Raw genomic sequence first — 55,482 nt, 5'->3', positions numbered from 1 at the left:
ACCCTGCGCGCCCGGATTCTGGAGGAGACAGAGCTATCAGCCAACTTGTGTATCGAGGTCGAAGATACGGGAGTTGGCATTGCGCCGGAAGCCTTGCCCAAACTGTTCGGTGCGTTCGAGCAGGCCGATAATTCGATGACCCGCAAATACGGCGGGACGGGGCTGGGCCTGGCCATTACCAAAAAGATAGCGGAAGTGATGGGCGGCACGGCCGGCGTTAACAGCACGCCGGGGGGAGGAAGTACCTTCTGGTTCACCGTGATCCTCGGTAAATCAGATGAAATCGCCGAGGTGCCCAGCCGTACCGCCATGACGGAGGCCGATGCGATGCTGAGGCGCGATTGCGCCCACCGGCGGATTCTCTTGGCCGAAGACGAGCCGATCAATCGGGAAATTGCCCAAATGCTGCTCGAAGCGGTCGATCTGGACGTCGAAATGGCCGAGAACGGGGAGATTGCGGTGCGCATGGCCCTGGCCAACTGCTATGACCTGATCCTGATGGATATGCAGATGCCGGTGCTCGATGGTTTGGCGGCCACGCGGCGCATCCGTGAACTGCCGGCCTGCGCAGCGGTGCCGATTCTTGCGATGACAGCCAATGCCTTTGCCGAGGACAAGGCTCAATGCCTGGCGGCGGGGATGAACGATTTCATCGCCAAGCCGGTCGTTCCGGAGGTTCTTTACGATACCTTGCTGAAGTGGCTGCGTCGTCTGTAAGGCCGATTGCGAGGCGAATACATGGTGACGTGCGAAATAAAACCGTAACGCAGCAGTAACCAGCGGGTCACGGGTGGGTCGTATCGTGGGGTCATGCCCAAGGTCAGATCCGTTTTTCTCTCTGATATCCACCTTGGCACGCGGGCGTGCCAGGCGGACAGACTCCTCGATTTCCTGCGCGAACATCCCGCCGAACAGACTTATCTGATCGGCGATATTGTCGATTTCTGGGCGATGAGCCGGAGCATCAACTGGTCGCAGGCCCAGAATACCGTCGTCCAGAAACTGCTGCGCCGGGCGCGGCATGGCGACAGGGTGGTGTTCATTCCCGGCAACCACGACGAGGTGCTGCGCGAATATTGCGGCATCGTCTTCGGCGATGTCGAAGTCGTCGATGAACTGGTCCACGAAACTGCCGATGGCCGGCGCTTTCTGCTCATCCACGGCGACCAGTTCGACCAGGTGACGCGCCATCATCGCTGGGTTGCCGTGCTCGGTGACCATGCCTACGAACTGTTGGTGCGCATCAACACCTTGTTGTCATGGGGGCGGCGCAAGCTGGGCATCGCCGGCTACTGGTCGCTGGCCGGCTACGCCAAACGCAAGGTCAAGACGGCACTCACTTTCATTTTCGATTTCGAAGAATCCGCCATTCACCACGCCAGGGAGCGCGGGCTGGATGGCGTGATCTGCGGACACATCCATTGGGCGACGATCCGCGAGCTCGATGGCCTGACTTACGTGAATTGCGGCGACTGGGTCGATTCCTGCACGGCCATTGTCGAGCACTTTGACGGCCGGCTGGAACTGGTCACCTGGGGCGAGCCCAAACCGGTCCGCCTGCTGGCCGCACCGGCGCCGGTAGCCGAGCCTGTTGCAGAAACAGTGGAGGCGTGAAATGCGCGTACTGATGGTTTCCGATGTCTATTTTCCGCGCGTCAATGGCGTTTCGACCTCGATCGAAACATTTCGTCGTACGCTGGTGGCGCAAGGGGTTGAGGTCAGGCTGGTCGTGCCGCGCTATGGCGACGAACCCGACGAAGAGGGCGTTATTCGTGTCGCCGGCCGCCCGGTGCTGGGTGACCCGGAGGATCGCCTGGTTGGCTGGCGAGCCATGCACCGGGCGGTGCTGGACGCAGCCCGGGATTGCGATCTGGTCCACATCCAGACCCCGTTCATCGCTCACTATGCAGGCCTGAAGGCGGCTCGCCAGCTCGGCCTGCCGGTGGTGGCGACCTACCACACGCTGTTCGAGGAATACCTGCAGCACTACGCCCGGTTCATTCCTGCCGGCTGGCTGCGCGGCCAGGCTCGTGCCTTTTCCCGTCGCCAATGCAATCAGCTTGATGCGGTGATCGTGCCATCGACGGCGATGCGCCAGCGACTGGATGCTTACGGCGTGACGTCGCCGATGCATGTGCTGCCGACCGGTATCCCGCTGGCGCAGTTCGCGGCAGGCGACGGCATGGTCTTCCGTCTGCGTCATGGCATTGCCGAGGACAGGCCGGTGGCGCTGTTTGTCGGCCGGGTGGCGCATGAGAAAAATATCGGTTTCCTGCTTGAAGCGCTGGCTCACGCCCGGCAGACGCGACCCGATACGCTGCTGGTCATCGCAGGCGAGGGGCCGGCGATGAGCGACCTGAAGGCGCAAACGGCTGCGCTCGGCTTGCAGGATTCGGTCATCTTCATCGGCTATCTCGACCGCAAGCAGGCTTTGCCGGATTGTTATGCGGCGGCCGATGTCTTTGTTTTTGCCTCGCGGACAGAAACGCAGGGCTTGGTCCTGATCGAGGCGCTGGCTGCCGGCGTGCCGGTGATCGCGCTGTCGGAAATGGGGACGACAGACATTCTGGCGCCCGGCCGCGGCACGTTTTCGCCGCCGGCCGATCCCAAAGCCTTCGGTGAAACACTCGGTCATTTCCTCAATCATCCGGCCGCCTGGCGCCACCTTTACGACGAGGCGCCGCGCTATGCTCAGGAATGGACGGATGTGGCAATGGCCGAGCGGCTGGCGACGCTTTACCACCAACTGGCCGGTGTGCAGTGCTCGCCGGAAATGCCATTGACGGCCGCCGCATGATTTAATGGGCGATGGCTGAACAAATTGAACTGGTTTGTGGCGGGTGCCACTATTTCCGAGCTGCGGATGCCTTGACGGGCGCTTGCCATCGTTTTCCGCCCAGCTATGTGGGCGAAAATCCAATGAAGGAATCGCATCACTGGCGTTTTCCTATCGTCAGCGTGCATGCCTGGTGCGGCGAATTCCTGTCGAAGTCAGGTGCCTAAATATCTTCGATCGGCGTGACCAGCTGATTCAGGTTGCGCAGTCGTTCAGCCATCACCCGCATGACCTGGGTGGCGAAGAACGGGGTCTGCTGGACCAGGAACTGGAAACGCTTTTCATCGACGGCGACGAATTCGCAATCCGTCGTCGCGATCACGCTGGCCGAACGTGGCCCGGGCAGGACGATGCCGACTTCGCCGACGATGCTGCCGTGCTGCAAGGTTTCAACGACCCGCTCATGGACGACGACGTCGGCCGAGCCGGTGGCCAGCACGAACATCATGTGTCCTTCTTCGCCTTCACGGAACAGGGCCTGGCCGGCCGGGACGCGAATCATGGTTGGATTGTGGGCGAAGAGTTCGATGGAAATCATGGGCAGCGCTTGTTCGATCAATAAAGCCCGTTTCTACCATGGGCAGCCCATCGGCGTCTTGTTCGAAATGTTACAAATGAAGCCGCGTGCTGCGGCTGGTTCAGAATTCGGCGTGGGCGCGCAGCGAGAGGATGTTGGCCGGGCCGCGATCCGCGTTGTAAGCCGGGTTTGAAATGCGCTGGTAATCGGCCGTCAGCCACAGTCCGGGCAGGGCTTTCAGGCTGTAGTAGGTTTCGAGAATGTTTTCCGGACGGTAGTTCAGGGCGCCATCGCCGATGAAGAAGGAAATGCCACCCTTGGCCAGGTAGTCGCGCCGCTCGTGGGAAAGGGCGTTGCGCATCCAGGCAACGCCGACCGTGTCGTCACTGCGGCCCCAGAGGCTGCCCTTGAGTGAGAGGCCGGTGGCGAACGAGGCGTCCGCTTCGGTGAAGGCATAGGTTTCGGTGCGGCCATCGGCGCGCATGGCGCGCAGGAAAGCGCCGATGTTTTCGGTGATCGCCTGCTCGATATTGAGGCCGAATCCGTACTTGATCTTTTCGCCGTTGCGTACGTTCTGGATGGCGATCTGATCGGGGCCGGGATTGTTGTCCAGCCAGGTGCTGCCATCGCGATAAGCGGCCAGGTTGGCGCGATTACGGAAGGCGAGCAGGCGGATCTTGCCAGGCTGGTCGGCGATTTCGTGGGCATGTTCGAGTTCGATCTGGTCGCCGTAATGGCGCTTGATCTGATAGTCGATCGGCAGGGCGTTGGGCTCGCGCGGGCCGGTCATCCGGCCAAAGCGAAATACCCAGTCGCCCTGATACCACTCGCCGGCGAAGCCCCAGCCAAAGCCGCGGGCATCGGCAGCATAGTCGAACGCGGCATGCGCCATGTTGCTCCAGTTCATGAACTGGGTGCGCGGGTCCTTGGCGTAGGCGTTGCCGTCGAAGATATCCAGTGTCGAGAAATTGCCCATGGTCAGCACGAAGCGATCTTTGGCGACATGGCCTGCCATCTGGTTGAAGGCGGATTCGACGAACTCGGTATCGTCACCCAGCGCCCAGGTCTGGCGGAGAAAAAGGCGCTGGCGATAGGCCTTGATCGAGGTGCCGGAAACACGGGTTGCCTCGCCGTTGGTGAAGCCGCCCAGGCCGGTCAGCCGGGACAGCGGGTCACCCTGGCCTGCCTCGACGTTCAGGTAAAGCTCACTGCCCTGCCACAGTCGGGCACCGAGATAAGCTGTCGAGGTGAAGGTATAGCTGCTCTCTCCGTCCGTGCTCAAGCTGTTGGGGCCGGAGTAGGCGGCGCTGAAGGATTTTGACTTCTGCGAGACATAGGTGGCCTGCCCCTTGGCCTGCCAGTTCTCGACGGTTTCGTCTGCGAGACAGGGCGTGGCGATGGCGATGCCGAGGAGGAAGAGGGGCAGGTGGCGCATGAGGAACAGGGGGGATTTTGACGACGAAGGTGCGCATTATAGGTTGCCAGGATGACCGGGAGGTTACGGGAAGGCCTTGCGTGACATTTTCGTGACGACGGCTGTCATCAAAGCTTAGCCAAGCGTGACTAAGGTGGGTGCTTTCACGGAGATGTCATGCAGGAACCCTCTTCGCACGATCTGGGCCTTGATCCGGCCAACGAATCACCGTTCAAGGGCAAGACCGGCCTGCGCCGGGTCTGGAATGCCTTCAGCTACTCGATGGCCGGCCTGAAGGCGGCCTATCTGTGCGAAGACGCCTTTCGCCAGGAGGTGTGGCTCGCTGTCTTGCTGATCCCCACGGCCTTCCTGCTGCCAGTACCTTGGCTGGCCCGCGGCCTGATGGTCGCCAGCGTGCTGCTCGTGCTGGTCGTTGAACTGCTCAATTCGGCCATCGAGGCGGTGGTTGATCGTGTCAGCCTGGAAAATCATCGGCTGGCCAAGCGGGCCAAGGATATCGGTAGTGCTGCCGTGCTCATTTCGCTGCTGCTGGTGGTCGTTGTCTGGGTTTGTGTTTTGCTGGAGAGCGTCTGATGTCGATCGCCATTGCCTTTGTCACTGAAACCTTCCCGCCTGAAGTTAACGGCGTGGCAATGACCGTCGGTCGGCTGGTTGGCGGCTTGCGTGAACGCGGCCATCGGGTCAGCGTCATCCGCCCGAGTCAGAGCAAGGCCGACGCGAGTAGCGAGCATGAACTGACACTGCCGGGTTTTCCGCTGCCCGGCTATCCCGGTCTGCGCTTTGGCTGGCCGGCCAGCCGCCGACTCGCCCGGCAATGGCGACAGAACCGGCCTGATCTGGTGCACGTGGTGACCGAAGGGCCGCTTGGCTGGTCGGCGGTCAACGTCGCCCGGCGCCTGGGCATTCCGGTGACCTCCGGCTTTCATACCAATTTCGACCGTTACAGCGTGCATTACGGGCTGGGCTGGATGCGCCCGGCGGTCGCCGCCTACCTGCGTACCCTGCATCGGCGGACGCTGGCGACGATGGTGCCGACTGCTGCGCTGGCCGCCGATCTGGCCGGCGAAGGCTTGCGCGGCGTTCGGGTGGTCGGGCGTGGCGTCGATGCGGCGCTGTTCGATCCCGCCCGGCGCAGCCCGGAACTGCGCGCCCGTTGGGGCGTTGAAGCGGATGGGCCGGTTTGCCTCTATGTGGGCCGAATGGCCGCCGAGAAAAATCTGGCCCTGGTCGAGAAAAGCTTTGCCGCGATCCAGGTCTGGCATCCCAAGGCAAAAATGATCTGGGTCGGCGACGGTCCATCCGCCAAGCAATTGGCGGCTGATCACCCGGATCAACATTTCGCCGGCATGCGGACCGGCGAGGATCTGGCTGCTCACTATGCCAGCGCCGACCTCTTCCTGTTTCCCAGCCTGACCGAAACCTACGGCAACGTGGTCGCCGAGGCGATGGCCAGCGGCTTGCCGGTGCTGGCCTACCGCAGTGCGGCGGCGGCCGAGTTGATTGTCGATGGCGAGAATGGCCGCCTGGTGGCGCCGGGTGATGAAGATGGCTACAAGCGTGCGGCGCTCGATCTGGTATCGAATCTGGAAAACTTGCCGGTGCTTGGGCGGGCTGCCCGGGGTTCCATGCTGAATCACCATTGGGCGATGGTTGTTGAGCGCTTCGAGACCGTCATGCGGGAAGCGATGGCCTGAAGGCCGGCTACGGGAACATCTGCTCCAATCGTTCCTGCAGTGCGGTCGGGGTGAAGGGCTTGACGATGTAGCCAGCTGCGCCGCTCTGCATGGCATCCAGCACGTTGTCGCGCTGACCTTCGGCGGTAATCATCAGTACCGGAATGTGGGCCAGGTTAGGGTTGGCCTTGATCGCCTTGAGCAGCGCCAGGCCATCCATTTCCGGCATGTACCAGTCTGAAACGACGAGACCGATTTTCTTGTGCTCTTGCAGGCGGGCCAGTGCGGATTGGCCATTGGCAGCCTGATAAATGTCGGTGAAACCGGTGCGCTTGAGCACTTCAACGATAACGCTGCGCATCGAGGCGAAATCATCGACAACCAGGGCGGTGGGTTTTGTCATAGTTGGCAGGCGCTTGGGGAACTCAGTGTTTCATCTCGCCTGAAACCCTGTCAAGGTGCGCTAATGGGGAATGCGCTTAATTTCGACGACGGCAGGATCGTCGCCGTGATCGATCAGCAGGCGTTTGACGCGATCCTGCCAGAGCTTTCCGAAGAGCCCGGTTTCGGCGGCGTTGGCCGCGCCGCTGACGATTCCTGGTAATAATTTGCCGAGCATGGGGTCGGCGGGCACCAGATGAGGCCGAAAAACGCAGTCGACCGCAGCGCCGGTATCGAGGCGCCGAAAGCGCATGCCCATGACCTCGGCAACGCCAAACTTTAGCAAGCCCCGCCGGGCATGTTGCCCGCCGAGCCCCTTGAAGCCCCCATCGCCGGCGGCACCGGTCAGCAAGGTAGCAATGCTGGCGATAACCCCGGCCACGCCACTGTCGAGATCGTCTTGCAAGGCGACGGCGATATTGCCGCGTACCGGCGTTTCGCTGCCGTATAGCTCGCCTAGCGCCCGGACGCTCATCAGCCATGCCCCGGCCACGGTGGGGCAGGAATGCCCGGCCAGTTTGACGGCATCGGCAAAGGTGTACTCGATCAGTCCACCATCGGCCGCACCAAGCAGTTCAGCCAGCGGGTCGCGCAGGGTGATCGCAGGAATCTGGGCAAAAAAATCGGGTAGCGGCATGAGTTTTATCTCCTTTGTCGGCCATTGTCTTGGGATCGTTGCCGGAGGGCCTTGATGTTCATCATTAGCAAATGAGGTTTCGACCAAGATGTGGGCTAGTCCGGCCAATGCTTCCGAGATGAGCTTGGTCGCGTCGTTTCGGGTTGAAGACGGAGGGCATTTTGGATATGAAACTGGCGTATAAAAAGATTTACCAATATGTCATTTGTTGAGAAATGGGCAATTCTTGACAAAAAATTCGTCTGGAATAACCTCTGCCCGTTGTCATAAACAGAAGATCTCAATTATATGAACTGGAAGCTGGTGGTCAGGGGGGTAGTCGGGGTGCTGGGCGTTGTTTCCTCAAGTTTCGTCATGGCTGAGACAGGCGTAAGCGATAGCACGATTTTGGTCGGCCAGTCTGTTCCGCTCAGCGGCCCGTCGCAGGAACTGGGCAGCGAGATGAAACTGGGGGTCCAGCTTTATTTTGACCAGGTGAATAGCCAGGGGGGCATCAACGGTCGAAAGCTGGAACTGAAGGTATTGGATGATGGCTATGAGCCGGAACGCACCGCCGCCAATACGCGTCAGCTGATCGGAAAAGAGGGCGTATTTTCCTTGCTTGGTTTTGTCGGAACACCGACCAGTGTCGCAGCACTGCAGGTTTCGAATCCAGCCAAAGTGCCTTTTGTTGGTGCTTTCACCGGCGCTGATGCCTTGCGCGTACCGTTCAATCGGTACGTATTCAATATCCGGGCAAGCTACGCCGAGGAGTGCGAGCGGATTGTCGAGCAGTTCACTTCGCTGAACGTCAAGCGCATTGCCGTGTTTTTCCAGAACGATGGCTTCGGCAAGGCTGTTCTGAGTGGCGTCGAGCGAGCGATGGAAAAGCGAGGCTTGCAGGTAATCAATAGCACCGCTATCGAACGGAATTCGCTGAACGTTGCTCCCGCGGCAAAAGCGATTGCCGCAGTTCGCCCGGACATGGTGATCATGGCTGTCCCCTACAAGCCCAGCGCAGCCTTTATCAACGCGATTCGCGGCGAAGGCGCCGCACCGCAGTTCTATACGGTTTCGTTTGTCGGGCCGCAAGCCCTGGCCAAGGAACTTGGGCCCAATGGCGCGGGGGTGGGCATTTCCCAAGTGATGCCTTTCCCTTGGTCGATCAACGCGCCGATTGTTCGTGAGTATCAGAAGTTGCTGCAGGGCAAGGCTGAACCCTCATACGTCAGCCTGGAAGGCTTCATCGCGGCGAAAGTTTTTGTCGAAGGGGTGAAACGCGCCGGCAAGGATCTGACCCGTGAAAAGCTCATCGGTGCCATGGAAGGGATGCACAGCTACGATACCGGTGGTTATGCCGTCAGCTTTGGTCCAAACGATCATAACGGCTCGAAATTCGTCGAACTGACGGTTCTGCGCCGTGATGGGAAAATCATGCGCTGAACGGCGTTCGGCTAGCGGCGGCTGGGCATTGTCGCCGCAAGAACAGCAGAAGGGGCCGTCCTGGGATGGCCTCTTCTTTTATGGGAACGGGTCTGTCCGTTGTTAGCCTTGGTCTAGCCGCGCTGGATCAATTCGATCTTGTAGCCGTCCGGGTCTTCAACAAAGGCGATGATCGTGCTGCCATGCTTCATCGGTCCCGCCTCGCGGACTACCTTGCCGCCGAGGGCCTTGATCTCGGCGCAGGCGCCTGCCGCATCCGGCACGGCTAGCGCGACGTGGCCATAGCCATTGCCGAGTTCGTAAGACGGCGTGTCCCAGTTGTGGGTCAGTTCGAGCACGGCTTCCTTGTCCTCGGGGCCGTAGCCGACGAAGGCCAGCGTGAAGCGGCCGTCCGGATAGTCCTGGCGGCGAAGCAGCTGCATGCCGAGAATTTCGGTGTAGAAGGCAATCGATTTGTCGAGATCGCCGACGCGGATCATGGTGTGCAGAATGCGCATGCTGTTTCCTTTAGAGGTGCGGGATTTGCCGGGCCAACTGACGCAGTTCAAGGCGTCGGGTTTTCCAGTCCGGGTAGAGTTGTTCCACCACAGACCAGAAGCGCGGGCTGTGGTTCATTTCCTTGAGGTGCGCCAATTCATGGCAAACGACGTAATCGACCACCGGCAGCGGCATGAAAACGAGCCGCCAGTTCAGCGCGATGTCGCCTCGGTGATTGCAGCTGCCCCAGCGGGTTCGGGCAGAGGAAAGCCGCAAGGGTGGCGTCGCGACACCGAGCCGGGGGGCGTGGATTTGCAGGCGCTCGGCAAAGACAGCACGCGCTTTCTCGCGCAGCGCCTTTTCAAGCAAGCCGTTGATGGCACCGGTACTGACCGGGTGAAGGTAGAGGGTGCCGGGGCCGAATTGCCAGCGGGAACGCCCGACAGTCGTCAGGGCAATGGTCAGCGGCTCGCCTAGTATGGAAATGATCGTGCCGTCGGTGATTTCCTGTTTGCCGGGAACCGGGCGGTCGCGCCAGGCGGCCAGCTTGTCGAGCACCCAGTCGCCGTGCTGATGAATCAGTTTTTCAATATCGCCGATCCGGGCCCGGGTCGGCGCACCGACCCGCAGGCCGCGATGGTCGATGGTCAAGCCTATCGTGCGCCGCTGGCTGCGCCGCAGTTGGTAGGAAACGTCCGCACCGGCAATGGCGATGCGGTGGCTTGTTTCAGGTGGCGTTGTGCTGGGCATCCGAGTAACGGTGCGGCGAGATGCGGTGCATTTCGTCTTCGATCCAGGCTTCGGCCTTCTGGTTGACCTCGGCTTCGGTCATGCCGGTGGCGTCGAAGGCCGGGCCAATGCTGACGGTGACGGTGCCCGGCGTTTTCAGGAAAGCCTGGCGCGGCCACAGTTCGCCTGCATTGTGGGCAATCGGCACGACCTTGCAGCCAACCCGGGTGGCGAGATAGGCGCCGCCTGGCTTGTAGCGTTTCTTGTGGCCCGGTGCGACGCGCGTGCCTTCCGGGAAGAGAATGACGTAGAAACCCTGCTGCAGGCGCTCGCGACCCTGGATAACGACCTGATCGAGTGCCTCCTTGCCGGCGGCACGGTCGATGGAAATCATCTTCATCGCAGCCAGGCCCCAGCCGACCAGCGGCACCTTGAGCAATTCCTTCTTGAGTACGAAAACGCAGTAAGCGCCATTCGGTACATAGTCCTGCAAGGTCATGGTTTCCCAGGCCGACTGGTGCTTGGCGAGAATGACGCAGGGTTCCTGCGGCATGTTTTCCAGGCCGATGACCTTGGGGCGGATGCCCAGGATGTTCTCGACGCCGAACTGGATGCCAAGGCGCCACAGCTTGCCGAAACGGTAGCCCCACAGGCCGCGCAGGGCCAGTGCGGCGATGACGACGAGCGGCGCAGTCAGGATCGACCAGACCAAGGCGTAGGCCATGAAGACCGTGGAGCGCAGGGTTTTCATGGCGTGGTTTCCTGGAGGATGGAGTCGACAGCGGCCGAAAGGTCCTTGAATTCCAGCGTACCTTCGGGCAGGTTACCCTCGGTCTTGGTTTTCTCGCCCTTGCCGGTCAGCACCAGCATGGGCAGGCAACCGGCAGCGGCGCAGGCCTGCAGGTCGCGCAGTGAATCACCAATGGCCGGCACGCCCTTCAGGTCGACATTCAGCGTTTCCGAAATGCGCTTGAACATGCCAGGTTTCGGCTTGCGACAATCGCACTTCGAATCGGCCGCGTGCGGGCAGTAGAAAATCGCATCAATCCGACCGCCCAGGGCCACGACAGCCTTGTGCATCTTGGTGTGGATCTGGTTCAGGGTTTCCATGTCGAACAAGCCGCGCCCGACACCCGACTGGTTGGTCGCGACGACCACCTTGTAGCCGCTCTGGCTGAGGCGGGCGATCGCTTCCAGGCTGCCGGGAATCGGCTTCCACTCGGCCGGGTTCTTGATGAACTGGGCCGAGTCGAAGTTGATGACGCCGTCGCGGTCGAGGATGACGAGTTTGGTGGGCATGGCGGTCTTCCTGCGTTTAGGCGGACAGCTTGGAGATGTCGGCGACCTGGTTCATCGCCGCATGCAGCTTGGCGAGCAGGCCGAGACGGTTGGCGCGCAGGGCCGGGTCTTCGGCATTGACCATCACGTCATCGAAGAAGGCATCGACCGGCGCCCGCAACGCGGCCAGGGCCTGCAGCGATTCGCTGTAGTCACCGGTGACAAAGGCAGCGTCGGCCTGCGGCACGACTTCGACCAGGGCGTCGTGCAGTGCGATCTCGGCAGCTTCCTTGAGCAGCGCATTGTCAACCACGGCCTCGACCGCGTTTTCGACCTTCTTCAGGATGTTGCCGACCCGCTTGTTGGCTGCGGCCAAGGCGGCGGATTCCGGCAGACCCGAGAAGGCGCGCACGGCAGCCAGTCGCTTCGGGATGTCGCCCAGGCGTTGCGGCCGCTGCGAAACGACGGCATCAACTTCCTGCGCCGTATAACCCTGCTCGCGCAGGCTGCCGGCCAGGCGGTCGTAGATGAAGTCGGCCAGGGGCGCTTCGGCCGCCTTGAAGCCATCGACTGAGGCGAACGGCGCGGCGGCGGTTTGCAGCAGATGGTCGAGCGGCAGGGCCAGATTGTTTTCCGCCAGCATGCGGATGACGCCGAGCGCATGGCGGCGCAGCGCAAACGGGTCGCGGTCGCCGGTCGGAATCTGGCCGATACCGAACATGCCGACCAGCGTCTCCAGCTTGTCGGCCAGGGCGACGACGGTGCCGACGATGCCGCGCGGCAGGGTGTCGCCGGCAAAGCGCGGCTTGTAGTGGTCTTCGACCGCATCGGCGATCTCGGCAGCGAGGCCGTCATGCAGCGCGTAGTAGCGGCCCATGGTGCCCTGAAGTTCCGGGAATTCGCCAACCATGTCGGTCAGCAGGTCGGCCTTGGCCAGCACGGCTGCCTGCTCGGCGTGCAGCGCCAGCGCTTCGCCACCCAAGGATTCGCCGATGGCGCGGGCGATGGCGGCAACGCGTTGCATGCGCTCGCCCTGGGTGCCCAGCTTGTTGTGATAGACGACCTTGGACAGGCCGATGACGCGGGACTCCAGCGACTTCTTGCGGTCCTGGTCGAAGAAGAACTTTGCGTCGGCCAGACGCGGGCGCACGACACGCTCATTGCCGCCGATTACGGCCGAGGCATCTTCCGGGCTGATATTGCTGACGACGAGGAACTTGTTGGTCAGCTTGCCGGTGGCATCAAGCAGCGGGAAGTACTTCTGGTTCGCCTTCATGGTCAGGATCAGGCATTCCTGCGGCACGGCGAGGAACTCCTGTTCGAACTGGCCGATCAACACGTTCGGGCGCTCGACCAGCGCGGTCACTTCGTCGAGCAGCGCCTCGTCGTCGATCGGCCGAAGCGCAGCGCCTGTGGCTTGGCCGGCCTTGGCGGCTGCGCCTTCAAGCTGGCGAGCGATTTCGGCCCGGCGCTCGGCAAACGAGGCGATCACGGCGCCGTCGGTGGCCAGCTTGCTGGCGTATTCGTCGGCGTTGGCAAAAACGACTGGATCGACGGTGGCTTCAAAGCGGTGGCCGTGCGTTTCGCGACCGGCATTCAGGCCGAGTACGGCGACCGGCACGACATCTCCGCCGTGCAAGGCGACCAGGCCATGGGCCGGACGGACGAAATTGACGCTGCTCCAACCGTCCTGCAACTGGTAGGTCATGACCTTGGGGATCGGCAGTGCGGCCAGTGCGGCCTCGATGGCCTTCTGCAGGCCTTCGGCCAGCGTGGCGCCCTTGGCCAGACTGTCGAAGAACAGCACGTCAGCTTTGCCGTCATTTTCGCGGCGCAGGCTGGCGACTACGGAAGCGGCGGCGTCCGCATCTATTCCCAATCCGGCCAGCTTCTTGAGCAGGGCCGGCGTGGCGTTGCCGGCCGCATCCAGGCCGACCGCAACCGGCATCAGCTTCTGGGCAACCGGCTTGTCGGCGGCGACTGCTGCAACATCGGTGACGTGGGCAGCCAGGCGACGCGGCGAGGCGTAAGCGGTGATGCTTGCTGTCGCCGGCGCCAGGCCGGCATTTTTCAGGGAATTCGCCAGTGCGGCAGAGAAGGCTTCACCAAGCTTCTTCAGGGCCTTGGGCGGCAGTTCCTCGACGAACAGTTCAACGAGCAGATTCTTGGACGACATATCAGGCAGCTTTCTTTTCAATCTGGGCGAGGACTTCGGCCGCCCATTCCTTGGGCGCCATCGGGAAGCCGAGGCGGGCGCGGCTGTCGAGATAGGCTTGGGCCACGGCGCGGGCGAGATTGCGGATGCGGCCGATGTAGGCAGCGCGTTCGGTGACCGAAATGGCGCCACGGGCGTCGAGCAGGTTGAAGGTGTGCGCGGCTTTCAGCACTTGCTCGTAGGCCGGCAAAGCCAGCTGGGCGCCCATCAGGTGTTGCGCCTGCTTTTCGTGGGCACCGAAGGCGGTGAACAGGAAGTCGGCGTCGGAGTGCTCGAAGTTGTAGGTCGATTGCTCGACTTCGTTCTGGTGATAGACGTCGCCGTAGGTCAAGCCTTCGGTCCAGGTCAGGTCGAAAACGTTCTCGACGCCCTGCAGGTACATGGCCAGCCGCTCGAGGCCGTAGGTGATTTCGCCGGTGATCGGCTTGCAGTCGATGCCGCCGACCTGCTGGAAGTAGGTGAACTGTGTCACTTCCATGCCGTTCATCCAGACTTCCCAGCCGAGGCCCCAGGCGCCGAGCGTCGGGTTTTCCCAGTCGTCCTCGACGAAACGGACATCGTTCTTCTTCAAGTCGAAGCCGAGCGCTTCGAGCGAGCCGAGGTAGAGCTCGAGAATGTTGTCCGGTGCCGGCTTGAGCACCACCTGGAACTGGTAGTAGTGCTGCATGCGGTTCGGATTCTCGCCGTAGCGGCCGTCCTTCGGGCGGCGCGATGGCTGCACGTAGGCGGCTTTCCATGGCTCGGGGCCGATGGCGCGCAGGAAGGTGGCGGTGTGGCTGGTGCCAGCACCCACTTCCATGTCGTAGGGCTGAAGCAGGGCGCAGCCCTTATCGCTCCAGTACTGTTGCAAACGCAGGATGATTTCCTGGAAGGTCGGTTTCTTGCTGGTCGTCATCGGACGCACTCGGTGTAAGCGGAAACCCGTGATTTTACTAGCTTTTGCCATGATTCGGCAGAGCCCCGCCAGCTTGGGTTTTGGCGCTGCCTGGCTGCGGAATTTTGTGGGGTGTGCTGATGTCTATGGGTTGTCAAGTGTTGTTGCTGCGCAACACTATTGCCTTCGGATTGGCGGCTTTGTTTTGACTTAATTCAATATAATCAATAAACTGGATTTTATGTTGCGGTGCAACATCGGATTTCCCGGCCCAAACCGGCCTTTCTTGGGAATTCGGGCGACAAGATAGTCACTGCCCGACCGATGTCGTATCCCCCTGTAACCGTTCGCTGTCGGAGTCGTTTTCCGCAGTGGCAACAGTGAAGGAGGTCACATGATCGCTTCGACCGTTCTCCCGTCTGCTTTGCAGCGCATCTCTACCGTAGCTCTCGATTTTTTCCAGAAGTTCCTGATGATCGCGGGCCTTGTTTTCATCGTTGGCTTGATTGGCGTACAAACCGGCCGTCTCGACCTGGTCGGGAATCTCAAGTCGCTTCTGCCCAGTGCCGAAGCATCCGTGGCCGAAGAGGCCACTGCCGAAGAGCTTGAACCGGAACCTGCCTCGCTCAATGCTCGTATGCGGGGGGCCATGAACTATGTCTCCCACCGTTATCGCGTTTCCGATGAGGCCTTGAGACCGATTTTTGCCACAGCCCAGGCGGTCGGTCGCGAATTGCATCTCGACCCCTTGCTGATCATCGCAGTGATCGGCGTCGAGTCTGGATTCAATCCGTTTTCGCAAAGTGTCGTTGGTGCGCAGGGACTGATGCAGGTCGTGCCACGCTTCCATCACGACAAATTGCCAGAGGATGCTGACTCCTTCCTTGATCCAGTCACCAACGTCCTGGTCGGTGCTCGCGTCCTGAAGGAATCGATCAGCCGCAACGGTGGTCTGGAAGATGGCCTGCAGCAATTCGGCGGGGCTGCCAATGACGCCAATCGTCGCTACGCGACCAAGGTGCTGGCTGAAAAGCAACGTCTGGAGCAGGCGGTACAGCGTCTTCGCGCCGCCTGATCGTTACGGTCGCTGTCGGGTTGCCAGTGCTGCCGGGGAACAATCGGCAGCGCGCGCGGTCCGAAAGTTATCGTATTGATTCAGGGAATTCCGTGTCGCAATCCGCTCATTCTTTCGCCACATTGGCCGGTGGCTGCTTCTGGTGCCTGGAGGCAGCCTTCGAGCAGCTTGACGGTGTCGTTGCCGTGCTACCTGGCTACATGGGCGGTCACGACCCTCGGCCGACATATGAGGCCGTCTGTCGTGGTGACAGTGGTCATGCCGAAGTCGTGCAGATCGAATTCGATCCGGCAATCATTGACTTCGAAACGCTGCTGACCGCCTTTTTCACCATCCATGACCCGACGACGCTGAACCGCCAGGGACATGATGTGGGCACGCAGTACCGCTCGGCCATCTATTTTCACGATGCTGGCCAGCAGTCTGCGGCCGAGGCGATGATCGCCCGCCTCAATGCTGAAGGTGTCTGGGCTTCACCTATCGTGACCGAAGTCTCCCCGGCGAGCGCTTTTTTCGTTGCTGAGGATTATCACCACCAGTATTTTCGGCGGAATCCCTACCAGGGCTACTGCATGGCAGTGGTTGCGCCCAAGGCCATGAAGCTGCGCCAAGTTTTCGCTGAGCGGATCAAGGCGGGTTAGTACCGATTTCCCCTTGGTGGCACCAAGTTGCAGCCAAGGCTCAATATTTTCTTTTCAGAGCCAGCAATAGCATTGCCACGATCATGGCAAGTGCGACCCAGTCCCCAAAGCGCCCGTAGGGAGTCATTCCTGTGTAAGCGCGTACTTCGCCGTGCAGGACACCGGTTTCGAAGGCTGGCAGCGCAGCGCTAACCTGGCCATGGGCGTCAACGATGGCGGTCATGCCGGTGTTGGTGGCGCGCAGCATCGGACGACCCGTTTCCAGCGCGCGCATCTGGGCGATCTGCAGATGTTGCGGCTGGGCCAATGAGTGGCCGAACCAGGCGGTGTTCGACAGGTTGGCGAGGATGCCCGCTGCGGGCAGGGCGCGGATGATCTCGTTGCCGAAGACGTCTTCGTAGCAGATATTGATTGCCACTTTCTGGCCGGCTACGGCGAGTGGCGCCTGCTTTTCCGGGCCGCGCGTGAAGGATGAGGCCGGAATGTTGGCGTAGGCCATGAACCACGCAAAGCCGGGCGGGATAAATTCGCCATAGGGCACCAGATGACTCTTGCTATAGACCTGCAGCGGCGAGGCGCCGAGGCTGACTGCGCTGTTGTAGTAGGCGTTGCCATCGCCGGTCAGCGTGCCGAAAATCAGGTCGCCGCCCTGGCGTTGGGCCAGTGCCTTTAGGTCGTCGAGATAGTCGCCTGGCAACTGGTCGATGAAGACCGGCATCGCGGTTTCCGGCAGCAGCGTCAGTTGGGCCGGGTTGGCTTGGATCAGTTCGCGATAGAGGTTTAGCGTCCGGATGAAGGCTTCCGGGCGGAATTTCATTTCCTGCGGGATATTGCCCTGAATCAGTGCGACGCGAACCGGTTCGCCGACGGGGTCGGTCCAGGCAATCTGACGCAAACCGAAACCGAGTAGGGCAAGCGCGGCAAGACAAGGCAGGCCAAGGCGCCAGCGGACGAGCAGGGCGCCGGATAGCGCCACGATCAGCGACAGGCCGTGCACGCCGAGCAGTGGGGCGAAGCCGGCCAGCGGACTGGGCGGCGCCTGCGAATAGCCGACGGTCAGCCATGGGAAGCCAGTAAAAATCCAGCCTTTGACCCAGTCCAGCCCGGCAATCAGTGCCGCGAACAGCAATGCCTGCTGCCAGAGGCGGCCCGGCTGCCAGCGCTTGAATACCCAGCCGGCGATCATCGGGAACAACGCCATCACTGTGCAGAACAGGAAGGCCGCCGGGCCGGCCAGCCACCACGGCATGCCGCCGAAGATGGAAAGGCTGACGTAAACCCACGACACGCCGCACAGGAAGAAGCCGAGACCGAAGCTCAGCCCGGTCAGCAGGCCCTGGCGTGGTGATTCGGCGCGCTGCAACAGGGCGAACAAGGCGCCCCAGATGGCGGGTGCCAGCCAGAACAGGCCGAACGGCGCAAAGCAGAGGACGCCCGCCGCACCGATCAGGGCGGCAAGGCCAAAGCGGTGCAGCGGCCGCTCAGGCAGGCGTATCTTCAGCACCGGTCTGCGGTTTGGGTGGGTCGATGAGCAGGGTGTAGAGACGGCGGCTATCGGCGCGCAGCACCTGGAAGCGCAGGCCGCCAATGTCGACAACCTCGTTGCGCTTGGGCATGCGGCCAAGATGGCGCAGGATCAGGCCGCCGACCGTGTCGAATTCTTCGTCGGAGAATTTGGTCGAAAAGGCGGCGTTGAAGTCCTCTATCTCGGTGCGCGCCTTGACGCGGTAGCGGCCGGAGGCGTCGAGACGAATGTTGTCGTGGGCTTCGTCGAAGTCGTATTCGTCCTCGATGTCGCCGACGATCTGTTCCAGTACGTCCTCGATGGTCACCAGGCCGGCGACGCCGCCGTATTCATTGACGACGATGGCCATGTGGTTGCGCGAGACGCGGAATTCACGGAGCAGCACGTTCAGGCGCTTGGATTCCGGAATGAATACGGCCGGACGGAGCCAGTCGCGCAAGCTGAAGTCTTCTTCGGTGTGAATGCGCAGCAAATCTTTGGCGAGCAGGACGCCGAGCACATTGTCGCGGTCGCCATCGACGACCGGAAAGCGCGAGTGGGCGGCTTCGATGACAATCGGGACAATTTCGTCCATCGGATTGTCGACGTCGATGACGTCCATCTGAGCTCGCGGGATCATCACGTCGGTGACGCGGGTTTCGGAGGCCTGCAGGGCACCTTCGATGATGGTCAGCGCATCGGCGTCCATCAGATTGCGCTCGTAGGCGCTGTGCAGAATCTGAACCAGCTGCTCGCGATCTTCAGGTTCGCGCAGCAGCAGGGAGGTCAGACGTTCGATAAAACCGGGTTTACTGTCACTATCCATAATGTTTAAACCGCATACGGGTCTGGATAACCCATTGCAGCGAGAATCTCCCTTTCTTCGTCTTCCATCGCCTGGGCATCATCGTCATTGTCATGATCCCAGCCCTGCAAATGCAGCATACCATGCACCGTCAGGTGCGCGTAATGAGCCTCCAGCGGCTTGTTCTGCTCGGCCGCTTCCTTGCTCACGACGCTCGGGCAGACGACCAGATCGCCCATCACCACCGGTTCGGTATCGTAGGGAAAGGACAGCACGTTGGTTGCGTAATCCTTGCCCCGGTATTCCTTATTCAGCGACTGGCCTTCGTCGGCGTCGACCAGGCGGATGGTGACTTCGCCGCCGCCAACCAGCGCGGCACGTGCCCAGCGCACGAAATCTGCCCGCAAGGGTAGCCCTTCCCGGTTACAGGCGTATTGCACCGAAAGATTAAGTCGGTTGCTGGGTGCGTTTTTCATAGGCGTCGACGATGCGGGCGACCAGCGGGTGGCGCACCACATCTTCCTTCTTGAAGTGGGTAAAGGCCAGGCCGCGTACGTTGTCGAGCACGGAGATGGCTTCGTTCAGGCCGCTCTTGTGGCCCTTGGGCAGGTCGATCTGGGTGATGTCGCCGGTGACTACCGCCTTGGCGCCAATGCCGATGCGGGTCAGGAACATCTTCATCTGCTCCGGCGTCGTGTTCTGCGCCTCGTCGAGAATGATAAAGGCATGGTTCAGCGTGCGGCCGCGCATGAAAGCAAGCGGGGCGATCTCGATGGCGCGCTTTTCGTAGAGCTTGGCGACGCGGTCGGCACCCATCAGGTCGTACAGCGCATCGTAGAGCGGGCGCAGGTAGGGGTCGATTTTCTGGGTCAGGTCGCCGGGCAGAAAGCCGAGGCGCTCGCCGGCTTCGACGGCCGGCCGGGTCAGGATGATGCGCTCGACCAGATCGCGTTCGAAGGCGTCGACGGCGGACGCGACAGCCAAGTAAGTCTTGCCAGTGCCGGCCGGGCCGATGCCGAAAGTGATGTCGTGTTCCTGGATCGCCTTCAGGTAAGCCACCTGGCGCGGCGTGCGGCCATGCAACTGGGTGTTGCGGGTGATCAGTTGCGGACCATCCACCGGACCCTCGCTGCGTTGCGACACGCGGCGAACCGGCGCGTTGGTCAGTTCGATCAGACCAAGCTGTATTTCATCCACTGATAGCGGGGCGCGTGACATGGCGTAGAAGTGCCGGATGGCATCGGCAGTCAGTCGGGCTTTTTCGCCCAGGATCGAGAACCGTTCGTTGCGGCGACGAATCACCACGTCAAAACCGGTTTCGATCTGCCGGATGTTTTCGTCCAGCGGGCCGCATAGATTGGCCAGTTGGGCGTTGTCGACTGGCGACAGCGCCAGCTCGACCGGTTTCTGCTTCGGCGCCGGCTTGGTGGCAGCACCTGTTTTCATGCCATTAGTCTTCTCGGATGACAATTTCGCCCCTCAGCGTGTGCGACAGCGACGACGTGATGCGAACATCGACGAAGGTGTTGATCAGGCGCGGGTTGCCGGAAAAGTTGACGATGCGGTTGTTGTCGGTCCGGCCGGCCAGTTCATGCACGTCCTTCTTCGAGGTGCCCTCGACCAGAACACGCTGGATGCTGCCAACCATGGTCTGGCTGATCGCCTGTGCCTGTTCGTCGATGCGCTTTTGCAGACGCAGCAGGCGGGCTGACTTCACGTCGGCCGGGGTCGAATCGTCCAGCTCCAGCGCCGGGGTGCCGGGGCGCGGGCTGTAGATGAAGGAGAACGAACTGTCGAAACCGACATCGTCGATCAGCTTCATCGTCTTCTCGAAATCCTCGTCAGTTTCGCCGGGGAAGCCGACGATGAAGTCCGACGACAGGGAAATATCCGGTCGTGCCGCCCGCAGTTTGCGGATGATCGACTTGTACTCCAGCGTCGTGTAGCCGCGCTTCATCGCTGCCAGCACACGGTCGGAACCTGCCTGAACCGGCAGGTGCAGGTGCGAAACCAGTTTCGGGACCTTGACGTAGGTGTCGAACAGACTCTGCGTCATCTCGCGGGGGTGCGAGGTCGTGTAGCGGATGCGCTCGATGCCCGGCACTTCGGCGATGTATTCGATCAGCAGGGCGAGGTCTGCCTTTTCCTCTGTGCCTTCCATGTCGCCGCGATAGGCATTGACGTTCTGGCCGAGCAGCGTCACTTCGCCGACGCCATGGGCCGCCAGATCGGCGACTTCGGTCAGTACATCGTTGAACGGCCGCGAAACCTCGCCACCGCGGGTGTAAGGCACGATGCAGAAGGTGCAGAATTTGGAGCAACCTTCCATGATCGAGACAAAAGCCGAAGCGCCCTTGATTTCAGACGGCGGCATCGCGTCGAACTTCTCGATTTCCGGGAAGGAAACGTCGACGGCCGCCTTGCCCTTGGCCTTGCGTTCGGCAATCAGTTGCGGCAAACGGTGCAGCGTCTGCGGTCCGAAGACCACATCGACATACGGTGCCCGAGCGATGATCGCATCGCCTTCCTGGCTGGCGACGCAACCACCGACGCCGATCACCAGGTTCGGATTCAGTTTTTTCAGGTGGCGGACACGGCCGAGGTCATGGAAAACCTTTTCCTGCGCCTTTTCGCGCACCGAGCAGGTATTGAACAGGATGATGTCGGCTTCTTCGGGGTTGTCGGTCTTGATGACGCCTTCGGAAGCATTGAGTACGTCGGCCATCTTGTCCGAATCGTACTCATTCATCTGGCACCCAAAAGTGCGGATGAACAGTTTTTTTGGCATGAAATTACTTTAAAAATCAGTGGGTGCCGCTTCGGCAAGCAGGCGGCAGAAAAGTTGCGCATTATAACGCGGTTGACCGTCTGGTCGCCCGCAATCTATAATCCGCGCCCTCTAAGCGTGGTGATGTAGCTCAGACGGTTAGAGCGATGGATTCATAACCCATAGGTCGGCAGTTCGATTCTGCCCATCACCACCACGTAATACCGTAAGGCCCTGATTTGCAAGATTACCCCTTGTGACTCAGGGCCTTATACTTTCCAACTCCCATACAGACTCCAATACAAGACGTATGAAGTTGGATAAAAACGTGCCTAAGCCGTACCCTGATCCTGACAGCGGAATCTACTACACGAACTTCCGCATTCCTGCCGATCTCGTCCCCCATTACAACAAAACGCACATTCAAAAGACTTTGCGTACAAGGGACAAGAAAAAGGCCAAAGACCTAAACGACGAGCGCTGGTTTCTTCTCCTTCGCGAGTTCGACCGAATCCGACGTGAGCGCACCCTCGGCGTTTCGATGACTGAAGAGTTCATCCCCCACCTCTTAGACGAGTGGCTGCATTTCAGCCTTAGAGAAGATGAAGAGTTGCGTCTTCGCTGTTCATCAGCGAGAACCAACGAAAACAGTGAGCATGTCTATTACGGCATGGTCGACGAGTTGCGAGAGGGGGCGCGTACCGGCAAACATCCTGACTTTTTGCTGCGTGATGCTGCGTGGTTCTTCAAACAGAAGGGTATCGAGTACGACAGTCGCAGCATTGCCTTCGCCAAGTTCATCGAGGAGCTTTCCCCAAGGTATGCACGTTACCTCAACACTCTGGCTTCCAGAGATCAGGGCGAACGTGAGCCAACCCCTCCGCCCCCACAGCAATCGTTAATCCCGCTGTCGCAAGTCACCAAGGAGTTCCTTGGCAGTCGCTCAAAGGGCAAGGCTACGGCGCTGAAGAAAGACTCCGCTTGCGTGGACAAGCTATTGGAGATAGTTGGAGACAAGCCCATCACTGCACTCAAGCAGCAGGATATTCGCGACTTCTTCGATGTGGTTCAGCGTCTTCCTTCGCAGCGTGGCGGCCCCAAGAAACCGAAAGCGGTGACGTTGAGGGCATGGGCTGGCGATGAAGTGACGATGTCGCCGGAGACGTTCAAGAACAACTACGTTGCTCCGATTCGGCATCTTCTCAAGTGGGCGAAGAGTATGTACCACGATCAAGGGTTTCCGGTTGGCCTAACCGTCGACGCCATCACCTATCAAGGTACGCGAGTGAAAGGCGAGGACAAGCAACGTGCTTTCAAACAGCCTGAGCTTGAGCGCCTGTTTCTTGGCGAGGAAATGCAAGCGATTGCCAGCGATCCGGAAAAGGCCGGTCGTTACTGGCTGCCAATGCTTGGCCTATACACCGGCGCCCGTATCAACGAAGTTTGTCGGATCAATCCTGAGGTCGATTGGATCGAGCAAGAAGGGATTCAGTGCCTAAGTATTACGACAGAGACAGAACCTGGCGAAGACATCACCAAGAGCATCAAAACAGGTACTCCGCGCATTGTCCCGATCCATCCTAAACTCATTGAGCTAGGTTTTCTCGCGTACCTTGAGAGGGTTAAAGCTAGCGGTACAGGCCGACTGTTTCCAGAGTTTAAGCCGAAGGGTGGCAAGGCCGGAGAACGAGCGCGAGAGTGGTTCTCGTCGTTTGTTGCCGATACAGGGTTACGGGACGACACCCCGTTCGCGAAAATCACAGGCTTCCACGCATTTCGTCACACGCTGATTACCTACGCGGCGAATCACGAAGATGCGTCTATGGAATCCGCAATCGACCAGATCACGGGACACGTAGGGCAAGGCTCTGCGGTGAAGCGTGGGTACATTTCCAGTCGCGCGATCAAACGTGCGTACGAGACTGTTTGCAAGGTGGATTTTGGCCTTACATTCTGGATGACCAAGGTTTGGCAAGGGGAAAGCAGATGACGACAGAAGTAGCTTGCCAACACTTTGAGGTTGGTTTTGAATGCCGAGTTACTCAGAAAATGGCAGAAAAAAATACGATGAAATCCACCAAGGCAAAACCACGCGCGATTGATCTTTACTCAGGGATCGGCGGGTGGTCACTCGGCCTTGAAATGGCGGGCATTGAGGTCGTTGCGTCCTATGAATGGTGGGACAAGGCCAATCGAACCAATCACAAAAATAATCAACATCTCGCTACTGAGATCGATATCCGACAGTTGCGACTCGAAGATTTGCCCAAGAACATCGATATTGTGGTTGGAAGCCCTCCTTGCACACAGTTTTCCTTCGCAAATCGTGGAGGTAGTGGCGATATTGAGGATGGTCTGAAAGATATAGCCAAGTTTTTGGCGGTGGTCGATTACGTCCGCCCCAAGCATTGGGCAATGGAAAACGTCCCTCGTGTTGCGAGCATCATCGAGAAGGAAATGCAGATTGGCGGTCGTCTAGCCCATTTTTCCCACCTGAAGCCAGTAATCAAGATTGTTGATACTTGCGAGTGGGGAGTGCCACAGCGTCGTCAGCGCTGCATCGTTGGCAACTTCGATTTCGGCCTACTCCAGTCGTACAAAGAGCATACAAAGCCGCGAACACTTGGTGACGTTGTTTCCGTACTCTCTCAAGCAACCATAACCGATCCGATTTACGGTATCGAAGTGGCTAGAGAAGAGCTTACCGATCACGTGATTGAGGAGTTCCTCTCAGCAGAAGAGGAGCGGATGAATCGGGAAATGAAGACCTACCACCCGGTTTATAACAACATGGCCTTCCCCGATCCCCTAAACCGAACCGCAAGGACGATTACGGCGACCTGTACGCGGGTATCCAGAGAGAGCGTTGTGATTGCAGCGCCTGAACAGAAGGGACGCTTCAGGCGTTTGACCGTGCGTGAGCGAGGGTGTCTTCAGGGATTCCCTATTACTTACCAGTTTTTTGGTGATAGCTATGCTCAAAAACTGAAGATGATTGGAAATGCAGTTCCTCCGCTCTTTACGTTTTACGTTGCACAAGCGATGTTGGGGATTTCGCCAGAGACTCTCATTCAACCCAATGAGGGTATCGGTCGGTTTGTTGGGACAGAGGAGCGCCCCAAAGTAACTCGCCCTGATACTGCCGGTGACTCCTACTCTTCCACCAGACGGTTCAGAGCAGCACTTCCTCATCTAAGGTTCAAGAGTGGGGTGCGTTTTGAGCTGGCAAACTCGTTTGTCGGTAGCGTACCTGAATGGAGGGTCAAGTTCTTCTTCGGTAATTCGAAGAACATTACAGAACTCCCTCTTTCAGATGGCCTTCTGAAGAAGTTGAAAGCGTCCAAAGAGGTTGAGGGTGTCTTGCCTCAAGTTATGACATCAATCGCCCACGTAGATCAGGTGATTTCTTCAACTGATGCCCAGACCCTTCAACGTGTCTGGACTCATACGCTAGAGCATCGCTTCCATCCGTACGATGTTGTTGATGTTCTGGGTCAGGCAACAGAGGAAACGATCACTCTCCTTTGCAAGCACAACCGGGGGTCTGAAGGCGTAATCGCGAAAATCCTCGAAGATATGGGTTACCCACAAGGTTCCGACAAGGTACTCAAATACTCGGATGCGGTACTTGCAGGGTTGCTGGTTGGAGCGTTTGCAAATCTGCGTTTCTGCGACCCCTCGTTCTCAAACTCTAAGGGCTAAAAGACCTGTCCAGACATTGCCACTCTCTTTTATAGTCTACGATTTAGGAGAGTGGCATACATGAAGATCAAGACCCATAGTTATCGGTTTGCTGAGGAGATTGTTCAGCATCCAAAGCATCAGGCAGCCTGGAATGAGATTCAGGCGATTCTCAGTGGTGCGCCACTTTTCGTATATCCGAACAAATCATCGAGCAATGACAAACTGGATGTCGTTCAACAGGTTATGAACACCTACTTTGATCGGGTAATGGCAATCGATCACGGTTGGGAATATCACCCCTTAGCCACAAGCATCGAAAACTCTGGGTTAGCCGCAGATTTCAAAAAAACGTTCGGCGATATTGTTGTTCAGGCGGAAGTTCAGTTCGGCAATATGTCGCGTTGGTATAGCGATGTATTCAAGTTTCAAACGGCTTACTCGCAATCGTTGATCAATATTGGCCTTAGTGTTGTGCCAATGAACTCTCTTGCAAAGCGTATCGACTCCAATATCGTGAACTTCGAGCGTACAGAGCGTGAACTGCCCTCCGCGAAGCTGTCAATTACGCTTCCAATATTGCTGATTGGCCTTGAGCCGGATGTCGATACGAATATCGTTGATATTTCCCAATGCAAGTTTGGTGGGATCAAAAACATTACAGGCAGAGGGAAAAATGCCAACAAGTGGCGCATCGTGAACGGATATCTGAACGGTACGCCAATGGGTGATATTGGCCCAGACAGTCCGACAGGCCCAATGCTTGATGATGCGGACGAGGAATAACCTTGGCAAGAGCGATTTGAAAATCTCGGAAAAATGTGAAGCGGCAAGTTGATCTGACCTGAACTCGAACTTCCCCCCCGTACCTCCTTGTCGCCTTAACTGCTGTCACCCTTCTCTCGTTTCGTGCTTGTTGTTGCTAATTCACGTTTGCAACTGCCCCCTTCGGATGAGTGAAGGGTGTGATGAATGGGATTCGCCGCCCCCTTTTCTAGCGACCGTTTGTACTGTCCACTCAGGGTGTAGCCTGACGCCACACTTGAACCTGACAGAATATGTGTCCAATCGAAGTTGTTTGAAAATCAACTTGACACTATCGATGCAGCTTCTTAGACTCTGTCCTGACACATCAATTAACAGGAGAGCATCATGTCAGGTCAAAACGTCGGCTACGTCAGAGTCAGCACCATCGTCCAGAACACGGCACGTCAGCTTGAAGGTGTGGCGCTGGATGAAGTCTTCGAGGACAAGGCCAGTGGCAAGGACACATCCCGCCCCCAACTTGAGGCTTGCCTGAAGCATCTCCGCAAGGGAGACACCCTGCACATCCATAGCCTTGATCGGCTAGGGCGCAACCTGGACGACCTCCGCAAGATCATCAAGGAACTGACGGGGCGTGGTGTCGTTGTGAAGTCGCACAAGGAAAACCTGACCTTCACCGGCGATGACTCGCCTATGGCTAACCTGCTGTTGTCCATGCTGGGGGCGGTTGCCGAGTTCGAGCGTTCGCTGATCCTTGAGCGGCAGCGTGAAGGCATCGCCATTGCCAAGGCCGCAGGTGCCTACAAGGGTGGCAAGAAGAAGATGAACGAGGAGCAAGCGCAGGAGTTACGTCGGAGAGCCGCAGCCGGTGAAAAGAAAGCAGCCCTTGCGCGTGAGTTCGGTATCAGCCGCGAAACGCTCTACTCCTACCTCGGCCAGTAAATCTTGCACACCTTCGACAACAGCCAAGGGGGACGACATGGAAATCTTCATCGGTATCGGCGTGGTAGTCGTGGTCTTGATCCAGCTAGTCGGGGTTTTCGACTTCGCAGGACTCTTCGAGAGAAAGCGACGCGATAACAACTCCTGAAACGCACACAGTGGACGCTGGGGCGATTTTCTCTGCTCCTCGTTGACTGCCCTGGCCAGAATACGCTGTCGTCCACCAAAGAGCGATTGCACGGCCTCTGCGATTAACCCACCCCATAGGACAAGAGCCAAAAGACACAGCCGCTAGCTAGGTGGCGATTCTGTGGCTTCTGCGATTTCTTGCACACCATAGTAATGGCGCCCCCGCTATTCCCTTGTAACCCAACAGGCCATCTCCGGTACTCCGCAGGTGGCTTTTTTCATTTGTAGAAGGAAATCAGATGCAGAATCAAAAATGCGTGTTTCGGAACTTCGATTTGCCGGTAGCAAGGTTCGACCACCTCAAGCAGTTCCAACGTCAGTACGAGCAACAGCACCAAACCAAGCTGACCAATAACCAAGCACTGGCAATCATCCTTTCCCAGCACAAGGCACAGAACGAGGTGGCAGCATGACCGCGCCCCGCAAGAAATCCGACCGCCTGTCGTGGTTCAAGATGGATGCTGGGGCATTCCTTGCTGACACTACCGGCCTACCCGCCGCTCATGTCGGGATATACGCCCGGCTGCTCAACTTGTACTGGGCGCTCGGCGGAATGCTCCCAGATAGCCCCGCCATCCTGAAGCGCAAGATCAACGTCAGCACCTCGGAGGAGGAGCAAATCCTTGAGAAGGTTCTTGAGGAGTTCTTCCCCGAAAGCCGTAACGAATGGCTCGACAACCAGCTTGAGGAGGTCGATGCAAAGAGCCGAGCACAATCGGAAAAGGCCAAAGGACGCTGGGCACCTAAACAGCAGAAAGGTACTGTGGCGACCCCATCTCTCAGCAGCGATCCCGATTCGGCAGATTTCTGATACGCCGTAACTTGCCGGTGCAGTACCGATGTATGCCGATGCAGTGCTGTGGCAGTGCAGGTGTTATGCGATAGAGAAATAGACAACCAGAAAGAAATAGAGACAGATTCTGGGCGACCTCAATCTGGTTCCTGATGGTGGTTGTAAACCTTCAGCACACCTGGCTATCGCTTCCATCAACCGGCAATCTCACTTTGTTGAAGTACCAAAGTTACCTGCGGTGAAACGGAAGTGAAGCATCAACTGTGATGTCTTCCCTGCCACGCAGGATGGTGTCTTCCATCGCTACGCGATTCGATAGCGACCACCTCCGCAGTACCCAATCGGCCATCTCCGGCCAATCATCAATCCACATCAGCCCGTTTCGTTGAATCCGTGTGTTGCCACGTCAGTTCCCAAGGTTTGGGGTGCTGATGGCTGACGCGGAGGAGACTTCACGCGGGTTCAACCAAATGGAACCAAACCACATGGCCACTCAAGTATTCGCATTTCCATCCATTCGAGGAAGCTCCGCCGTCAACCTCGCTGTCCGCACAGTCGCGAAGGACGGCAGCACTTGGTTTGTCGCCAAGGATATTGCCGATATTCTCGGCTATCGAGACGCTGCCAACATGGCACGAAATCTTGATGACGACGAAAAGGATACTCACAATCTGAGTACCCTTGGTGGCGAACAAGAGGCATTGATCATCAGTGAGTCGGGGCTGTTCGCCGCCATCCTCAGGAGTCGCCGGAAAGAGGCGAAGGATTTCAGGAAGTGGGTCACATCCGTTGTTCTCCCCTCGATTCGCCAGCATGGCGGCTACGCCAAAGGCCAAGAAGATTTGCCGGAGGCACTTGTCATCAACCTGCACCGAAAAATCCGCGAGAACGCCATGCCAGCCCTTCGCTACTACGACAAACTAACTGAGCATGACCACTGGAAGTCGAAAGCACGATCTCAAGCCAGCAGCGACTGGGCAACCCAGGAAGCTGCCTTGAAGTTTGACCTCCCGCTTTCACTGATGGCTGGACTTGTTGATCAGGGGGTGAATGCCTTGCTTTCCACGTAGAAACAGCGTTTTTCGATAGCCCACACCTATAACCTTTTTGAGGCTGGTGTGGGTTTTTGACATATCTGTCTGTTTTCGGTTAGTCCAGAATGTGTATTTTCCTCATGTCATAATGCGATTTTGACTTCAAAGCAGATCGTAAAAAATGATGCAAAAAATAGTAGGTCGTTCTTGGCTGGGGCTGTTATTTGTCGCTGTTTTGTTGGGTGGTTGCGCTCATTCCATTAACGTCTCGCCCTCAATGTCCAATGTGGCAGCTAAGACAGCTCAAACGACACCACAAAAAATAGGCGTTAGTGTCGGGTACTACATTTCTCAGAAAAATCGCCAGTTGGAGGTCACTACTCCGGGTGGCGGGGGCGATAACGTCCGGTATTACCCATACGAAGCACTAGAGATTGGTTATCGCGATGTCCTGACGGGTTTGTATCGCAATGCAGCCATCTCGAACTCAGATACTCCAAACCCGAATGATCGTTTTGATTACGTGATCGAACCAACTGTTGTGACTAACTCAGGAAGCACCGGCTTCTTCACTTGGCCTCCGACAAACTTCTCTGTTGATATCACTAACACCATTCGTGATGCTTCCGGCCGCGTTGTAGCATCTCCAAGGGTGGTTGGCGTCGGCACAGCGGAAACAGGAGAGCGGTTGAGAGATCACGGTTTTGCGGGGCGTAGAGCAATGGAGGATGCACTCGTAAAAACACATGCAGCACTACAACAAGTGGCGCTTGAGCAAGGTGGGGCAAAACGCGAAGTACCGAGCGTTGCTCTTGGAGAGAGCAAACCCAAGGAACAGTTCGTTGCTCAACCCAAGGTGAACGATGTCGAAGAACGCTTGCGCCGTTTGAAGGACTTGAAAGACAAGGGGCTAATAACCAACAAGGATTATGAGACTCAGAAGAAGTCGATTCTTGATTCGCTCTAGCATCTCTTGCGCTTTGACTTTCACACAAGCTACACTACACGCAGGTGCCAGATGGTGTGTAAGTTATTGATTTTTTGATGGTGGTTTTGGCAAGTTCATTTTCTGCCCATCACCACCAGTAACACTCAAAGCCCGCTGATTCGTCAGCGGGCTTTGTCGTTTACGTTCTTCGATCAGATGGAGATGCCAGCGTTCAACTGCTTCTGCCGCGTTTCGAATTCCTTGCGCAGTTCGCGGCGTAGTTGGGCGGCCTGGTAGCGGCGGATTTCGTCCGGGGTCTTGGGGGCAAGCGGCGGGACCGGCGTGGTTTGGCCGTTGTCATCGACCGCGACCATCGTGAAGAAGCAGCTATTGGCATGGCGGACGACCTGGTCGCGGATGCTTTCGGTCAGGACTTTGACGCCGATTTCCATCGAGGTGTTGCCGGTGTAATTCACCGAGGCGAGGAAGGTAACCAGTTCGCCAACGTGGATGGGTTGGCGGAACATGACCTGGTCGACCGACAGGGTGACGACGTATTGGCTGGCGTAGCGGCTGGCGCAGGCGTAGGCGACTTGGTCGAGCAACTTGAGGATGGTGCCGCCGTGAACATTGCCGGAGAAATTGGCCATGTCTGGTGTCATCAACACGGTCATGGCGAGTTGGTGTTTGGGTAAATCCATTTTGTGCTTCCCGAAAGAAAAACGGCCAGGGACGGTAAGCCGTCGCTGGCCGTAGTTTAAGGCAAGGGCAGATCAGGCCGGGGCCGAGCTGCGGATCAGGTGGTCGAAGGCGCTGAGCGAGGCGGTGGCGCCGGCGCCCATGGCAATGATGATCTGCTTGTACGGCACCGTGGTGCAGTCGCCGGCGGCGAAGACGCCCGGGGCGCTGGTTTGGCCTTTTGCATCAATGATGATTTCGCCAAACTTGCTCAGGTCCAACGATCCCTTCAACCAGTCGGTGTTTGGCAACAGGCCAATCTGCACGAAGATGCCTTCGAGTTCGACGTGCTTTTCCTCGCCGGTGATGCGGTCCTTGTAGGTAATGCCGTTGACCTTCTGGTCGTCACCGGTGACTTCGGTGGTTTGCGCTGACTTGATCACTGTGACGTTGGGCAGGCTATTGAGCTTGCTCTGTAACACAGCATCGGCTCGCAGGGTATCGGCGAATTCGAGCAGCGTGACGTGGGCGACGATGCCAGCCAGGTCGATGGCTGCCTCAACGCCGGAGTTGCCGCCGCCAATGACTGCCACGCGCTTGCCCTTGAACAGCGGGCCGTCACAGTGCGGGCAGAAACAGACCCCCTTGGCCTTGTATTGGTTCTCGCCCGGCACGTTCATTTCACGCCAGCGCGCGCCTGTGGAAAGAATCACCGTCTTGGCCTGCAGCTTGGCGCCGTTTTCAAGTTCGAGCCCCACCAGTCCGCCATTTTCGCTGGCCGGAGTCAGCTTGTTGGCGCGTTGCAGGTTCATCACATCGACCGCGTATTCCTTGACGTGCTGCTCCAGCGAGGCGACCAGTTTCGGGCCTTCGGTGTAAGGCACCGAGATGAAGTTCTCGATGCCCAGTGTGTCCATCACCTGGCCGCCGAAACGCTCGGCGACGATGCCGGTACGGATGCCCTTGCGAGCGGCATAGATGGCTGCTGCCGCGCCCGCCGGGCCACCACCAACGACGAGCACGTCGAAGGTTTCTTTTTTGCCAAGTTCTTCGGCGGCACGGGCTGTAGCGCCGGTATCGACCTTGGCGAGAATTTCCTCGATCAGCATGCGGCCGGCACCGAATTCGGCGTCGTTCAGGTAGGTGGTCGGCACGGCCATGATCTGGCGGGCGTTGACCTCATCCTGAAACATCGCGCCATCGATCATCGTGCTGGTCACGTTGGGGTTGAGCACGGCCATCAGGTTCAGGGCTTGCACGACATCCGGACAGTTATGGCAGGACAGCGAGATGTAGGTCTCGAACTTGAAGCTGCCGGGCAGCGCATTGATCTGGTCGATGACTGATTGCTCAACCTTGGGCGGGTGGCCGCCGGTTTGCAGCAGGGCGAGCACCAGCGAGGTGAATTCGTGGCCCATCGGCAGGCCGGCGAAGTGGATGCGCGGCGTTTCGCCGGGCAGCGCGACCGCGAAGGACGGAATGCGCGTGGCGCCACCGTTTTCACGCAGGGTGACCTTGTCCGAGCATTCGAGGATGTCGTTGAGCAGGGCGCGCATTTCCTGGCCCTTGGCGCTGTCATCCAGCGTGCCAACCAGTTCGATGGGGCGTTGCAGGCGTTCGAGATAGGCCTTCAGTTGGCCTTTGATGGCGGTGTCGAGCATGGCGTCTCTCCCTATGGGTATTTTTGAATTTCAGTGAAAAGCGGCGGTTGTCCGCCGCTTTTCACTGAAATCCCGCCGCCGAGGCGGCGGGAAGTCTTCTCTGTTGCGGTTAGCGTGTGTTTTTAGATCTTGCCGACCAGGTCCAGCGACGGAGCCAGGGTCTTTTCGCCTTCCTTCCACTTGGCCGGGCAGACTTCGTTCGGGTGGCTGGCTGTGTATTGAGCGGCCTTCAGCTTGCGCAGGGTTTCGGAAACGTCGCGGGCGATTTCGTTGGAGTGAACTTCAACGGTCTTGATCACGCCGTCCGGGTTGATCACGAAGGTGCCGCGCAGGGCCAGGCCTTCTTCGTCGATATGCACATCGAAGGCGCGGGTCATCTGGTGAGTCGGGTCGCCGATCAGCGGGAACTGGGCCTTGCCGACGGCCGGGGAGGTTTCGTGCCAGACCTTGTGCGAGAAGTGGGTGTCGGTGGTGACGATGTAAACCTCGGCGCCGGCCTTCTGGAATTCGCCGTAGTTGTTGGCGGCATCTTCGATTTCAGTCGGGCAGTTGAACGTGAAGGCGGCCGGCATGAAAATCATGACGGACCACTTGCCCTTGAGGCTGGCTTCGGTGACTTCGATGAACTTGCCGTTGTGGAAAGCCTGAACCTTGAACGGTTGAACCTGAGTGTTGATAAGCGACATTGTTTTCTCCTGTGCGGGTTGGGTGTTGAACACGAATTGAATAGTAGGCAATGAAAGATCATTGATCCAATTGATTGCTTCAATGTCGGCGATAGTTAGCGGAAATGTCTGGAGGCTTAGATTTATCAGGAATGCTAGTTAAAAAGTACTAAACAACATGTGGCGTTGGTACTAGATTGAATTGTCCGGGGGGATTGAGTTGATTCAAATCAATTGAATAACCCTACTGATCGGTGAGATTACTGCCCGTGGCGGCATTGGGCTGCTAAAGCTTGAGGAGATGGGCCGGATGAACATATCCAGTGCCATTATGTACATTGCGCCAGAGCGCCTCGAAGAGGCATGTGTGGCGTTGCTCCAGATGCCGGGAGTGGAAATTCACGCCCGGAGCCCTGAGGGGAAAGTCGTCGTTACTCTGGAGGATGACGATACAAATTCGGCTGCTGATAAGTACGTAGCCTTGCATGGTGTTGCCGGCGTCGCATCGGTGGCCATGGTCTATCAATACAGCGACGACGAATCAAAAGATACCGAGGAGGTAGAGGCGTGAAGCTCAATCGACGCGATTTCATCAAAGCCAACGCAGCAGCGGCGGCGATTTCTGCGGCAGGTTTGTCCGTGCCGGGTGCAGCCGTGGCCCAGGGCAAGGACGAGATTCGCTGGGACAAGGCAGCCTGCCGCTTTTGCGGCACCGGTTGCGGTGTTCTGGTTGGCACCCAGGACGGGCGCGTCGTCGCCACCCAGGGTGACCCTGACGCCCCGGTCAATCGTGGCCTGAACTGCATCAAGGGCTACTTCCTGTCCAAGATCATGTACGGTGCCGACCGCCTGAAGACGCCGATGTTGCGCATGAAGGACGGCAAGTACGACAAGAACGGCGAATTTACGCCGATTTCCTGGACCAAGGCTTTCGACATCATGGAAGAAAAGGCCAAGGCCACCATGAAGGCCAAGGGGCCGAATGGTCTGGCCATGTTCGGTTCTGGCCAATGGACCATCTGGGAAGGCTATGCTGCTTCCAAGCTGATGAAGGCCGGCTTCCGGACCAACAACCTCGATCCCAACGCACGCCACTGCATGGCCTCGGCCGTTGCCGGCTTCATGCGCACTTTCGGTATCGATGAGCCGATGGGCTGCTACGACGACATCGAGCATGCCGATGCCTTCGTGCTGTGGGGCTCGAACATGGCCGAAATGCACCCGATCCTGTGGACCCGCATTACCGACCGCAAGCTGTCGAACAAGGGGGTCAAGGTCGCTGTGCTGTCGACTTTCGAGCACCGCTCCTACGAGCTGGCCGACATCCCGATGATCTTCACGCCGCAGACCGATTTGGCGATCCTCAATTACATCGCCAACTACATCATCCAGAACGGCAAGGTGAATCAGGCGTTTGTCGACAAGAACGTCAATTTCAAGAAAAGCGCTACCGACATCGGTTACGGCCTGCGTCCGACCCATGCGCTGGAAAAGAATGCAACGAGCAATGGTTATCCGGATGCGGACGGCAAGCCGAAGGGTGATACCGGCAAGTCCGACCCGATCACCTTCGACGAATTCAAGAAGTTCGTTTCCGAGTACACCGTCGAGAAGGTTTCCAAGCTGTCCGGTGTGGCCGAGAAAGATCTCAAGGCGCTGGCCGAGTTGTATGCCGACCCCAAGGTCAAGGTCATCTCCTTCTGGACCATGGGTTTCAACCAGCATACCCGTGGCACCTGGGCGAACAATCTCTGCTACAACATCCACCTGCTGACCGGCAAGATTTCCGAGCCGGGCAACAGTCCGTTCTCGCTGACCGGCCAGCCCTCCGCTTGCGGCACGGCACGCGAAGTCGGTACTTTCTCGCATCGCCTGCCGGCCGACATGGTCGTCACCAATCCGGAACACCGCAAGCATACGGAAGAGCTGTGGGGCCTGCCGGAAGGCACGATTCCCGACAAGGTCGGCTACCACGCCGTGGCCATGGCCCGGGCGCTGAAGGACGGCAAGGTCAATTTCTACTGGCAGCAGTGCAACAACAACATGCAGGCCGGCCCGAACATCAATGAAGAGCTCTATCCGGGCTGGCGCAAGCCGGAGAACTTCATTGTCGTGTCCGATCCGTACCCGACGGTCTCGGCGATGGCCGCCGACCTTATCCTGCCGACCGCCATGTGGGTCGAAAAGGAAGGTGCTTACGGCAATGCCGAGCGGCGTACCCAGTTCTGGCGTCAGCAAGTCAAGGCGCCAGGTGAGGCTCGCTCCGATCTGTGGCAGCTGATGGAATTCTCCAAGCGCTTCAAGGTCGAGGAAGTCTGGCCGGCCGAACTGGTCGCCAAGGCGCCGAAGCTCAAGGGCAAGACCTTGTTCGATGTGCTCTACGCCAACGGCGTGGTGAACAAGTACAAGCTGAATGAAACGGCTGCCGGCTTCGATAACGACGACTCCAAGCTGATCGGTTTTTATATTCAGAAGGGGCTGTTCGAGGAGTACGCCTCGTTTGGTCGCGGCCATGGTCACGATCTGGCACCGTTCGACTCCTATCACCAGGCTCGCGGCCTGCGCTGGCCGGTGGTTGGCGGCAAGGAAACGCTGTGGCGCTTCCGTGAAGGTTATGACCCGTACGTCAAGAAGGGCGAGGGCGTGAAGTTCTACGGCCACAAGGATGGCAAGGCAGTGATCTTTGCGCTGCCCTATCAGCCGCCCGCCGAGTCGCCGGACAAGGAATTCGACATGTGGTTGTCTACTGGTCGCGTCCTTGAGCATTGGCATACCGGTACGATGACCCGTCGTGTGCCGGAGCTCTATAAGGCCTTCCCGGATGCCGTTGTCTTCATGCACCCGGATGACGCCAAGGCGCGTGGTTTGCAGCGCGGCATGGAGGTCAAGGTGGCGTCGCGGCGCGGTGAAATCCAGTTGCGTGTTGAGACGCGTGGCCGTAACAAGCCACCGCGCGGCCTAGTTTTCATCCCCTTCTTTGACGCTGGCCGTCTGGTCAATAAATTGACGCTGGATGCGACTTGCCCGATTTCCAAGGAAACGGACTACAAGAAGTGTGCCGTCAAGGTGACCAAGGTCTGACGCGGTTGACAACAAAAATGAGCGAAAAAACGGCCGGTGGCACAACCCCGGCCGTCCATCGGAGGTAATAAAATGAGATTGATCACTGCACTGGCCTTGGCTGCAGGCATGCTCCTGGGAGGAGTTGGCGGCGTTGGCGCGCAGGAACTGGTGAATGAAATCGGTCACGTGTCGATCGAGGGGAACTCGAAGGTCGACATGTTCCGCCCAGAGAAAGACAAGGAAAGTATTCCGCGTAACTTCCAGAAACAGCCGCCGCTGATCCCGCACAGCATCAAGGGGTACAACATTACGCAGAACTTTAACAAGTGCATGGACTGCCACTCGAAAGAGCGTGCCGAGGAAACCGGGGCAACCAAGGTTGCCAAGTCGCACTATCTCGACCGGGAAGACAAGAAGCTGACCAATATTTCTCCCCGTCGCTACTTCTGCATGCAGTGCCACGTACCGCAGTTCGACGCCAAGCCTCTGGTCGAAAATACCTATAAGCCAGCAGCCAAGAGGGGGGAATGATGAGTCTCGAAAAATATATGCCCGCTTGGGTCAAGCGGATCGGCTTGGTCACTGTGCTGTTGATTTTCGTCGCAGGTATTGTTTTCTGGGGCGGTTTCAACTGGGCGCTGGAGGCAACCAACAAGGAAGCTTTCTGTATTTCCTGTCACGAGATGGAAGAGAACGTTTTCAAGGAATACCAGAACACCATCCACTATACGAATCGGACCGGGGTGCGTGCCACTTGTCCGGATTGTCACGTGCCCAAGGAGTGGGGGCCGAAGATGATTCGCAAGATGCAGGCCTCCAACGAAGTGCTGCACAAGATTCTGGGCAGCGTCGATACGCCGGAGAAGTTCAACAAGAAGCGTCACGAACTGGCGCAGCACGAATGGGATCGCATGAAGGCCAGCGATTCACGTGAATGCCGCAACTGCCATCGTTTCGACTTCATGGACTACACCGAGCAGGGTAATCGTGCTGCGCGTATGCACCCGAAGGCGTTCGACGAAGGCAAAACCTGTATCGACTGCCACAAGGGTATTGCTCACCAGTTGCCGGCGATTGACCAGCATATTGGCAAGCAAAATGACGGTGCGGTCGCGATCTCCCACGGCGAAAAACCGGCTGAGCCGGCCAAGGAAGAAGGCAAGCCAGAGAGCAAGTAAGCACCTTTCTGGTGGCCTTGAAACAGACCCGGCTCCGTGCCGGGTTTGTTTTGTCAGTACAGATTGTTGTTGCTGGCGTATGAATAATACAAATATTCACCTAGTTGCCCGTAAATAGGCCCTTTGGGGGCAACACTTATTCAAAAAGGTATGCTACTTTTACAGTGCTGCCGTTCCGACGGCCAGTTTTCTTAAACATTGATAGGTAACAGGAGGCACTTAGATGAATAAATCCGAGCTGGTCGAAGTTGCTGCAAAAGAAGCTGGTATCACCAAGGCTGCTGCTGACAAGGCGTTGTCTGCCATCATCGGCGCTGTGGTTGCAACCGTCACCAAAGGGGAGTCAGTTACTCTCGTTGGTTTCGGGACATTCAAGTCCGCAAAGCGCGCAGCGCGCACCGGCAAGAATCCGAAGACTGGCGCTACGCTGAAGATTCCTGCTACCACGGTGCCGAAATTTACCGCAGGCACGGCTTTCAAGGCTTCGGTTGCAGCCAAGAAAAGCCCTGCAAAGAAGAAATAATCCGGTGTTAATGAATGCGGAGTTCGTTTTTGACGGACTCCGTTTTTTCGGTTTCCAATGAACGATACCAATCCAGAAAATCCTCCAGAAAACCCGCCTGCCGTAGCAGTAGCTCCGCAGGTTGATACCCGTCGCCGTTTGCGCGAGCTCCTGTCTGTTCCGGAGCGCGATCGCACGGATGAGCAGTGGGACGAAATCATTGAACTGGAAATCCAGTTGGCGCCAGGTAACCGCATATCCGGCAATGAGTCGCTTGGTGGCGGCAATCAGGGGCGTCACAATCCCTCTCAGCATGGCAAGTCCGGTGGTGGTAATGCCGGTGGTGCGGCTGGGGCGCAACAGAAGAAGCATCGGCCACGTACGAACAATAATCGTCGTCCACGCCAAAATAAGCCGCAGTCTGGTGGCGGTGGCGGCAATCCTGCTGCTTGAGCGCTTGTTTCATTTCCTTGAAGCGGCATAATTGCCGGCATGCAGCAGTTTGATCTGATTATTGTTGGTGGCGGCCTGGCTGGAGCCAGTTTGGCTTTGGCTCTGCGCGACAGCCGGTTGCGCATCGCCTTGGTTGAAAGCCAGCCACCGCGCCGGCCAGAAGGTTGGGATGCGCGTATTTATGCCATTAGCCCAGCCAACGTAGCATTCCTTGAATCAATCGGTGCTTGGCGGCACTTGGATGCCACGCGTATTGCACCAATTCGGGCCATGCAGATTTGTGGCGATGGCGGAGGACGGCTTGAGTTCTCGGCTTTTGAAACCGGCGTTTCCGAGTTGGGGTGTATCCTTGAGTCGGCCTTGATGGCCTGTGAATTCTGGGAAAGTGCCAAGCGCCAAGGAAATCTCACCCTGTTTTGTCCTGCGCGACCGGATCAGCTTGAGTTTAGGCATGATGCGGCCGTTTTGCGGCTGAGCGACGGTACGGTTCTGTCTTCTCGTTTGCTGGTCGGAGCGGATGGTCGGGATTCCTGGGTGCGTGTAGCAGCCGGTCTTTCGGCGGTGAATACGCCGTACGATGAAAAAGGCGTGGTGGCTAACTTTGCTACCGAGAAGTCGCATCGCAATACTGCTTTTCAATGGTTTCGCGATGATGGTGTGCTGGCCTATTTACCATTGCCGGGAAACCATATTTCCATGGTGTGGTCCACGTCAGATGTGCACGCTGACGAGCTTTGTTTGCTATCTCCCGAGTTGCTTTGTGAGCGGGTCAGTGAGGCTGGCGAGCGCATTCTGGGGAAGCTGGAGGTGCTGACTCAACCGGCCGCCTTTTCGTTGCGGTTGATGCGTGTGCCGCAGACAGTTGCCCCACGTCTGGCCTTGGTTGGGGATGCGGCGCATGGTATTCATCCCTTGTCCGGGCATGGCATCAATCTTGGTTTTCAGGACGCTCGGGAACTTGCTTCTCTGCTGGCTAAAACGCAACCGTGGGAAGATATCGGGCAGGAGCGCTTGCTGCAGCGATATCAGCGCGCTCGTCGTGAGGAGACTGTGCTTATGCAGACGACTACCGATGGCTTGCGGCGCTTGTTCAAGGGAACTCAGCCTGGGCTGAGTCCTTTGCGCAATTTTGGTCTTAATGTGACGAATGGCCTGCCTTTCGTTAAAAATGCCTTGGTGCGTTATGCGCTTGGCGCCCTCTAGGAGAATTTAATGTTGAAGAAGTTGTTGCCCTTGCTGTTGGCCGTTGCTTTCGGGGCGCAAGCCATGGCCGACGAAGCTGATATCAAGAAAGCGATGGAGTCCAAACTGGGCACCAAGGTGGAGAGTGTCACCAAGTCTGGTTATCTCGGCCTTTATGAAGTTTTTGCTGATGGCAATATCGTCTACACGGATGAGAAGGGAACGGCAATCCTTGTCGGTCCGCTGATCGATGGCAAGACGATGAAAAACGTGACTGAAGAGCGCATGAAGAAGCTGACTGCGATCAAGTTCGGCGAATTGCCTCTTGAGCGCGCCATCAAGCAGGTGCGGGGTGATGGCAAGCGGGTAATGGCAACCTTCGAGGATCCTAATTGCGGCTATTGCAAGCGGTTGGCCAAGGAGTTGCAGAAGCTCGATAACGTCACGATCTACACCTTCTTGCTGCCGATTCTTTCTGAGGATTCGGTGCGTAAGTCCCGGCAGATCTGGTGTTCGCCTGATCGCGCCAAGACATGGAACGACTGGATGATCGACGGCAAGGCGCCGGCCGGTCGCGAGGATTGCGATACTTCCGCATTGTCCAAGAATCAGGAATTCGGGCGAAAACTGAATATTACCGGTACGCCAACCATGTTCTTCGGCGATGGTGAGCGCGTGCCCGGTGCCATGCCGCTGGCGCGTATTGAGCAGAAGCTTGGTCAGGTCAGATAAAGCCGGCGGGCTCGGGCGTTATTTGACCGAGCCGCTTGTCGCTTGCCGCGTCGGAGCTTCCGGCGTGTGATTGCCTGATGGTCGCACAATCCTCCTGCGCTCGCTTTGCTCGGACTTTCAGGTCCGTCAGGATGCGACTGCTACTGTTTTTTGCATTGACCTGGCTCGGTGTCGCCTCGTTGCTGGTTTTTTTGCTATACGAGGGGCGCCACGAGGCTGAACGAAAGGCCGAGTCGGATGCTCTGGGGGCCTCCGCCCTCCTGGTGGGGCGTCTGGAGGTAATAATACGGCGGATTCAGGGCGATCTGGAACATCTCGCTGCTTCCTTGCCTCACGATGCCCTGAAACCGGGTGCGGGTGCTCGTTTTCGCCAGGGTATTGTCAGTGAGCTTGCCTATTACTCTGGACGCTTTCCGGAGATTCTCGGCTATCGAGTTATCGATGCGTCAGGTAATTTGCTCTATGCGCAGGATGCCTCACTGTCGCCTGTAAGCTTGAGTGACCGTAGCTACTTCAAGGTCTTTGCCGAGAGCTCGGACAGGTCGCTTTTCTTCTCGGAGGTGCAGGTCGATCCTCTATCCGGGCGCTCTTCGCTAATGTTGGCATTGCCCATACGCGACGATGCCGGAGGCTTGCTCGGTGTGGTGGCGGCTCCGCTGGATATTGGGAATCTGTCACAAATGCTGGAGACGCTCGATATCGGTCAAAATGGCGCTGTCGCAGTGCGTCGAATCGATACCGGGGGGCTGGTTCTGCGTCGGCCGTTTGTGCCCGAATTGCTCAATCAGCCGGCGCTGAACAATCCGCTGCAAATGAGACTGGCGGCAGGGGAGCGCTTCGGGGTTAACCGGCTTCGCTTGGCAATCGATGGCGTCGAGCGTATTTATGGATTTAGGCGTGTCGGCGACTACCCGCTGTACGTGACCACCGGCTTGGCGACTGCGGATTTCCTGGCTGGCTGGCATCAGACCTTTGCCATGGCTGGGGTGGCGGCGTTACTTCTTTTCCTGTCGTTATCGTTGCTGCTGATCCGCCTTCTGCGTGCCGAGCGAGAGGCGGAGTTGACCGCTAGCCGATTGATGGAAAGCGAGGCGCGCTACCGCATGCTGGCCGAGAACAGCCATGACGTTATCTGGACGCTCGATATTCCCAGTCGAACTTATACCTACGTCAGTCCCGCCATTAAGGAAATGTCCGGTTATTTGCCAGAAGAAACCGTCGGGCAGCCGCTGGATGTGCGGCTGACTCCGGACTCTGCGGCTCGCGCGGCACGCGATATTGATCAGCGGCTACGGCGGATCGCGGCGGGTGACAAGGCGGCCAGCGTCGTCGTCAGTGAACTGGAACAGGTGCGTAAGGACGGTGAGGTCATTACAACGGAAGTGGTTTCCAGTTACCTGCTGGATGCGGATGGTGTGGCGCAAACGATTCTTGGCATTACGCGCAATGTCAGCGAGCGCAAGGCTGTAGAAAGTGCCTTGCGGGAAACCAACCGTCAGTTGCATGCGCGTATTGAAGAAATTGGGCGCTTGCAGGTGGCGCTGCAGGAGTTGGCGGTGCGCGACAGCCTGACTGGCTTGTACAACCGGCGCTATCTCGACGAAACCCTGGAGCGAGAAGTTTCCCGGGCTCGTCGTGAAGGCATTCCACTCTCTTTGGTGATGTTGGATATCGACCATTTCAAGCAGGTAAACGATACCTACGGACACCAGGTCGGCGATGAAGTGTTGCGTATCCTTGCCTCGACCCTGTCGGCCGACATTCGGGCTGAGGACGTCGCTTGCCGCTACGGTGGTGAGGAGTTCCTGATCTTGCTGCCCAATATGCCGCTTGAAACAACGATGCTGCGTGCCCAAGGGTGGCGGAGTGCCGTCGAGGCGCTATCGGTAAAGCATGGCAATTTCCAGATTACCTTCACAATATCGCTGGGGGTTGCTGCTTATCCAGAGCATGGCAAAACCCCGGACGACCTGACGCGTTGCGCCGATCAGGCGCTCTACCGGGCCAAGAACGAAGGTCGCAACCAGGTATCCGTCTTTTTCGACTGATCTGGCAGTGACTGGCTTGGGGCTGGATTCGGGAAGCCCCCCTCGTTTCATTCCACTTTTTACCACGTCGGCATGATCGGCCGAGGTGCGTTTTTGGCTTAAGCCAACTCCTTATAAGTCACTTTAAGTCTCTATTTCCTTGTATTGATTTTTAAGGGAAATTTGACTCGAAATTCGTCGAGAAAAGTCTTCGTAAGTCCTTGTTGCATAAGAAAAAAACCGTAAATCCACTATTGACTGTGCGGGGATGTTCCTCTAAAGTGGGTAAACGTGTTGAAAAGTGGGTAAACGGGGAGCGAGGCGAGGGATGTTTGAAGGCGCAGCAGCACTGAATCTGGATGCGAAGGGACGGCTTGCCATACCGGCAAGGCACCGTGACGCCCTGCTCGCCGCCAGTGAAGGTTCGCTGGTCCTGACTGCGCATCCGCATCGCTGTCTGCTGCTTTACCCGTCGCCGGCCTGGCAGCCGATTCGCGACCAGATCCTCAAGGCATCCAGCCTTGATCCACGGGCGGCTTCGATCAAGCGCGTGCTGGTTGGTAATGCCCGCACCGAGGAACCTGATTCTGCTGGCCGCATCCTGATCGCTCCTGAATTGCGCGAGTACGCCAAGTTTGAAAAAACCGTCTACCTGGTCGGCATGGGAACGCACTTCGAAATCTGGAGCGAGGCGGGCTGGAAGCAGCAGAATGACCTGGCAGCGGAGGCGCTGTCCGGCGATCTTCCGCCGGGCTTTGGAGACCTTGTCCTGTGACCCGCAGTACCGCCCATGTGACGGTGCTGCTCGAAGAGGCGGTGGGTGCCCTGGCGATCAAAGCCGACGGTGTCTACGTTGACGCTACCTTCGGGCGCGGTGGTCACAGCCGCCGGATTCTTTCCGAGCTAAATCAGAACGGCCGCCTGGTGGCGGTTGACCGTGACCCGCAAGCCATTGCGGCGGGTGCGGAAATTGATGATTCCCGTTTTTTGCTGGTGCATCGCGCTTTCGGTGAGCTTGCCGAGGCAGCCGATGAGGCTGGGATTCGCGATGTAGATGGCGTTTTGTTTGATGTGGGGGTGTCGTCGCCGCAAATCGACGACGGGGAGCGCGGCTTCAGTTTTCGCTACGACGCGCCGCTCGACATGCGTATGGATACGACGCAGGGCGAGACGGCGGCCGAGTGGCTGGCGCGGGCCGAGATAAGAGACATAACGGAGGTTATTAGAAACTATGGCGAAGAACGGTTTGCTTTCCAGATTGCAAAGAAGGTTGTGGCTGCTCGGCTCGAACAACCAATTGTCACAACAGGTCAGTTCGCGGCCCTTGTACGCGAGACCGTGCGCACCCGTGAGCCAGGGCAGGACCCGGCGACGCGCAGCTTTCAAGCTCTACGGATTCATATCAATCAAGAGCTCCGCCAGCTGGAGGTAGCCCTGCCGCAGGCGCTTGAGCTGCTCAAGCCGGGTGGCCGACTGGTAGTGATTTCCTTCCATTCGCTGGAAGACCGCATCGTCAAGAACTTCATGCGCGACCAGTCGATCGCCGACGCGATGCCCAAGAGTCTGCCCTTGCGGGCCGACCAATTGCCCAAGCCCAAGCTGCGTCTGGTTGGCAGGCCAATCAAGCCTTCCGCTGCCGAAATTGATGCCAATCCTCGGGCGCGCAGTGCTGTCATGCGCATTGCCGAGAAGCTGTAAATGCTCCGATTCAACATGATCCTTCTTTTGGCCGTTGTTGTTTGTGCGTTGGGTGTGGTGACCTCCCAGCACCGCGCGCGCAAGCTTTTCCAGGCTCTGGAGGCGGAGCAGGAGCGGGTGCGCCAGCTGGATGTGGAGTACGGCCAGTTGCAGCTCGAAATGTCGACTTGGGCAACCCATCCCCGGATCGAGAAGATTGCCCGTGATCGTCTGCACATGGTGACGCCGGATGCGGTGGGTCGGGTGATCCAGGCTCAGGCACCGGCCAAGAAAGGGGCTCGCTGATGGTCGTTCGGCGCCGTCCGCAGCGTGGTCATCGCTTTACTGAAAGTCCGGTGTTGCAGCTGGCACTCCAGGGCTGGCGCTCGCGCACGGTGGGCTTGCTGCTGATGGCGGCGTTCCTGACGCTGGTCGCGCGCGGCTTTTACCTGCAAGTGATCCATAACGATTTTCTCCAAGAAAAGGGCGATTCCCGCTACCGCCGGGATATCGAGATTTCTGCCTCGCGCGGCAAGATCGTCGACCGCAACGGCGACATGCTGGCGGTGTCGACGCCGATGAAGTCGATCTGGGCCATTCCGGGCGATGCGCGGACGATGAATGTCTCGCAGAAGCGTCAGTTGGCCGAAATGCTCGACATGAATGTGCGTGAGCTCGATGGCAAGCTCGCCTCTGACAAGACGTTTACGTATGTGAAGCGTCAGGTTTCACCGGAAACGGCCGACCGTATTGCCGCCATCAAATTTCCGGGGGTTCACCAGGAAAAGGAATATCGCCGCTTCTATCCGACCGGTGACATGACCGCCCACATCGTCGGTTTTACCGGTGTTGACGACAAAGGCCTGGAGGGGGTCGAACTGGCTTTCCAGAACAGCCTGTTCGGGCACCCGGGGAGCCGGACGGTGATTCGTGATCGCCGCGGCAGCATTGTCGAGGATGTTGGCGCGACCAAGCCGCCGCAGGATGGCAAGGACGTCCGTCTGGCGCTCGATTCCAAAATTCAATATCTGGCCTACAGCCAGCTGAAAAACGCAGTTGAGACCAATAATGCAAAGGCCGGCGGCGCCATCGTGATCGACGCGAGAACCGGCGAGGTGCTGGCGCTGGCCAATTGGCCGACCTATAACCCGAACAACCGCGAGCGCCTTTCCGGGGCGCAATTGCGGAACCGTGCCATCACCGACACCTTCGAACCGGGATCGGTGATGAAGCCGTTTACGGCAGCGCTGGCACTGGAAAAAGGCAAGGTACGTTTCGACACCGTAATCAACACCGCCCCGGGTCGGTTGACCATTGGTTCTGCAACAATTTCCGATGCTCACCCGCACGGTGCGCTGAGCGTGGCCGAAATCATCCAGAAGTCTTCCAACGTCGGTACCGCCAAGATCGCGCTCGGTTTTTCGCCCCAGGAAATGTGGGAGCTGTTCGACAGCCTGGGCTTTGGTCAGGCGCCCAATCTGGGTTTTCCGGGGGAGGTCAATGGCCGCCTGCGGCCGTGGAAGAACTGGCGCCCGATCGAGCAGGCGACGATGTCCTACGGCCACGGCATTTCCGTCAGCCTGATCCAGTTGGCTCGCGCCTACACCGTGTTCGCCCGTGATGGCGAACTGATGCCGCTGTCGCTGACCAAAATTGATGATGCGCCGCCCCATGGTGCCCGCATTTTCTCGCCGCAGACCATGCGTGAGTTGCGCGTCATGCTTGAAATGGCCGTGCAACCTGAAGGGACCGCGCCCAAAGCTCGGGTTCCCGGGTATCGCGTCGGCGGCAAGACAGGCACGGCCTACAAGGTCGAAGGCGGCGTCTATGCCCGCAAGTACGTGGCTTCCTTCGTCGGCATTGCACCGATCGGCGAACCGCGCCTGGTCGTTGCCGTGATGATCGACGAGCCGTCCGGCGGTGCTCACTACGGTGGCGATGTGGCTGGTCCGGCTTTTTCGCAGATTGCAGGCGGCGCCTTGCGTACGCTGGGTGTGCCGCCGGATGCACCGATTCAGGTGGCCGAAGCGGCTTCCGGAAAGGGCAAGCTGTGACCACACCGCGCGAACTCCTTGATCAACTCGCGGCAATGGGCATCCAGCCAAGCGGTGTTGCCGATGATAGCCGCCAGGTGCAGCCGGGCGATCTCTTCCTGGCTTACCCCGGCGATATGGCCGATGGGCGCCGCTATATCGGCGATGCACTGGCGCGCGGCGCGGTCGCGGTGCTGTGGCAACCGAGCGCCGATTTCTCCTGGGATTCGACATTGGCCACGGCCAATCTGCCGGTTGCCGCCTTGCGCCCGCTGGCCGGCCCGTTGGCCCATGCCGTCTATGGCCACCCGAGCGAAGGCCTGTCGCTGATTGCCATTACCGGCACCAACGGCAAGACGACGATCAGCCAGTGCATTGCCCAGGCCTACCCGAAGCCCTGCGCGATCATCGGCACGCTGGGGGCTGGCTTCCCGGACTCCTTGATCGAAACCGGCTTCACGACGCCGGAAGCGACGACCCTGATGCGTTATCTGGCTGACTTCCGCGCCCGGAATGCCGCTGCCTGCGCTTTGGAGGCCAGTTCAATCGGTATCGAAGAGGGGCGGATGAACGGGGCGCGCGTCGATGTCGCCATCTTCACCAATTTCACCCGCGATCATCTCGATTATCACGGCACGATGGAAGCCTACGCCGAGGCGAAGGAAAAACTGTTTCACTGGCCTCGATTGCGTACGGCCATCATCAACCTGGACGATGAATTCGGCCTGAATCTGATGCGCGAAACGACCGCCATGCGGGTTCTCGGGTACGCCATTGGCGAAGCTCGGCGCGATTTCCCGGCGCTGGTGCGCGCCGAAAACCTGGTCGATACGCCCTTCGGGCAGCGCTTTAACTTGGTCTTGCCGAATGGTCGGGTCGCCGTCGATACAACGCTGGTTGGGCGCTACAACATTTCCAACTTGCTGGCCGTGGCTGCGGTGCTGCACGATGCCGGCCTCGCGGCTGCCGACGTGGCGATTCGCTTGTCGGAACTGACGCCACCGCCGGGGCGCATGGAACGGCTGGGGGGCAATGGCGAGCCGTTGGTCGTCGTCGACTATGCTCATACGCCCGATGCCTTGGAAAATGCCCTGACCGCGCTGCGTGATGTAGCGACAACGCGAGCCGGTCGTCTATCGGTGGTTTTTGGCTGCGGCGGTGATCGCGACAAGGGCAAGCGTCCGCAGATGGGGGCGCTTGCCGAGCGCCTGGCTGATCGCGTGCTGGTGACCAACGACAACCCGCGCAGCGAAGCGCCGCACGTCATTATCAATGAAATTACCAGTGGCATGACGCGGGCCGAAGTGGAGGCCGATCGGGCAACTGCCATTCGCCGCGCCGTGCTCGAAGCCGGTGATCAGGATGTGATCCTGCTGGCCGGCAAGGGGCATGAACCTTATCAGGATATGGGCAGCGTTCGGCTGCCATTCTCCGATGTCGAACAGGCCGGAGCGGCGCTGGCCCTGCGGCGCAGCAAACAGGAGGAGGCAGCATGAACTGGTTGCTCTCGCAAGTAGCCCAGGCAGTGCAGGGGCGCCTGATTGGTGCCGACGTGTCGATTGACGGCGTATCGACCGATACGCGGGCGATTACCGAAGGTCAATTGTTCATCGCGCTGGCCGGTGAGAATTTCGACGCCCACGACTTTTTGGCTCCGGCCATTGCCGCTGGTGCAACGGCGTTGATGGTGGCTGATGAAAGCAAGGTGCCGACCGGGGTTCCCGCCGTCGTCGTTGACGACACGCGGCTGGCCTTGGGGCGTTTGGCCGCCGCCTGGCGCGCGAAATTCAATCTGCCGGTGATCGCCGTGACAGGGTCGAATGGCAAGACGACGACCAAGGAAATGGTGGCCGCTATTCTGAAGGCCGCCTTCGGTGCTGCGGTGCTGTCAACCCGGGGTAATCTGAACAATGACATCGGTCTGCCGCTGACCTTGCTCGGCCTGCGCGCCTCGCACCGCGCCGCGGTGATCGAGATGGGCATGAATCACCCCGGTGAGATCGGCTATCTGGCGCCGATCGGGGCTCCGACCGTGGCCCTGATCACCAATGCCCAGCGGGCGCACCTCGAAGGCATGGGCGATCTGGACGAAGTCGCCCGCGAGAAGGGTTCCATCTTCCTCGGTCTGCCGGCGAATGGCGTGGCGGTGATCAATGCCGACGATGCCTATGCCGGACTGTGGCGTGGCATGGCCGGCGGCCGTCCGGTACGGACTTTTGGTATCGATAATGCGGCAGACGTCAGCGCCAAGGTTCGTCAGCACGGCCTTGAGATCGGCCTCGAGCTATCAGCGCCGGAAGGTGACGCCGCGCTGATCCTGTCGATTCCGGGGCGTCATAACGCCCGCAATGCCGTGGCAGCTGCCGCTGCGTGTCTCGCCGCCGGTATTCCGATGGTTGCCGTGATCGCCGGCCTGGAAGCCTTCTCGGGGGTCAAAGGGCGCTTGCAGCGCCGTACCGGCAAGCAGGGCGCCGAGATCCTCGATGACACCTACAACGCCAATCCTGATTCGGTTCGGGCTGGTATCGATGTGCTGGCCGCGACCATCGGCCGCAAACTGCTCGTCCTCGGCGACATGGGGGAAATCGGCGAAGCCAGCGGCCAGTATCACGACGAAATCGGCGGCTACGCCAAGAGCCAGGGCATCGACCGCCTGTTCGCGCTGGGCGAGGCAGCGCAGCAGGCTGTGCGTAACTTCGGCGAAGGGGCCAAGCATTACTGCAACGTCGACAAGCTGATTGCTGCTGTCGACAAGGAATTGGGCCCGGAAACCACCGTGTTGGTGAAGGGCTCGCGCTTCATGAAAATGGAACGGGTGGCCGATGCTCTGGCAGCACCCGTCGCTCCCGAGGAGAAACACTGATGCTGCTGGCTCTTGCCCAATGGCTCGCCCAGGACGTTCGCTTTTTCAACGTCTTCAACTACATCACGCTGCGTGCCGTACTCGCTGCGATGACCGCGCTGTTGCTGTCGCTGGCTGCCGGGCCGGCCGTCATCCGCTGGCTGGCGGCCAAGAAAATCGGCCAGGCGGTGCGCAATGATGGCCCGCAAACCCATTTGGTCAAGTCCGGAACCCCGACCATGGGGGGCGTCCTGATCCTGATCGCCATCGGCATCACGACCCTGCTGTGGGGGGATCTGACCAACAAGTATGTGTGGACCGTGCTGGTCGTTACGCTCGGCTACGGCATCGTCGGCTGGTACGACGACTGGAAGAAGGTCGTCTATCGCGATCCGAACGGGCTGGCCAGCCGCTGGAAATTCTTCTGGCAGTCGGTGCTCGGTATCGGCGCCGCGCTGTTCATCGCCTTCTCGGCCAAGAGTCCGGCGCAGACCGAGTTGATCATCCCCTTCTTCAAGACGATGGCCTATCCGCTGGGCGTCATCGGCTTCATCACGCTGACCTATTTCGTCATCGTCGGCACCAGCAACGCGGTGAACCTGACCGACGGTCTGGATGGTCTGGCCATCATGCCGACGGTGATGATTGCCGCCGCCTTCGCGCTGATCGCCTATGTGACCGGCCACGCGGTCTACGCCAAGTACCTGTTGATCCCCTACGTTCCGGGCGCCGGCGAACTGTGCATTTTCCTTGGCGCCATCGCCGGGGCGGGGCTCGGCTTCCTGTGGTTCAACGCCTATCCGGCTGAAGTGTTCATGGGTGACGTCGGCGCGCTCGCCTTGGGCGCGGCGCTCGGCACTGTTGCCGTGATTGTTCGTCAGGAAATCGTGCTGCTGATCATGGGCGGCGTCTTCGTGATCGAAACCCTGTCGGTGATGCTGCAGGTCGGCTACTTCAAATACACCAAGCGGAAGTACGGCGAGGGCCGGCGCATCCTGCGCATGGCGCCGCTGCACCATCACTTCGAACAAACCGGCTGGAAGGAGACGCAGGTCGTCGTCCGTTTCTGGATCATCACCATCATGCTCGTGCTGATCGGGCTCTCTACCTTGAAGCTGCGCTAAATGGAACTCAAGGGCAAACGCGTTCTGGTCGTCGGACTCGGTGAGTCCGGACTGGCGATGGCCAAGTGGCTGCATCGCCAGGGCGCGCTCGTCCGCGTTGCCGACTCGCGCGACAACCCGCCGAATATTGACGCGCTGCAGCGCGTCGCACCAGGGGCTGAACTGGTGGCCGGTGCCTTTGCCGAGGCCACTTTCGCCGGTGCCGATTTCGTCGCGCTGTCGCCGGGCGTGCCCAAGGCGACGCCAGAGATTGCCGCGCTTGAGATACCGTTGATTTCCGAAATCGAACTGTTCGCTGACGGCGTGCGCGAACAGGTGCCGAATTCACAAATCATCGCCATCACCGGCAGCAACGGCAAGACCACGACCACGGCGCTGACCGCCCATCTGCTCAACGGTGCTGGCGTACCGGCTATCGCCTGCGGCAACATTTCTCCGTCGGCGCTTGATGCGCTGATGGACGCCCAGGATGCCGGCGCTTTGCCGCAAGTCTGGGTTGTCGAACTGTCCAGCTTCCAGCTCGAAACGACGCATCACCTGAATGCCGCTGCCGCGACTGTCCTCAACGTCTCGGAAGATCATCTCGACCGCTACGAGGGCAGCCTGGCCAACTACGCCGCCGCCAAGTCACGAGTTTTTCAGGGCAAGGGCGTGATGGTACTGAACCGTGATGACGACTGGTCGATGGCCAATGGCCGTTGCGGCCGCAAGATGGTGACTTTTGGCCTGAATGCCGCACCGCGTGGTGTCGATTACGGCTACGCCGATGGCGCTATCTGGCGCGGCAAGGACAAGCTGGTCGCGATCGATGCCCTGAAGCTGTCCGGTTTGCACAATGCCGCCAATGCCATGGCCGCACTGGCGCTGTGTGAGGCCATCGGCGTCGATCCGCTCCGCCTGATTGAGCCACTGAAGGGCTTCTCCGGCCTGCCGCACCGGGTCGAAACTGTCGCTGAAATCGGCGGCGTGCTCTACGTTGATGACTCCAAGGGTACCAATGTCGGCGCCACCCTGGCGGCCATCGAAGGCATGGGCCGCAAAGTTGCGATCGTCCTCGGCGGCGACGGCAAGGGGCAGGATTTCTCGCCGCTCAAGCCAGCGCTGGAAAAGCACGGTCGTGCTGTGGCGCTGATCGGCCGTGATGCTGCCGCCATCGGCATGGCGCTCGAAGGCAGCGGCGTGCCAACCCGGATTCTGGGCGATATGGAAGCTGCCGTGCTCTGGCTGGCGGCGCAAGCCCAAGCTGGCGACTGCGTGCTGCTCTCGCCGGCCTGCGCCAGTCTCGACATGTACCGCAACTACGCGCATCGCGCCCAGGCCTTCATCGACGCGGTGGAGGGGCTGAAATCATGATGATCGGCGCCCTCGACGCCCCGCGCCGCCAAGTGGCCGAGATCGACTACGCGCTGCTGTGGAGCGTGCTGATCCTGCTGTTTGCCGGCATGGTGTTCGTCTATTCAGCCTCGATTGCCATTGCCGAGGGCGGGCGGGCCACCGGCCATCAACCGGCCTACTTTTTGATTCGCCAGGGCGTCTTCTTGTGTATCGGCCTGGTCGCCGCTGCCGTGGCCTTCCAGGTGCCGCTGTCGCTGTGGCAGAAATACTCGCCCTACCTGTTCATGATCGGCGTCGCGCTGCTCGCCATCGTGCTGATTCCAGGTCTTGGTCGTGACGTCAATGGCGCCCGCCGCTGGCTGCCGCTCGGCTTTGCCAATCTGCAGCCGTCCGAGCTGATGAAGATGTTCGCCGTGCTCTATGCCGCCGATTACACGGTGCGCAAGATCAACGTCATGCACGACTTGAAGCAGGCTTTCCTGCCGATGTTCGGCGCCATGGCCATCGTCGGTATGTTGCTGCTGAAAGAGCCGGACTTCGGCGCCTTCGTCGTGATCATCTCGATCGCCATGGGCATTCTCTTCCTCGGCGGCCTCAAGGCCCGGCTGTTCGCCATGCTGATCGTCGGCCTGTTGATTGCCTTCACGGTGATGATCATCGTCTCCCCCTACCGGCGTGACCGGGTGTTCGGTTTCATGGACCCATGGGCCGATGCGTTCGGCCGAGGCTACCAGTTGTCGCATTCGCTGATCGCCTTCGGCCGGGGTGAATTGTTCGGTGTGGGTCTCGGTGCCAGCGTCGAAAAACTGTTTTACCTGCCGGAAGCGCATACCGACTTCCTGCTTGCCGTCATTGCCGAGGAACTGGGTTTCTTCGGCGTCGTCGCGGTGATCGCCCTGTTTGCGCTGGTCGTCCAGCGCGCCTTCGCTATCGGCCGCCAATGCGTGCAGCTCGACCGCCTCTATCCGGCACTGGTCGCCATGGGCATGGGGATCTGGTTCGGCGTTCAGTCCTTCATCAACATGGGCGTCAACATGGGCCTGCTGCCGACCAAGGGACTGACCCTGCCGCTGATGAGCTTCGGCGGCTCGGGCATCCTGGCCAACTGTGTGGCGCTGGCGATTCTGCTGCGGGTCGACTGGGAGAATCGTCAATTGATGCGGGGTGGCAAGCTATGAGCAAAACCATTCTGGTCATGGCGGGCGGTACTGGTGGCCACATCTTTCCGGCCCTGGCGGTTGCCCATAAATTGCGCGATGCCGGCTGGCGTGTCGTCTGGCTGGGCAATCCGGAAGGCATGGAAGCCAGGCTGGTGCCGCAGCACGGTTTTGAAATGGTGTGGATCAAGTTCAGTGCCCTGCGCGGTAAAGGCATTCTGCGCAAGCTGCTGCTGCCGGTCAATCTGCTGCGTGGCTTCTGGCAAGGGCTGAAGGCCATCCGCCAGGTCAAGCCGAACGTCGTGCTTGGCATGGGCGGCTACATCACCTTCCCGGGGGGCATGATGGCCGCTCTGACTGGCGTGCCGCTGGTGCTGCACGAACAGAACTCGGTGGCCGGGCTGGCCAATCGCGTGCTGGCCAGTGTGGCTGACCGCATCGTGACCGGCTTCCCGGACGTGATCAAGAACGGCACCTGGGTTGGCAATCCGGTGCGTCCAGAGATCGCAGCGATTGCTGCGCCCGCCGAGCGTTTTGCCGAGCGGACCGGCGCCTTGCGCCTGCTGGTCATTGGCGGCAGCCTCGGTGCTCAGGTACTGAACGAAATGGTGCCGCAGGCAATGGCGCTGCTCGGCGAAAGCGATCAACCGCAAATTGTCCATCAGGCAGGCGAAAAGCATATCGAAGCCCTGAAGGCCAACTACGCTGCCGTCGGTGTCCAGGCGCACTGTGTTTCGTTCGTCGAAGACATGGCTGGCGCCTACGAGTGGGCCGATCTGGTCATCTGCCGCGCTGGTGCGCTAACGATTGCCGAGTTGGCGGCGGCCGGCGTGGCCAGCATCCTGGTCCCCTTCCCGCATGCCGTTGATGACCACCAAACCGGCAACGCCAAATTCCTGGTTCACGCTGGCGGCGCTTTCCTGCTGCCGCAGACCGAGCTGACGCCGGATGCCATTGCCTTGATCCGCAATTACTCCCGTAGCCAGCTGCTGGAAATGGCCGAAAAGGCCCGTAGCTTGGCGAAACCCGATGCCACCGAAGCTGTGGCCCAAATTTGTTCGGAAATTGCTAAATGAAACACAAGGTCAAACACATCCACTTCGTCGGCGTCGGCGGCTCGGGCATGAGCGGCATTGCCGAAGTGTTGGCTCACCTCGACTTCACGGTCACCGGTTCCGATCTGGCGGCCAGCGCGACGACCCGCCGACTCGAAGGCGAGGGCGTCAAGGTGACGGTTGGCCATGCCGCTGAAAACATTGCCGGCGCGGATGCCGTGGTGATCTCGACCGCGGTCAAGGCTGACAATCCGGAAGTGATTGCTGCCCGCGAACGCAAGATTCCGGTTGTGCCGCGCGCCCAGATGCTGGCTGAGCTGATGCGCCTGAAGAGCGGCATCGCCATTGCCGGCACCCACGGCAAGACGACGACGACCAGCCTGGTGACCAGCATCCTGGCCGAAGGCGGCATTGATCCGACTTTCGTGATCGGCGGTCGCCTGAATGCAGCCGGCGCCAACGCCCGTCTTGGCAGCGGTGATTTCCTGGTGGCCGAGGCCGACGAGTCCGATGCCTCCTTCCTGTTCCTGTCGCCAGTCATTTCGGTGGTTACCAATATCGACGCCGACCACATGGAAACCTACGGCCACGATTTCGAGCGTCTGAAATCCGCCTTCGTCGATTTCCTGAACCGTCTGCCGTTCTACGGTGTGGCCGTGGTTTGTGGCGACGACGCCAATATCCGCGACATCCTGCCGCGTGTGCCGAAGCAGATCATCACCTACGGCCTGTCGAATGAATGTAATTTCCACGCCGAGAATATCGTCGCCGACAACGGTCAAATGCGTTTCGACTGCGTGCGCGTCAATGGTACGACCTCGCGGCTGTCGATCACGCTGAACACGCCGGGCATGCACAATGTCCTCAACGCCCTGGCCGCCATCGCCGTGGCCACCGAAGTGCAGGTCTCTGATGCCGCCATCGTCAAGGCGCTGGCCGAATTCAAGGGCGTCGGCCGCCGCTTCCAGCGCTACGGCGAAGTGGCGCTGCCGGCTGGTGGTTCTTTCACACTGGTCGATGACTACGGCCATCACCCGGTTGAAATGGCTGCGACGCTGGCCGCCGCCCGTGGCGCCTTCCCCGGCCGCCGCCTGGTGCTGGCTTTCCAGCCGCACCGTTACACGCGGACCCGCGACTGCTTTGAAGACTTCGTCAAGGTGCTGAGCACCGTCGATGCGCTCTGCCTGGCCGAGATCTACGCTGCCGGCGAGGCGCCGATTGTTGCTGCCGACGGCCGTTCGCTGGCCCGTGCGCTGCGGGTGAGTGGCAAGGTTGAGCCCGTGTTTGTTGAGGATATCGCGGCCATGCCGCAGACGATTATGGATGTCGCCCGCGATGGCGATGTGGTGTTGTGCATGGGCGCCGGTTCGATCGGTGCAGTGCCGGGCAAGGTAGCGGAGTTCAAATGAGCAGTTTCGGAAAAGTTGCAGTCCTCTTTGGCGGAACATCCGCCGAGCGCGAGGTCTCCCTGAACAGCGGTTCGCGCGTGTTGGCCGCATTGCAAGGGCAGGGCATCGACGCCCACGCCTTCGATCCGGCCGAGCAGCCGCTTGATGCGCTGAAGGGCTACGACCGCGCCTTCATCGCACTGCATGGTCGCCACGGCGAAGATGGCACCATCCAGGGCGCGCTGGAAGTCATGCACATTCCCTACACCGGCTCTGGCGTGCTCGCCTCGGCGCTGGCCATGGACAAGTTCCGCACCAAGCTGATGTGGCGGGCGGCCGGTCTGGCCATTCCCGAATATGCCCTGCTGACGGCCGATTCCGACTTTGCCGACATTGAGGAAGAACTCGGTCTGCCTCTGTTCGTCAAGCCGGCCCGCGAAGGCTCGTCGATCGGCGTGACCAAGGTCAAGGAGCGCGGCGCCCTGAAGGCCGCCTACGAAGAAGCTGCCCGGCACGATCCGCTGGTCATCGCCGAAAAGGGCGTCATGGGTGGCGAATACACGGTCGGCATCATTGGCGACGAAGCCATGCCGATCATCAAGATCGAGCCGGCCACCGAGTGGTACGACTACGAAGCCAAGTACAACCGCGACGATACGCGTTACCTGTGTCCGTGCGGCCTGCCGGAAGCCAAGGAAATGGAAATCCGCAAAGGCGCACTGGAAGCCTTCCGCATTCTGGGCGGCCGTGGCTGGGGCCGGGTCGATTTCCTGATGGACGAGGACGGCAAGTATTACTTCCTGGAAGTGAACACCGCGCCGGGCATGACCGACCATTCGCTGGTGCCGATGGCGGCGCGGGTGAACGGCATGGACTACCCGACGCTGGTTCGTCGCGTCCTCGAACTGGCTGCCAACGACTGAGGCAATGAATGTGGAACAAACCGCACCTGCTCAACGCGCTTGCCGACCTGCTGATGCTGGTCGCATCGGCGGCGTTGCTGGCCGCCGCGGCGGTCTGGCTGGTGCGCGTGCCTTCGTTGCCGGTGCGCCATGTGGTTTTTGCCGAGGCC

57 protein-coding genes and 1 tRNA gene (2 of these 58 running past the window's edge) are annotated in these 55,482 nt (G+C 59.1%); 40 read left to right on the top strand and 18 right to left on the bottom strand.

All coding sequences use genetic code 11. The features are described from left to right. From DARO_RS21955 to DARO_RS23175, 4 genes are all read left to right on the top strand, one after another. Positions 1-717: the end of a PAS domain S-box protein gene (locus DARO_RS21955; RefSeq protein WP_011289274.1), read on the top strand. It extends 2,232 nt beyond the left edge of the window; 717 of the gene's 2,949 nt are visible here — the last part of the coding sequence; its start codon lies beyond the left edge, outside the window; the stop codon is at positions 715-717. 93 nt (positions 718-810) lie between these two features. Continuing rightward, on the top strand, positions 811-1,614 hold the full coding sequence (locus DARO_RS18115) for a UDP-2,3-diacylglucosamine diphosphatase (protein ID WP_011289273.1): 804 nt from the start codon (positions 811-813) through the stop codon (positions 1,612-1,614). A 1-nt stretch (position 1,615) separates the two neighbouring features. Continuing rightward, the gene (locus DARO_RS18110) at positions 1,616-2,797 is read left to right on the top strand and encodes a glycosyltransferase (RefSeq protein ID WP_011289272.1); all 1,182 of its coding nucleotides are present in this window, start codon (positions 1,616-1,618) and stop codon (positions 2,795-2,797) included. 11 nt (positions 2,798-2,808) lie between these two features. After that, a complete protein-coding gene (locus DARO_RS23175; protein ID WP_041224497.1) occupies positions 2,809-3,003 on the top strand; it encodes a hypothetical protein in 195 nt (64 codons plus the stop codon). On the opposite strand, the gene DARO_RS18100 is transcribed toward DARO_RS23175, so the two are convergent. Both DARO_RS18100 and DARO_RS18095 read right to left on the bottom strand, forming a co-directional pair. Beyond that, a complete protein-coding gene (locus DARO_RS18100; protein WP_011289271.1) occupies positions 3,000-3,374 on the bottom strand; it encodes a cyclic nucleotide-binding domain-containing protein in 375 nt (124 codons plus the stop codon). The genes DARO_RS23175 and DARO_RS18100 overlap by 4 nt on opposite strands. Before the next feature lie 100 nt (positions 3,375-3,474). Further along, complete coding sequence (locus DARO_RS18095) at positions 3,475-4,788, bottom strand: carbohydrate porin (RefSeq protein WP_011289270.1); 1,314 nt, start codon at positions 4,786-4,788, stop codon at positions 3,475-3,477. Between the two features lie 156 nt (positions 4,789-4,944). Here DARO_RS18095 and DARO_RS18090 point away from each other — a divergent pair, with 156 nt between their 5' ends. Together DARO_RS18090 and DARO_RS18085 are read left to right on the top strand one after the other, a co-directional pair. Next, entirely contained in the window at positions 4,945-5,361 is a 417-nt protein-coding gene (locus DARO_RS18090) for a diacylglycerol kinase (RefSeq protein ID WP_011289269.1), read from the top strand. Continuing rightward, on the top strand, positions 5,361-6,482 hold the full coding sequence (locus DARO_RS18085) for a glycosyltransferase family 4 protein (protein WP_011289268.1): 1,122 nt from the start codon (positions 5,361-5,363) through the stop codon (positions 6,480-6,482). The genes DARO_RS18090 and DARO_RS18085 overlap by 1 nt, the downstream gene beginning before the upstream one ends. A gap of 7 nt (positions 6,483-6,489) precedes the next feature. Here the strand turns inward: DARO_RS18085 and DARO_RS18080 are convergent, their stop codons facing one another. Further along, the gene (locus DARO_RS18080) at positions 6,490-6,864 is read right to left on the bottom strand and encodes a response regulator (protein ID WP_011289267.1); all 375 of its coding nucleotides are present in this window, start codon (positions 6,862-6,864) and stop codon (positions 6,490-6,492) included. Between the two features lie 60 nt (positions 6,865-6,924). Then, complete coding sequence (locus DARO_RS18075) at positions 6,925-7,539, bottom strand: hypothetical protein (protein ID WP_011289266.1); 615 nt, start codon at positions 7,537-7,539, stop codon at positions 6,925-6,927. A gap of 288 nt (positions 7,540-7,827) precedes the next feature. Between DARO_RS18075 and DARO_RS18070 the strand changes: the two genes are divergently transcribed. Further along, complete coding sequence (locus tag DARO_RS18070; protein ID WP_011289265.1) at positions 7,828-8,961, top strand: ABC transporter substrate-binding protein; 1,134 nt, start codon at positions 7,828-7,830, stop codon at positions 8,959-8,961. A 113-nt stretch (positions 8,962-9,074) separates the two neighbouring features. Here DARO_RS18070 and gloA read toward each other — a convergent pair whose 3' ends face one another. From gloA to glyQ, 6 genes are read right to left on the bottom strand one after another with little or no spacing between them, the layout of a single operon-like run. Then, entirely contained in the window at positions 9,075-9,458 is a 384-nt protein-coding gene (gloA, locus tag DARO_RS18065; RefSeq protein WP_011289264.1) for a lactoylglutathione lyase, read from the bottom strand. A gap of 10 nt (positions 9,459-9,468) precedes the next feature. Further along, entirely contained in the window at positions 9,469-10,188 is a 720-nt protein-coding gene (locus DARO_RS18060) for a YgjP family zinc-dependent metalloprotease (protein ID WP_011289263.1), read from the bottom strand. Further along, entirely contained in the window at positions 10,166-10,918 is a 753-nt protein-coding gene (locus tag DARO_RS18055) for a lysophospholipid acyltransferase family protein (protein ID WP_011289262.1), read from the bottom strand. Before DARO_RS18055 ends, DARO_RS18060 begins: the two co-directional genes overlap by 23 nt. After that, positions 10,915-11,466 carry a D-glycero-beta-D-manno-heptose 1,7-bisphosphate 7-phosphatase gene (gmhB, locus tag DARO_RS18050; RefSeq protein WP_011289261.1) on the bottom strand — a complete coding sequence of 184 codons (552 nt, stop codon included), beginning with the start codon at positions 11,464-11,466 and terminating at the stop codon, positions 10,915-10,917. Before gmhB ends, DARO_RS18055 begins: the two co-directional genes overlap by 4 nt. A gap of 16 nt (positions 11,467-11,482) precedes the next feature. Continuing rightward, positions 11,483-13,621 (bottom strand): glycine--tRNA ligase subunit beta, encoded by a 2,139-nt coding sequence (glyS, locus tag DARO_RS18045; RefSeq protein ID WP_011289260.1) that lies wholly within the window; start codon positions 13,619-13,621, stop codon positions 11,483-11,485. Position 13,622: 1 nt separating this feature from the next. Further along, a complete protein-coding gene (gene glyQ, locus DARO_RS18040) occupies positions 13,623-14,555 on the bottom strand; it encodes a glycine--tRNA ligase subunit alpha (protein WP_041224494.1) in 933 nt (310 codons plus the stop codon). Between the two features lie 373 nt (positions 14,556-14,928). On the opposite strand from glyQ, the gene DARO_RS18035 reads away from it, so the two are divergent. Both DARO_RS18035 and msrA read left to right on the top strand, forming a co-directional pair. Beyond that, the gene (locus DARO_RS18035; RefSeq protein WP_011289258.1) at positions 14,929-15,609 is read left to right on the top strand and encodes a transglycosylase SLT domain-containing protein; all 681 of its coding nucleotides are present in this window, start codon (positions 14,929-14,931) and stop codon (positions 15,607-15,609) included. A gap of 92 nt (positions 15,610-15,701) precedes the next feature. Further along, complete coding sequence (gene msrA / locus DARO_RS18030) at positions 15,702-16,250, top strand: peptide-methionine (S)-S-oxide reductase MsrA (RefSeq protein WP_011289257.1); 549 nt, start codon at positions 15,702-15,704, stop codon at positions 16,248-16,250. Positions 16,251-16,290: 40 nt separating this feature from the next. Here msrA and lnt read toward each other — a convergent pair whose 3' ends face one another. From lnt to miaB, 5 genes are read right to left on the bottom strand one after another with little or no spacing between them, the layout of a single operon-like run. Further along, positions 16,291-17,754, bottom strand: coding sequence for an apolipoprotein N-acyltransferase (gene lnt / locus DARO_RS18025; RefSeq protein ID WP_011289256.1), 1,464 nt, complete (start codon positions 17,752-17,754; stop codon positions 16,291-16,293). Then, on the bottom strand, positions 17,732-18,580 hold the full coding sequence (locus DARO_RS18020; RefSeq protein ID WP_011289255.1) for a transporter associated domain-containing protein: 849 nt from the start codon (positions 18,578-18,580) through the stop codon (positions 17,732-17,734). Before DARO_RS18020 ends, lnt begins: the two co-directional genes overlap by 23 nt. 5 nt (positions 18,581-18,585) lie before the next feature. Continuing rightward, positions 18,586-19,035 carry an rRNA maturation RNase YbeY gene (gene ybeY / locus DARO_RS18015; RefSeq protein ID WP_011289254.1) on the bottom strand — a complete coding sequence of 150 codons (450 nt, stop codon included), beginning with the start codon at positions 19,033-19,035 and terminating at the stop codon, positions 18,586-18,588. Then, entirely contained in the window at positions 19,007-20,005 is a 999-nt protein-coding gene (locus DARO_RS18010) for a PhoH family protein (protein ID WP_049758781.1), read from the bottom strand. The genes ybeY and DARO_RS18010 overlap by 29 nt, the downstream gene beginning before the upstream one ends. Before the next feature lie 4 nt (positions 20,006-20,009). Further along, entirely contained in the window at positions 20,010-21,347 is a 1,338-nt protein-coding gene (miaB, locus tag DARO_RS18005; RefSeq protein ID WP_011289252.1) for a tRNA (N6-isopentenyl adenosine(37)-C2)-methylthiotransferase MiaB, read from the bottom strand. 119 nt (positions 21,348-21,466) lie between these two features. On the opposite strand from miaB, the gene DARO_RS18000 reads away from it, so the two are divergent. The 9 genes from DARO_RS18000 to DARO_RS22940 all read left to right on the top strand — a co-directional run bounded on the left by DARO_RS18000 (position 21,467) and on the right by DARO_RS22940 (position 29,697). Continuing rightward, positions 21,467-21,543, top strand: a tRNA-Met gene (locus DARO_RS18000). A 93-nt stretch (positions 21,544-21,636) separates the two neighbouring features. Continuing rightward, on the top strand, positions 21,637-23,316 hold the full coding sequence (locus DARO_RS17995) for a DUF6538 domain-containing protein (protein WP_011289251.1): 1,680 nt from the start codon (positions 21,637-21,639) through the stop codon (positions 23,314-23,316). Next, positions 23,313-25,028 carry a DNA (cytosine-5-)-methyltransferase gene (locus DARO_RS17990; RefSeq protein WP_011289250.1) on the top strand — a complete coding sequence of 572 codons (1,716 nt, stop codon included), beginning with the start codon at positions 23,313-23,315 and terminating at the stop codon, positions 25,026-25,028. The genes DARO_RS17995 and DARO_RS17990 overlap by 4 nt, the downstream gene beginning before the upstream one ends. 60 nt (positions 25,029-25,088) lie before the next feature. Beyond that, positions 25,089-25,793: a BglII/BstYI family type II restriction endonuclease gene (locus tag DARO_RS17985; protein WP_011289249.1), complete on the top strand. Its 705-nt coding sequence runs from the start codon at positions 25,089-25,091 to the stop codon at positions 25,791-25,793. Positions 25,794-26,159: 366 nt separating this feature from the next. Then, positions 26,160-26,714: a recombinase family protein gene (locus DARO_RS17980; RefSeq protein WP_011289248.1), complete on the top strand. Its 555-nt coding sequence runs from the start codon at positions 26,160-26,162 to the stop codon at positions 26,712-26,714. 428 nt (positions 26,715-27,142) lie between these two features. Then, positions 27,143-27,316: a hypothetical protein gene (locus DARO_RS22945; protein WP_157037244.1), complete on the top strand. Its 174-nt coding sequence runs from the start codon at positions 27,143-27,145 to the stop codon at positions 27,314-27,316. Continuing rightward, positions 27,313-27,714 (top strand): YdaU family protein, encoded by a 402-nt coding sequence (locus DARO_RS17975; protein ID WP_011289247.1) that lies wholly within the window; start codon positions 27,313-27,315, stop codon positions 27,712-27,714. Before DARO_RS22945 ends, DARO_RS17975 begins: the two co-directional genes overlap by 4 nt. Positions 27,715-28,181: 467 nt before the next feature. Continuing rightward, complete coding sequence (locus DARO_RS21950; RefSeq protein WP_083761637.1) at positions 28,182-28,766, top strand: BRO-N domain-containing protein; 585 nt, start codon at positions 28,182-28,184, stop codon at positions 28,764-28,766. 145 nt (positions 28,767-28,911) lie between these two features. Further along, positions 28,912-29,697: an SHOCT domain-containing protein gene (locus DARO_RS22940; RefSeq protein WP_011289245.1), complete on the top strand. Its 786-nt coding sequence runs from the start codon at positions 28,912-28,914 to the stop codon at positions 29,695-29,697. A 173-nt stretch (positions 29,698-29,870) separates the two neighbouring features. Here DARO_RS22940 and DARO_RS17960 read toward each other — a convergent pair whose 3' ends face one another. From DARO_RS17960 to ahpC, 3 genes are all read right to left on the bottom strand, one after another. Next, positions 29,871-30,359, bottom strand: a complete 489-nt coding sequence (locus DARO_RS17960) for an acyl-CoA thioesterase (RefSeq protein WP_011289244.1) — start codon at positions 30,357-30,359, stop codon at positions 29,871-29,873. 72 nt (positions 30,360-30,431) lie between these two features. Beyond that, positions 30,432-31,997: an alkyl hydroperoxide reductase subunit F gene (gene ahpF, locus DARO_RS17955; RefSeq protein WP_011289243.1), complete on the bottom strand. Its 1,566-nt coding sequence runs from the start codon at positions 31,995-31,997 to the stop codon at positions 30,432-30,434. Positions 31,998-32,119: 122 nt separating this feature from the next. Then, positions 32,120-32,683 carry an alkyl hydroperoxide reductase subunit C gene (gene ahpC, locus DARO_RS17950; protein ID WP_011289242.1) on the bottom strand — a complete coding sequence of 188 codons (564 nt, stop codon included), beginning with the start codon at positions 32,681-32,683 and terminating at the stop codon, positions 32,120-32,122. A 289-nt stretch (positions 32,684-32,972) separates the two neighbouring features. Here ahpC and DARO_RS17945 point away from each other — a divergent pair, with 289 nt between their 5' ends. The 22 genes from DARO_RS17945 to DARO_RS17840 form a co-directional block, all read left to right on the top strand. Next, a complete protein-coding gene (locus tag DARO_RS17945; protein WP_041224491.1) occupies positions 32,973-33,233 on the top strand; it encodes a chaperone NapD in 261 nt (86 codons plus the stop codon). Next, on the top strand, positions 33,230-35,743 hold the full coding sequence (gene napA, locus DARO_RS17940; RefSeq protein ID WP_011289240.1) for a nitrate reductase catalytic subunit NapA: 2,514 nt from the start codon (positions 33,230-33,232) through the stop codon (positions 35,741-35,743). The genes DARO_RS17945 and napA overlap by 4 nt, the downstream gene beginning before the upstream one ends. Positions 35,744-35,815: 72 nt before the next feature. Beyond that, positions 35,816-36,256: a nitrate reductase cytochrome c-type subunit gene (locus tag DARO_RS17935; protein WP_011289239.1), complete on the top strand. Its 441-nt coding sequence runs from the start codon at positions 35,816-35,818 to the stop codon at positions 36,254-36,256. Next, the gene (locus DARO_RS17930) at positions 36,253-36,903 is read left to right on the top strand and encodes a NapC/NirT family cytochrome c (RefSeq protein WP_041224490.1); all 651 of its coding nucleotides are present in this window, start codon (positions 36,253-36,255) and stop codon (positions 36,901-36,903) included. Before DARO_RS17935 ends, DARO_RS17930 begins: the two co-directional genes overlap by 4 nt. 223 nt (positions 36,904-37,126) lie before the next feature. Next, a complete protein-coding gene (locus DARO_RS17925; RefSeq protein ID WP_011289237.1) occupies positions 37,127-37,426 on the top strand; it encodes an HU family DNA-binding protein in 300 nt (99 codons plus the stop codon). A 57-nt stretch (positions 37,427-37,483) separates the two neighbouring features. Further along, on the top strand, positions 37,484-37,858 hold the full coding sequence (locus tag DARO_RS21945) for a hypothetical protein (protein ID WP_011289236.1): 375 nt from the start codon (positions 37,484-37,486) through the stop codon (positions 37,856-37,858). Between the two features lie 39 nt (positions 37,859-37,897). Next, positions 37,898-39,061, top strand: coding sequence for a UbiH/UbiF family hydroxylase (locus DARO_RS17915; protein ID WP_011289235.1), 1,164 nt, complete (start codon positions 37,898-37,900; stop codon positions 39,059-39,061). Positions 39,062-39,070: 9 nt separating this feature from the next. Further along, positions 39,071-39,772, top strand: coding sequence for a DsbC family protein (locus DARO_RS17910; RefSeq protein ID WP_011289234.1), 702 nt, complete (start codon positions 39,071-39,073; stop codon positions 39,770-39,772). Positions 39,773-39,903: 131 nt separating this feature from the next. Beyond that, positions 39,904-41,820, top strand: coding sequence for a diguanylate cyclase (locus DARO_RS17905; RefSeq protein WP_011289233.1), 1,917 nt, complete (start codon positions 39,904-39,906; stop codon positions 41,818-41,820). Between the two features lie 307 nt (positions 41,821-42,127). Further along, a complete protein-coding gene (gene mraZ, locus DARO_RS17900) occupies positions 42,128-42,574 on the top strand; it encodes a division/cell wall cluster transcriptional repressor MraZ (protein ID WP_011289232.1) in 447 nt (148 codons plus the stop codon). Next, positions 42,571-43,497 carry a 16S rRNA (cytosine(1402)-N(4))-methyltransferase RsmH gene (gene rsmH, locus DARO_RS17895; RefSeq protein ID WP_011289231.1) on the top strand — a complete coding sequence of 309 codons (927 nt, stop codon included), beginning with the start codon at positions 42,571-42,573 and terminating at the stop codon, positions 43,495-43,497. Before mraZ ends, rsmH begins: the two co-directional genes overlap by 4 nt. Then, positions 43,498-43,782 (top strand): cell division protein FtsL, encoded by a 285-nt coding sequence (gene ftsL, locus DARO_RS17890; RefSeq protein WP_011289230.1) that lies wholly within the window; start codon positions 43,498-43,500, stop codon positions 43,780-43,782. After that, positions 43,782-45,530 (top strand): peptidoglycan D,D-transpeptidase FtsI family protein, encoded by a 1,749-nt coding sequence (locus tag DARO_RS17885; protein ID WP_011289229.1) that lies wholly within the window; start codon positions 43,782-43,784, stop codon positions 45,528-45,530. The genes ftsL and DARO_RS17885 overlap by 1 nt, the downstream gene beginning before the upstream one ends. Beyond that, the gene (locus DARO_RS17880; RefSeq protein WP_011289228.1) at positions 45,527-47,005 is read left to right on the top strand and encodes a UDP-N-acetylmuramoyl-L-alanyl-D-glutamate--2,6-diaminopimelate ligase; all 1,479 of its coding nucleotides are present in this window, start codon (positions 45,527-45,529) and stop codon (positions 47,003-47,005) included. The genes DARO_RS17885 and DARO_RS17880 overlap by 4 nt, the downstream gene beginning before the upstream one ends. Continuing rightward, positions 47,002-48,372 (top strand): UDP-N-acetylmuramoyl-tripeptide--D-alanyl-D-alanine ligase, encoded by a 1,371-nt coding sequence (locus DARO_RS17875; protein ID WP_011289227.1) that lies wholly within the window; start codon positions 47,002-47,004, stop codon positions 48,370-48,372. The genes DARO_RS17880 and DARO_RS17875 overlap by 4 nt, the downstream gene beginning before the upstream one ends. Continuing rightward, entirely contained in the window at positions 48,372-49,475 is a 1,104-nt protein-coding gene (gene mraY, locus DARO_RS17870) for a phospho-N-acetylmuramoyl-pentapeptide-transferase (protein WP_011289226.1), read from the top strand. Before DARO_RS17875 ends, mraY begins: the two co-directional genes overlap by 1 nt. Further along, on the top strand, positions 49,476-50,828 hold the full coding sequence (murD, locus tag DARO_RS17865) for a UDP-N-acetylmuramoyl-L-alanine--D-glutamate ligase (RefSeq protein ID WP_011289225.1): 1,353 nt from the start codon (positions 49,476-49,478) through the stop codon (positions 50,826-50,828). Next, the gene (gene ftsW, locus DARO_RS17860; protein WP_011289224.1) at positions 50,825-51,988 is read left to right on the top strand and encodes a putative lipid II flippase FtsW; all 1,164 of its coding nucleotides are present in this window, start codon (positions 50,825-50,827) and stop codon (positions 51,986-51,988) included. Before murD ends, ftsW begins: the two co-directional genes overlap by 4 nt. Then, the gene (gene murG / locus DARO_RS17855) at positions 51,985-53,043 is read left to right on the top strand and encodes an undecaprenyldiphospho-muramoylpentapeptide beta-N-acetylglucosaminyltransferase (RefSeq protein ID WP_011289223.1); all 1,059 of its coding nucleotides are present in this window, start codon (positions 51,985-51,987) and stop codon (positions 53,041-53,043) included. Before ftsW ends, murG begins: the two co-directional genes overlap by 4 nt. Next, positions 53,040-54,431: a UDP-N-acetylmuramate--L-alanine ligase gene (gene murC / locus DARO_RS17850; protein ID WP_011289222.1), complete on the top strand. Its 1,392-nt coding sequence runs from the start codon at positions 53,040-53,042 to the stop codon at positions 54,429-54,431. The genes murG and murC overlap by 4 nt, the downstream gene beginning before the upstream one ends. Next, entirely contained in the window at positions 54,428-55,333 is a 906-nt protein-coding gene (locus DARO_RS17845) for a D-alanine--D-alanine ligase (protein ID WP_011289221.1), read from the top strand. Before murC ends, DARO_RS17845 begins: the two co-directional genes overlap by 4 nt. A gap of 8 nt (positions 55,334-55,341) precedes the next feature. Continuing rightward, positions 55,342-55,482, top strand: partial view of a cell division protein FtsQ/DivIB gene (locus tag DARO_RS17840; RefSeq protein ID WP_011289220.1) — the 5' portion only. 600 nt of this gene lie beyond the right edge of the window; 141 of the gene's 741 nt are visible here — the first part of the coding sequence; it begins with the start codon at positions 55,342-55,344; its stop codon lies off the right edge, out of view.

The sequence above is a fragment of the Dechloromonas aromatica RCB genome, from assembly GCF_000012425.1.
The sequence above is the reverse complement of the archived record's forward strand: the minus strand, read 5'-3'. Positions and strand labels throughout refer to the sequence as shown.

What these genes read in the sequence shown, in the direction of transcription:
- DARO_RS17995 (WP_011289251.1), top strand. Translation starts at nt 21,637, where the DNA reads ATGAAGTTGGATAAAAACGTGCCTAAGCCGTACCCTGATCCTGACAGC.
- DARO_RS18060 (WP_011289263.1), bottom strand. Translation starts at nt 10,188, where the DNA reads ATGCCCAGCACAACGCCACCTGAAACAAGCCACCGCATCGCCATTGCC.
- DARO_RS17885 (WP_011289229.1), top strand. Translation starts at nt 43,782, where the DNA reads ATGGTCGTTCGGCGCCGTCCGCAGCGTGGTCATCGCTTTACTGAAAGT.
- ahpC (WP_011289242.1), bottom strand. Translation starts at nt 32,683, where the DNA reads ATGTCGCTTATCAACACTCAGGTTCAACCGTTCAAGGTTCAGGCTTTC.
- DARO_RS17915 (WP_011289235.1), top strand. Translation starts at nt 37,898, where the DNA reads ATGCAGCAGTTTGATCTGATTATTGTTGGTGGCGGCCTGGCTGGAGCC.
- DARO_RS17945 (WP_041224491.1), top strand. Translation starts at nt 32,973, where the DNA reads ATGAACATATCCAGTGCCATTATGTACATTGCGCCAGAGCGCCTCGAA.
- mraZ (WP_011289232.1), top strand. Translation starts at nt 42,128, where the DNA reads ATGTTTGAAGGCGCAGCAGCACTGAATCTGGATGCGAAGGGACGGCTT.
- murC (WP_011289222.1), top strand. Translation starts at nt 53,040, where the DNA reads ATGAAACACAAGGTCAAACACATCCACTTCGTCGGCGTCGGCGGCTCG.
- DARO_RS18115 (WP_011289273.1), top strand. Translation starts at nt 811, where the DNA reads ATGCCCAAGGTCAGATCCGTTTTTCTCTCTGATATCCACCTTGGCACG.
- DARO_RS18075 (WP_011289266.1), bottom strand. Translation starts at nt 7,539, where the DNA reads ATGCCGCTACCCGATTTTTTTGCCCAGATTCCTGCGATCACCCTGCGC.
- glyQ (WP_041224494.1), bottom strand. Translation starts at nt 14,555, where the DNA reads ATGACGACCAGCAAGAAACCGACCTTCCAGGAAATCATCCTGCGTTTG.
- DARO_RS17875 (WP_011289227.1), top strand. Translation starts at nt 47,002, where the DNA reads ATGAACTGGTTGCTCTCGCAAGTAGCCCAGGCAGTGCAGGGGCGCCTG.
- DARO_RS17905 (WP_011289233.1), top strand. Translation starts at nt 39,904, where the DNA reads ATGCGACTGCTACTGTTTTTTGCATTGACCTGGCTCGGTGTCGCCTCG.
- DARO_RS18070 (WP_011289265.1), top strand. Translation starts at nt 7,828, where the DNA reads ATGAACTGGAAGCTGGTGGTCAGGGGGGTAGTCGGGGTGCTGGGCGTT.
- DARO_RS21945 (WP_011289236.1), top strand. Translation starts at nt 37,484, where the DNA reads ATGAACGATACCAATCCAGAAAATCCTCCAGAAAACCCGCCTGCCGTA.
- DARO_RS17980 (WP_011289248.1), top strand. Translation starts at nt 26,160, where the DNA reads ATGTCAGGTCAAAACGTCGGCTACGTCAGAGTCAGCACCATCGTCCAG.
- DARO_RS18080 (WP_011289267.1), bottom strand. Translation starts at nt 6,864, where the DNA reads ATGACAAAACCCACCGCCCTGGTTGTCGATGATTTCGCCTCGATGCGC.
- glyS (WP_011289260.1), bottom strand. Translation starts at nt 13,621, where the DNA reads ATGTCGTCCAAGAATCTGCTCGTTGAACTGTTCGTCGAGGAACTGCCG.
- DARO_RS18095 (WP_011289270.1), bottom strand. Translation starts at nt 4,788, where the DNA reads ATGCGCCACCTGCCCCTCTTCCTCCTCGGCATCGCCATCGCCACGCCC.
- DARO_RS18020 (WP_011289255.1), bottom strand. Translation starts at nt 18,580, where the DNA reads ATGGATAGTGACAGTAAACCCGGTTTTATCGAACGTCTGACCTCCCTG.
- DARO_RS18035 (WP_011289258.1), top strand. Translation starts at nt 14,929, where the DNA reads ATGATCGCTTCGACCGTTCTCCCGTCTGCTTTGCAGCGCATCTCTACC.
- DARO_RS17910 (WP_011289234.1), top strand. Translation starts at nt 39,071, where the DNA reads ATGTTGAAGAAGTTGTTGCCCTTGCTGTTGGCCGTTGCTTTCGGGGCG.
- DARO_RS17935 (WP_011289239.1), top strand. Translation starts at nt 35,816, where the DNA reads ATGAGATTGATCACTGCACTGGCCTTGGCTGCAGGCATGCTCCTGGGA.
- gmhB (WP_011289261.1), bottom strand. Translation starts at nt 11,466, where the DNA reads ATGCCCACCAAACTCGTCATCCTCGACCGCGACGGCGTCATCAACTTC.
- gloA (WP_011289264.1), bottom strand. Translation starts at nt 9,458, where the DNA reads ATGCGCATTCTGCACACCATGATCCGCGTCGGCGATCTCGACAAATCG.
- DARO_RS17845 (WP_011289221.1), top strand. Translation starts at nt 54,428, where the DNA reads ATGAGCAGTTTCGGAAAAGTTGCAGTCCTCTTTGGCGGAACATCCGCC.
- ftsL (WP_011289230.1), top strand. Translation starts at nt 43,498, where the DNA reads ATGCTCCGATTCAACATGATCCTTCTTTTGGCCGTTGTTGTTTGTGCG.
- DARO_RS18085 (WP_011289268.1), top strand. Translation starts at nt 5,361, where the DNA reads ATGTCGATCGCCATTGCCTTTGTCACTGAAACCTTCCCGCCTGAAGTT.
- DARO_RS23175 (WP_041224497.1), top strand. Translation starts at nt 2,809, where the DNA reads ATGGCTGAACAAATTGAACTGGTTTGTGGCGGGTGCCACTATTTCCGA.
- DARO_RS18110 (WP_011289272.1), top strand. Translation starts at nt 1,616, where the DNA reads ATGCGCGTACTGATGGTTTCCGATGTCTATTTTCCGCGCGTCAATGGC.
- ybeY (WP_011289254.1), bottom strand. Translation starts at nt 19,035, where the DNA reads ATGAAAAACGCACCCAGCAACCGACTTAATCTTTCGGTGCAATACGCC.
- DARO_RS17990 (WP_011289250.1), top strand. Translation starts at nt 23,313, where the DNA reads ATGACGACAGAAGTAGCTTGCCAACACTTTGAGGTTGGTTTTGAATGC.
- murG (WP_011289223.1), top strand. Translation starts at nt 51,985, where the DNA reads ATGAGCAAAACCATTCTGGTCATGGCGGGCGGTACTGGTGGCCACATC.
- DARO_RS17930 (WP_041224490.1), top strand. Translation starts at nt 36,253, where the DNA reads ATGATGAGTCTCGAAAAATATATGCCCGCTTGGGTCAAGCGGATCGGC.
- ftsW (WP_011289224.1), top strand. Translation starts at nt 50,825, where the DNA reads ATGATGATCGGCGCCCTCGACGCCCCGCGCCGCCAAGTGGCCGAGATC.
- DARO_RS18100 (WP_011289271.1), bottom strand. Translation starts at nt 3,374, where the DNA reads ATGATTTCCATCGAACTCTTCGCCCACAATCCAACCATGATTCGCGTC.
- DARO_RS17925 (WP_011289237.1), top strand. Translation starts at nt 37,127, where the DNA reads ATGAATAAATCCGAGCTGGTCGAAGTTGCTGCAAAAGAAGCTGGTATC.
- DARO_RS17975 (WP_011289247.1), top strand. Translation starts at nt 27,313, where the DNA reads ATGACCGCGCCCCGCAAGAAATCCGACCGCCTGTCGTGGTTCAAGATG.
- DARO_RS21950 (WP_083761637.1), top strand. Translation starts at nt 28,182, where the DNA reads ATGGCCACTCAAGTATTCGCATTTCCATCCATTCGAGGAAGCTCCGCC.
- mraY (WP_011289226.1), top strand. Translation starts at nt 48,372, where the DNA reads ATGCTGCTGGCTCTTGCCCAATGGCTCGCCCAGGACGTTCGCTTTTTC.
- DARO_RS18090 (WP_011289269.1), top strand. Translation starts at nt 4,945, where the DNA reads ATGCAGGAACCCTCTTCGCACGATCTGGGCCTTGATCCGGCCAACGAA.
- ahpF (WP_011289243.1), bottom strand. Translation starts at nt 31,997, where the DNA reads ATGCTCGACACCGCCATCAAAGGCCAACTGAAGGCCTATCTCGAACGC.
- DARO_RS22940 (WP_011289245.1), top strand. Translation starts at nt 28,912, where the DNA reads ATGATGCAAAAAATAGTAGGTCGTTCTTGGCTGGGGCTGTTATTTGTC.
- DARO_RS17985 (WP_011289249.1), top strand. Translation starts at nt 25,089, where the DNA reads ATGAAGATCAAGACCCATAGTTATCGGTTTGCTGAGGAGATTGTTCAG.
- DARO_RS22945 (WP_157037244.1), top strand. Translation starts at nt 27,143, where the DNA reads ATGCAGAATCAAAAATGCGTGTTTCGGAACTTCGATTTGCCGGTAGCA.
- DARO_RS17960 (WP_011289244.1), bottom strand. Translation starts at nt 30,359, where the DNA reads ATGGATTTACCCAAACACCAACTCGCCATGACCGTGTTGATGACACCA.
- DARO_RS18055 (WP_011289262.1), bottom strand. Translation starts at nt 10,918, where the DNA reads ATGAAAACCCTGCGCTCCACGGTCTTCATGGCCTACGCCTTGGTCTGG.
- miaB (WP_011289252.1), bottom strand. Translation starts at nt 21,347, where the DNA reads ATGCCAAAAAAACTGTTCATCCGCACTTTTGGGTGCCAGATGAATGAG.
- DARO_RS18010 (WP_049758781.1), bottom strand. Translation starts at nt 20,005, where the DNA reads ATGAAAACAGGTGCTGCCACCAAGCCGGCGCCGAAGCAGAAACCGGTC.
- murD (WP_011289225.1), top strand. Translation starts at nt 49,476, where the DNA reads ATGGAACTCAAGGGCAAACGCGTTCTGGTCGTCGGACTCGGTGAGTCC.